This is a genomic window from Streptomyces griseicoloratus (assembly GCF_014534645.1).
In the GTDB taxonomy this organism is placed as follows: domain Bacteria; phylum Actinomycetota; class Actinomycetes; order Streptomycetales; family Streptomycetaceae; genus Streptomyces; species Streptomyces griseicoloratus.
In genome coordinates this window covers 114,349-158,262 of the sequence record NZ_JACVQF010000241.1, presented here as the reverse complement: position 1 = coordinate 158,262, position 43,914 = coordinate 114,349, and the positions used below count along the sequence as shown (strand labels likewise).

General features: G+C 72.9%; 36 protein-coding genes (1 of these 36 only partly in view). 23 read left to right on the top strand and 13 right to left on the bottom strand.

Going from position 1 to position 43,914, the window contains the following annotated elements; translation table 11 throughout:
* Nucleotides 1-209 precede the first annotated feature (209 nt).
* The 4 genes from H0H10_RS39470 to H0H10_RS39455 all read left to right on the top strand — a co-directional run bounded on the left by H0H10_RS39470 (nt 210) and on the right by H0H10_RS39455 (nt 5,807).
* Nucleotides 210-512: a YtxH domain-containing protein gene (locus H0H10_RS39470; RefSeq protein WP_188186071.1), complete on the top strand. Its 303-nt coding sequence runs from the start codon at nt 210-212 to the stop codon at nt 510-512.
* A 55-nt stretch (nt 513-567) separates the two neighbouring features.
* The gene (locus tag H0H10_RS39465; RefSeq protein ID WP_188186060.1) at nt 568-2,022 is read left to right on the top strand and encodes a xylulokinase; all 1,455 of its coding nucleotides are present in this window, start codon (nt 568-570) and stop codon (nt 2,020-2,022) included.
* Nucleotides 2,023-2,145: 123 nt separating this feature from the next.
* Nucleotides 2,146-3,879: an ABC transporter ATP-binding protein gene (locus H0H10_RS39460; RefSeq protein WP_188186059.1), complete on the top strand. Its 1,734-nt coding sequence runs from the start codon at nt 2,146-2,148 to the stop codon at nt 3,877-3,879.
* Complete coding sequence (locus tag H0H10_RS39455; RefSeq protein WP_188186058.1) at nt 3,879-5,807, top strand: ABC transporter ATP-binding protein; 1,929 nt, start codon at nt 3,879-3,881, stop codon at nt 5,805-5,807. The genes H0H10_RS39460 and H0H10_RS39455 overlap by 1 nt, the downstream gene beginning before the upstream one ends.
* A 39-nt stretch (nt 5,808-5,846) precedes the next feature.
* On the opposite strand, the gene H0H10_RS39450 is transcribed toward H0H10_RS39455, so the two are convergent.
* Nucleotides 5,847-7,127 (bottom strand): RNA polymerase sigma factor, encoded by a 1,281-nt coding sequence (locus tag H0H10_RS39450; RefSeq protein ID WP_188186057.1) that lies wholly within the window; start codon nt 7,125-7,127, stop codon nt 5,847-5,849.
* Nucleotides 7,128-7,286: 159 nt separating this feature from the next.
* Between H0H10_RS39450 and H0H10_RS39445 the strand changes: the two genes are divergently transcribed.
* On the top strand, nt 7,287-7,628 hold the full coding sequence (locus H0H10_RS39445) for a hypothetical protein (RefSeq protein ID WP_188186056.1): 342 nt from the start codon (nt 7,287-7,289) through the stop codon (nt 7,626-7,628).
* A 12-nt stretch (nt 7,629-7,640) separates the two neighbouring features.
* Here H0H10_RS39445 and dnaG read toward each other — a convergent pair whose 3' ends face one another.
* The 4 genes from dnaG to H0H10_RS39425 all read right to left on the bottom strand — a co-directional run bounded on the left by dnaG (nt 7,641) and on the right by H0H10_RS39425 (nt 13,163).
* Complete coding sequence (gene dnaG, locus H0H10_RS39440; RefSeq protein ID WP_188186055.1) at nt 7,641-9,551, bottom strand: DNA primase; 1,911 nt, start codon at nt 9,549-9,551, stop codon at nt 7,641-7,643.
* A 29-nt stretch (nt 9,552-9,580) separates the two neighbouring features.
* Entirely contained in the window at nt 9,581-10,846 is a 1,266-nt protein-coding gene (locus H0H10_RS39435; protein WP_188186054.1) for an NAD(P)/FAD-dependent oxidoreductase, read from the bottom strand.
* A gap of 143 nt (nt 10,847-10,989) precedes the next feature.
* Nucleotides 10,990-12,288 carry a deoxyguanosinetriphosphate triphosphohydrolase gene (locus H0H10_RS39430; protein WP_188186053.1) on the bottom strand — a complete coding sequence of 433 codons (1,299 nt, stop codon included), beginning with the start codon at nt 12,286-12,288 and terminating at the stop codon, nt 10,990-10,992.
* 89 nt (nt 12,289-12,377) lie between these two features.
* Nucleotides 12,378-13,163, bottom strand: a complete 786-nt coding sequence (locus H0H10_RS39425; protein ID WP_188186052.1) for a sirohydrochlorin chelatase — start codon at nt 13,161-13,163, stop codon at nt 12,378-12,380.
* Between the two features lie 234 nt (nt 13,164-13,397).
* Between H0H10_RS39425 and H0H10_RS39420 the strand changes: the two genes are divergently transcribed.
* Nucleotides 13,398-14,084 carry a SanA/YdcF family protein gene (locus H0H10_RS39420; RefSeq protein WP_188186051.1) on the top strand — a complete coding sequence of 229 codons (687 nt, stop codon included), beginning with the start codon at nt 13,398-13,400 and terminating at the stop codon, nt 14,082-14,084.
* A 103-nt stretch (nt 14,085-14,187) separates the two neighbouring features.
* Nucleotides 14,188-16,278 carry a molybdopterin oxidoreductase family protein gene (locus tag H0H10_RS39415; protein WP_188186050.1) on the top strand — a complete coding sequence of 697 codons (2,091 nt, stop codon included), beginning with the start codon at nt 14,188-14,190 and terminating at the stop codon, nt 16,276-16,278.
* Nucleotides 16,279-16,285: 7 nt separating this feature from the next.
* Here H0H10_RS39415 and H0H10_RS39410 read toward each other — a convergent pair whose 3' ends face one another.
* Nucleotides 16,286-16,705 (bottom strand): gamma-glutamylcyclotransferase family protein, encoded by a 420-nt coding sequence (locus H0H10_RS39410; protein WP_309142014.1) that lies wholly within the window; start codon nt 16,703-16,705, stop codon nt 16,286-16,288.
* A gap of 166 nt (nt 16,706-16,871) precedes the next feature.
* Between H0H10_RS39410 and H0H10_RS39405 the strand changes: the two genes are divergently transcribed.
* On the top strand, nt 16,872-18,515 hold the full coding sequence (locus H0H10_RS39405; RefSeq protein WP_188186048.1) for a M4 family metallopeptidase: 1,644 nt from the start codon (nt 16,872-16,874) through the stop codon (nt 18,513-18,515).
* Nucleotides 18,516-18,561: 46 nt separating this feature from the next.
* Here the strand turns inward: H0H10_RS39405 and H0H10_RS39400 are convergent, their stop codons facing one another.
* On the bottom strand, nt 18,562-19,149 hold the full coding sequence (locus H0H10_RS39400; RefSeq protein WP_188186047.1) for an NADPH-dependent FMN reductase: 588 nt from the start codon (nt 19,147-19,149) through the stop codon (nt 18,562-18,564).
* Nucleotides 19,150-19,463: 314 nt separating this feature from the next.
* Between H0H10_RS39400 and H0H10_RS39395 the strand changes: the two genes are divergently transcribed.
* On the top strand, nt 19,464-19,997 hold the full coding sequence (locus H0H10_RS39395; protein WP_188186046.1) for a GVDTG sorting domain-containing protein: 534 nt from the start codon (nt 19,464-19,466) through the stop codon (nt 19,995-19,997).
* Nucleotides 19,998-20,105: 108 nt separating this feature from the next.
* Nucleotides 20,106-20,726, top strand: coding sequence for a class F sortase (locus H0H10_RS39390; RefSeq protein ID WP_188186045.1), 621 nt, complete (start codon nt 20,106-20,108; stop codon nt 20,724-20,726).
* Here H0H10_RS39390 and H0H10_RS39385 read toward each other — a convergent pair.
* The gene (locus tag H0H10_RS39385) at nt 20,664-21,062 is read right to left on the bottom strand and encodes a winged helix-turn-helix transcriptional regulator (protein WP_188186044.1); all 399 of its coding nucleotides are present in this window, start codon (nt 21,060-21,062) and stop codon (nt 20,664-20,666) included. The genes H0H10_RS39390 and H0H10_RS39385 overlap by 63 nt on opposite strands.
* Before the next feature lie 105 nt (nt 21,063-21,167).
* Between H0H10_RS39385 and H0H10_RS39380 the strand changes: the two genes are divergently transcribed.
* The 4 genes from H0H10_RS39380 (at nt 21,168) to H0H10_RS39365 (ending at nt 26,335) form a co-directional block, all read left to right on the top strand.
* The gene (locus H0H10_RS39380) at nt 21,168-22,070 is read left to right on the top strand and encodes an NAD(P)-dependent oxidoreductase (RefSeq protein WP_188186043.1); all 903 of its coding nucleotides are present in this window, start codon (nt 21,168-21,170) and stop codon (nt 22,068-22,070) included.
* Nucleotides 22,071-22,196: 126 nt separating this feature from the next.
* The gene (locus tag H0H10_RS39375) at nt 22,197-23,900 is read left to right on the top strand and encodes a serine/threonine protein kinase (protein ID WP_188186042.1); all 1,704 of its coding nucleotides are present in this window, start codon (nt 22,197-22,199) and stop codon (nt 23,898-23,900) included.
* A gap of 3 nt (nt 23,901-23,903) precedes the next feature.
* Nucleotides 23,904-25,211 carry a hypothetical protein gene (locus tag H0H10_RS39370; protein WP_188186041.1) on the top strand — a complete coding sequence of 436 codons (1,308 nt, stop codon included), beginning with the start codon at nt 23,904-23,906 and terminating at the stop codon, nt 25,209-25,211.
* Nucleotides 25,208-26,335 (top strand): hypothetical protein, encoded by a 1,128-nt coding sequence (locus H0H10_RS39365; RefSeq protein WP_223181097.1) that lies wholly within the window; start codon nt 25,208-25,210, stop codon nt 26,333-26,335. The genes H0H10_RS39370 and H0H10_RS39365 overlap by 4 nt, the downstream gene beginning before the upstream one ends.
* 34 nt (nt 26,336-26,369) lie before the next feature.
* Here H0H10_RS39365 and H0H10_RS39360 read toward each other — a convergent pair whose 3' ends face one another.
* A complete protein-coding gene (locus tag H0H10_RS39360; RefSeq protein WP_188186040.1) occupies nt 26,370-27,152 on the bottom strand; it encodes a sulfite exporter TauE/SafE family protein in 783 nt (260 codons plus the stop codon).
* Nucleotides 27,153-27,327: 175 nt separating this feature from the next.
* On the opposite strand from H0H10_RS39360, the gene H0H10_RS39355 reads away from it, so the two are divergent.
* From H0H10_RS39355 to H0H10_RS39335, 5 genes are all read left to right on the top strand, one after another.
* The gene (locus tag H0H10_RS39355) at nt 27,328-28,545 is read left to right on the top strand and encodes an NAD(P)/FAD-dependent oxidoreductase (protein ID WP_188186039.1); all 1,218 of its coding nucleotides are present in this window, start codon (nt 27,328-27,330) and stop codon (nt 28,543-28,545) included.
* On the top strand, nt 28,545-31,154 hold the full coding sequence (nirB, locus tag H0H10_RS39350; protein WP_188186038.1) for a nitrite reductase large subunit NirB: 2,610 nt from the start codon (nt 28,545-28,547) through the stop codon (nt 31,152-31,154). The genes H0H10_RS39355 and nirB overlap by 1 nt, the downstream gene beginning before the upstream one ends.
* Complete coding sequence (gene nirD, locus H0H10_RS39345; RefSeq protein WP_188186037.1) at nt 31,151-31,501, top strand: nitrite reductase small subunit NirD; 351 nt, start codon at nt 31,151-31,153, stop codon at nt 31,499-31,501. Before nirB ends, nirD begins: the two co-directional genes overlap by 4 nt.
* A 46-nt stretch (nt 31,502-31,547) precedes the next feature.
* The gene (locus H0H10_RS39340; protein ID WP_188186036.1) at nt 31,548-32,132 is read left to right on the top strand and encodes a TetR/AcrR family transcriptional regulator; all 585 of its coding nucleotides are present in this window, start codon (nt 31,548-31,550) and stop codon (nt 32,130-32,132) included.
* A gap of 67 nt (nt 32,133-32,199) precedes the next feature.
* Nucleotides 32,200-32,964, top strand: a complete 765-nt coding sequence (locus tag H0H10_RS39335) for an SDR family NAD(P)-dependent oxidoreductase (RefSeq protein WP_188186035.1) — start codon at nt 32,200-32,202, stop codon at nt 32,962-32,964.
* Nucleotides 32,965-33,047: 83 nt separating this feature from the next.
* Here the strand turns inward: H0H10_RS39335 and H0H10_RS39330 are convergent, their stop codons facing one another.
* On the bottom strand, nt 33,048-33,980 hold the full coding sequence (locus H0H10_RS39330) for an oxidoreductase (protein WP_188186034.1): 933 nt from the start codon (nt 33,978-33,980) through the stop codon (nt 33,048-33,050).
* Between the two features lie 216 nt (nt 33,981-34,196).
* On the opposite strand from H0H10_RS39330, the gene H0H10_RS39325 reads away from it, so the two are divergent.
* Together H0H10_RS39325 and H0H10_RS39320 are read left to right on the top strand one after the other, a co-directional pair.
* Entirely contained in the window at nt 34,197-34,655 is a 459-nt protein-coding gene (locus H0H10_RS39325; RefSeq protein WP_188186033.1) for an excalibur calcium-binding domain-containing protein, read from the top strand.
* A gap of 107 nt (nt 34,656-34,762) precedes the next feature.
* Nucleotides 34,763-35,920: an alkaline phosphatase PhoX gene (locus H0H10_RS39320; RefSeq protein WP_188186032.1), complete on the top strand. Its 1,158-nt coding sequence runs from the start codon at nt 34,763-34,765 to the stop codon at nt 35,918-35,920.
* A gap of 129 nt (nt 35,921-36,049) precedes the next feature.
* Here H0H10_RS39320 and ppdK read toward each other — a convergent pair whose 3' ends face one another.
* The gene (ppdK, locus tag H0H10_RS39315) at nt 36,050-38,797 is read right to left on the bottom strand and encodes a pyruvate, phosphate dikinase (protein WP_188186031.1); all 2,748 of its coding nucleotides are present in this window, start codon (nt 38,795-38,797) and stop codon (nt 36,050-36,052) included.
* 516 nt (nt 38,798-39,313) lie between these two features.
* On the opposite strand from ppdK, the gene H0H10_RS39310 reads away from it, so the two are divergent.
* Entirely contained in the window at nt 39,314-41,062 is a 1,749-nt protein-coding gene (locus H0H10_RS39310; RefSeq protein ID WP_188186030.1) for an alkaline phosphatase family protein, read from the top strand.
* On the opposite strand, the gene dusB is transcribed toward H0H10_RS39310, so the two are convergent.
* Nucleotides 41,063-42,229 carry a tRNA dihydrouridine synthase DusB gene (gene dusB, locus H0H10_RS39305; protein ID WP_188186029.1) on the bottom strand — a complete coding sequence of 389 codons (1,167 nt, stop codon included), beginning with the start codon at nt 42,227-42,229 and terminating at the stop codon, nt 41,063-41,065.
* Nucleotides 42,230-42,336: 107 nt separating this feature from the next.
* Between dusB and H0H10_RS39300 the strand changes: the two genes are divergently transcribed.
* On the top strand, nt 42,337-43,782 hold the full coding sequence (locus H0H10_RS39300) for an MFS transporter (RefSeq protein ID WP_188186028.1): 1,446 nt from the start codon (nt 42,337-42,339) through the stop codon (nt 43,780-43,782).
* A 22-nt stretch (nt 43,783-43,804) separates the two neighbouring features.
* Here the strand turns inward: H0H10_RS39300 and H0H10_RS39295 are convergent, their stop codons facing one another.
* Nucleotides 43,805-43,914, bottom strand: the final stretch of a protein-coding gene (locus H0H10_RS39295; RefSeq protein ID WP_188186027.1) for a right-handed parallel beta-helix repeat-containing protein. Its footprint extends 652 nt past the window's final position; the window shows 110 of its 762 coding nt (coding positions 653-762); its start codon lies beyond the right edge, outside the window; the stop codon is at nt 43,805-43,807.

Genomic DNA, 43,914 nt, shown 5'->3' with positions numbered 1-43,914 from the left:
TGGACTCGAACCAGTAACCTGCCGGTTAACAGCCGGCTGCTCTGCCAATTGAGCTACGGAGGAATGCCTCGTCGCATCGAACGTACCCGCCTGGGTATTCGCCAGGGGGCGTTCGCTCGCTGCGACACATACATTAGCGCAAGCAGGGGGGTGCTCCGCCAATCGGTACTCCCCGACACCAGGAGCCAGGCAAGGAAAGGGTGGCCGCCATGCGTTACCGGCTCACGTTCGTCGCCGGACTCGCCGTGGGTTACGTGCTGGGCACGAAGGCCGGGCGCGAGCGCTACGAGCAGTTGAAGAAGTCCGCGCGGCAGGTCGCGCAGAATCCCGCCGTCCGCAACACCGCCGAGTCGGCGGCGCAGCAGGGCCGCCACTACGCCGACAAGGCGTACCACGTGGTGAGCGACAAGGTCGGCGACAGGATGCCCGACTCGGTGGCCCAGCGGGTGCGGTCCCTGCGCGAGCGCGCAGGTGGGACCGGCGGGGACGACTGGGGCACCAGCAACACCTGAGGCGGCTGACCCCACCCGGTACGGCCACTGCGCGCGGTGCGGCAGAATTTCGGGCATGGGGATAGTCGCCGGGTTGGACAGTTCGCCCGATTTCACTCGTATCGTCGTCTGCGACTCGGAGACGGGTGCCGTGCTCCGGCAGGGATTCGCGCCGCATCCCGTGGAGAGCCCGGAGGGCGGCGGCCGTCCCAGCGATGTCGACCCGCAGGCGTGGCTGCTGTCCCTGGGCGAGGCGGCCGGCGGCGGGCTGCTGGAGGGCGTGCAGGCCATCGGGGTCTCGGCGCAGGCGAACGCGGTCGTGCCGCTGGACACGCAGGGCAACACCGTGCGCCCCGCCATGGTGGGGGGCGACAAGCGGTCCCAGGTGGCGGCGGCCGATCTGATCGACGCGCTCGGCGGGCGCGAGGCGTGGGCGCAGGCCGTGGGCTGTGTGCCGCAGGCCGCGCAGCCGGTGACCAAGCTGCGCTGGCTGGCCAGGACCGAGCCCGAGGCCGCCGCGCGGACCGCCGTCCTGCTCCAGGCCCATGACTGGCTGGTGTGGCAGCTGCTCGGGCGGCCGGTGCGGCGGACCACCGACCGGGGCGGGGCCTCCGGGACCGGCTACTGGTCCGCGGCGACCGGCGGTTACCGGCCGGACCTGGTGGAGCTGGCGCTCGGGCACCAGGCGATGCTTCCGGAGGTGATCGGCCCGGCCGAGGCGGCCGGTACGACGCCGGAGGGGCTGCTGATCTCCGCCGGCACCGGCGAGACGATGGCCGCGGCCTTCGGGCTCGGGATCGGACTGGGGGACGCGGTGGTGTCCCTCGGGGCCTCCGGCTCGGTGATGGCGGTGCATCCCGAGCCGCTGGTCGACCCGTCCGGGATGATCACCGGCCTGGCGGACGCCACCGGCATGCACCTGCCGGTGGTCACCACCCTGAACGCCGTACGGACCCTGCGCGGGGCCGCCGAACTGCTCGGCGTGCCGGACCTGGAGAGCCTGTCCGAGCTGGCGATGAAGTCGACGCCGGGCGCGCACGGGCTGGTGCTGCTGCCGTACCTGGAGGGTGAGCGGACGCCGCACCTGCCCCACACCGCGGGGACGCTCGCCGGGCTCAGGCGGGAGTCGATGAGGCCGGAGCACCTGGCGCGGGCCGCGTTCGAGGGCATGCTGTGCGGCCTCGCCGACGCCCTCGACGTGCTGCGCGGCCGGGGCGTGGACGTGCGGCGGGTGTTCCTGCTGGGCGCGGCAGCCGAGCTGCCGGCCGTGCAGGCGGCGGCACCCGCGCTCTTCGGGGCGCAGGTCGTCGTACCGCAGCCGGCCGACTACGCCGCCACCGGCGCCGCCCGGCAGGCGGCCTGGGCGCTCGGCGTGACCCAGGGCACGCTCGACCCGCGCACTCCCCCGGCCTGGCAGGGCGCGGTCGCCCAGGTGCTGGAGCCGGGCGAGGAACTGGCGGTGGGTCAGGCCGTGCGCCAGCAGTTCGTGTCGGTGCGGGAGCAGACCCACCCGGGGGCGTTCCGGGCGTAGGGGCGCCCCCGGGGCCGCGCGCCCCGCTGTTGGCTTAATCAGTTGAGGTAACGCGGGTGGAGTGTTCGACGATAGGGGCCAGGGGCAACCAAAGCCCCTGTCGCCGACCCCGAGAGACCCAGCGTGCTCATACGACTCCTGCGGACCTATCTCAGGCCCTACAAGAAACCCATCGCCCTGCTGGTGGTGCTGCAGTTCCTGCAGACCTGCGCCAGCCTCTACCTGCCCACCCTGAACGCGGACATCATCGACGACGGTGTCGTCAACGGTGACACCGGTTACATCCTGACCTACGGCGCCCTGATGATCGGCATCTCGCTGGCGCAGGTCGTGGGCAACGTCGGTGCCGTCTACTACGGCGCGCGCACCGCCTCGGCGCTCGGCCGGGACGTCCGCGCGGCCGTCTTCGACCGGGTGCAGTCCTTCTCGGCCCGCGAGGTCGGCGGCTTCGGCGCGCCCTCGCTGATCACCCGCACGACGAACGACGTGCAGCAGGTCCAGATGCTGGCCCTGATGACGTTCACGCTGATGGTGTCGGCGCCCATCATGTGCGTCGGTGGCATCGTCATGGCGCTGGGCCTGGACGTGCCGCTGTCCGGGGTGCTGGTCGCGGTCGTGCCGGTGCTGGGCATCTGCGTGGCGCTGATCGTGCGGCGGCTGCGCCCGCTGTTCCGCGCCATGCAGGAACGGCTGGACACGGTGAACCGGGTGCTGCGCGAGCAGATCACCGGAAACCGGGTCATCCGCGCCTTCGTCCGGGACGAGTACGAGCAGCAGCGGTTCCGGAAGGCCAACACCGACCTGACGGAGGTGGCGCTCGGTACCGGCAATCTCCTCGCGCTGATGTTCCCGGTGGTCATGACGGTGGTGAACGTCTCGTCGATCGCGGTGGTGTGGTTCGGCGCCCACCGGATCGAGAGCGGCGGGATGCAGATCGGCGACCTGACCGCGTTCCTCGCCTATCTGATGCAGATCGTCATGTCCGTGATGATGGCCACCTTCATGTTCATGATGGTGCCGCGCGCGGAGGTGTGCGCCGAGCGGATCCAGGAGGTCCTGGACACCGAGAGCAGTGTGGTGCCGCCCGTGGCGCCGGTCACCGAGCTGCGCCGGCACGGGCACCTGGAGATCCGGGGCGCCGGTTTCCGCTATCCGGGTGCCGAGGAGCCGGTGCTCAGGAACATCGAGCTGGTGGCCCGGCCGGGCGAGACGACCGCCGTCATCGGCTCGACCGGCAGCGGCAAGTCCACGCTGCTCGGGCTGGTGCCCCGGCTGTTCGACGCCACCGAGGGGGAGGTGCTGGTCGACGGGACCGACGTGCGCACCCTGGACCCGCAACTGCTGGCGCGGACGGTGGGGCTGGTGCCGCAGAAGCCGTACCTCTTCGCCGGCACCGTCGCGACCAATCTGCGCTACGGCAATCCCGACGCCACGGACGAGGAACTGTGGCACGCGCTGGAGGTGGCGCAGGCCAGGGAGTTCGTGGAGCGGCTGGAGGGCGGGCTCGACGCGCCGATCGCGCAGGGCGGGACGAACGTCTCCGGCGGCCAGCGACAGCGGCTCGCCATCGCCCGGACGCTGGTGCAGCGCCCGGAGATCTACCTGTTCGACGACTCCTTCTCGGCCCTGGACTACGCCACGGACGCCGCCCTGCGCGCGGCGCTCGCCGCGGAGACGGCCGAGGCGACCGTGGTGATCGTCGCGCAGCGCGTGGCGACCATCCGGGACGCGGACCGGATCATCGTGCTGGACGAGGGCCGGGTGGTCGGTACGGGCCGGCACGAGGAACTGATGGCGGACAACGAGACCTACCGGGAGATCGTGCTCTCCCAGCTCACGGAAGCGGAGGCTGCCTGATGGCGGGGCCTGCGGGTCGCATGATGGCCGGGGGCGGCCCCGACCAGCGTTCGATGGACTTCAAGGGGTCGGGCAAACGGCTCGTCGCGCAGTTCCGGCCGGAGCGGGTGACGATCCACGCGCTGCTGGCCTGCCTGGTGGTGAGCGTCGCCCTCAGCGTGATCGGGCCGAAGATCCTCGGCAAGGCCACCGACCTGGTCTTCGCGGGCATCGTCGGCCGGGACATGCCGTCCGGGGCGACGAAGGAACAGGTGCTGGACTCCATGCGGGAGCGCGGCGACGGCGATGTCGCCGACATGCTGCGCAGCACGGACTTCCACCCGGGCGAGGGCATCGACTTCACGGCCGTGGGGCAGGTGCTGCTGCTGGCGCTGGCGGTGTTCGGCGTGGCCGGGCTGCTGATGGCGGTGGCCACGCGGCTGGTGAACCGGGCGGTCAACCGGACGATGTTCCGGATGCGCGAGGACGTGCAGACGAAGCTGTCGCGGCTGCCGCTGTCGTACTTCGACAAGCGTCAGCGCGGCGAGGTGCTGAGCCGGGCGACGAACGACATCGACAACATCGGGCAGACGCTCCAACAGTCGATGGGCCAGCTGATCAACTCGCTGCTCACCATCATCGGCGTACTGGTGATGATGTTCTACGTCTCCTGGATCCTGGCCCTGGTCGCGCTGGTGACCGTGCCGCTGTCGTTCGTGGTGGCCACGCGCGTGGGCAAGCGGTCGCAGCCGCACTTCGTGCAGCAGTGGCGGTCGACCGGGCAGCTGAACGCGCACATCGAGGAGATGTACACCGGGCACACGCTGGTGAAGGTGTTCGGGCGGCAGGAGGAGTCGGCGAAGCAGTTCGCCGAGCAGAACGAGGCGCTGTACGAGGCCGGGTTCAAGGCGCAGTTCAACAGCGGGATCATGCAGCCGCTGATGATGTTCGTGTCGAACCTGAACTACGTGCTCGTCGCGGTCGTCGGCGGCCTCAGGGTCGCCTCGGGTGCGCTGTCCATCGGTGACGTGCAGGCGTTCATCCAGTACTCCCGGCAGTTCTCGATGCCGCTGACGCAGGTCGCCTCGATGGCGAACCTGGTGCAGTCGGGCGTGGCGTCGGCGGAGCGGATCTTCGAGCTGCTGGACGCCGAGGAGCAGGAGGCGGACCCGATCCCGGGTGTCCGGCCCGAGGACCTGCGCGGCCGGGTGGAGCTGGAGCACGTGTCGTTCCGCTACGACCCGGAAAAGCCGCTGATCGAGGACCTGTCGCTGAAGGTGGAGCCGGGTCACACGGTGGCCATCGTCGGGCCGACCGGCGCCGGGAAGACCACGCTGGTCAACCTCCTGATGCGGTTCTACGAGGTCTCCGGCGGGCGGATCACCCTGGACGGCGTGGACATCGCGAAGATGTCCCGGGACGAGCTGCGCGCCGGGATCGGCATGGTGCTGCAGGACACCTGGCTGTTCGGCGGCACGATCGCGGAGAACATCGCGTACGGGGCGTCGCGGGAGGTCACGCGCGGGGAGATCGAGGAGGCGGCGCGGGCGGCGCACGCCGACCGGTTCGTGCGGACGCTGCCCGACGGCTACGACACCGTGATCGACGACGAGGGCACGGGGGTGAGCGCCGGTGAGAAGCAGCTCATCACCATCGCGCGGGCGTTCCTGTCCGACCCGGTGATCCTGGTGCTGGACGAGGCGACGAGCTCGGTGGACACCCGTACCGAGGTGCTGATCCAGAAGGCGATGGCCAAGCTGGCGCACGGGCGGACCTCGTTCGTCATCGCGCACCGGCTCTCCACGATCCGGGACGCGGACACCATCCTCGTGATGGAGAACGGGTCGATCGTGGAGCAGGGCGCGCACGCGGAGCTGCTCGCGGCCGACGGGACGTACGCGCGGCTGTACAAGGCGCAGTTCGCGCAGGCGGTGGCGGAGGTGGAGTAGCCGTCACGGGGACGGGGGCCGCCTGCGGGCGGCCCCCGTTCAGTCCAGGTAGCCCCTGAGCTGGTCGGCGAAGGCGTGGTCGCGGAGTTTGTTGAGGGTCTTGGACTCGATCTGCCGGATCCGCTCGCGGGTCACGCCGAAGATGCGCCCTATCTCCTCCAGGGTGCGGGGGCGGCCGTCCACCAGTCCGTAGCGGAGCTGGACGACCTTGCGCTCGCGTTCGCCGAGGGTGGACAGCACCGCCTCCAGGTGTTCGCGCAGCAGCAGGAACGCGGCGGACTCGACGGGGCTGGTGGCGTCGCCGTCCTCGATCAGGTCGCCGAGGGCGACGTCGTCCTCCTCGCCGACGGGGGCGTGCAGGGAGACGGGCTCCTGGGCGAGGCGCAGGACCTCGCCGACCCGCTCCGGCGGCAGGTCCAGGTGGGCGGCGACCTCCTGCGGGGTCGGCTCGTAGCCGCGTTCCTGGAGCATGCGGCGCTGGACGCGGACGACCCGGTTGATCAGCTCGACGACGTGGACGGGCACGCGGATGGTGCGGGCCTGGTCGGCGAGCGCCCGGGACATGGCCTGGCGGATCCACCAGGTGGCGTACGTGGAGAACTTGTAGCCGCGGGCGTAGTCGAACTTCTCGACGGCCCGGATGAGGCCCAGGTTGCCCTCCTGGACCAGGTCGAGCATGGTCAGGCCGCGCCCCACGTACCGCTTCGCGACGGAGACGACGAGCCGCAGGTTGGCCTCGATCAGGCGGCGCTTGGCCACGCGGCCCATGACGACGAGCCGGTCGAGGTCCAGGGCGAGGCGGCTCTCCAGGTCGGGGGTGAGCCGCAGCTTCTCCTCGGCGAACAGGCCGGCCTCCACACGGCGGGCGAGTTCGACCTCCTCGGCCGCGGTGAGCAGCGGGATGCGGCCGATCTCGCGCAGGTACTGCCGGAACAGGTCGGAGGAGGGGCCGCTGGTCTCGGCGCGGGCGGGCGGCGGCTCGGCGGGCTCGGGGGCGCCGGCCGTCTCCAGGGCCTCGGCGGGCGGGTCCTCCGGGCCGGCCACGGGGTGGTGCACGGCACGGCTGTGCGGGGGGACCGCGACGAGGACGTCGGCCTCCGCGTCGGGCTCCGTGCCGTCGGTACTGATGTCGGTCTGGGTGAGGGTCTGGGTCTGCACGGGGGCGACCTCCAGGATGAACGCTGCCAAGGGGGTCGGCAGCGGTACTTCGGGGGCGGAGTCGGCGGCCTCGCCGCTGTCCGTCCCGTACGCGTTGAACGGAACCGCGGGGGTCTGGGACCCGTGTGGAACGGATCGGCCGCGCTCCGAGGACTCAGGCACCGGAACCCAGTGTGGGGTACGACACATCGCCGCCACGAGGGGCGTGCGGTGACTTTTTGCGTCCGGTCCGTGACCGGGCGGTTACTCAGCTCGTTCGATCATCGGACCGGGCATTCGGGGGATGTGGAGGCCCGGGTGGCGTACGGCAGGATGGATGGCATGAGCGAGATCGAGGAGCTGCGGCGGCGTCTTGAGGCGCTGGAGGCTCGGGTGGACGAGGTGGCGGAGCAGCAGGCCGCGACCCGGCACCTTGCCGTGAACTCCGACCGGGACGTGGCCGCGCTGCAGGAGCAGCGCCGGGCGGACGTCCAACTGATGCAGGCCCTGCGGATGACTCAGCTGGAGCACAGCAAGGTCCTGGAGGCGCACACCAAGACACTGGCCGAGCACGGCAAGCTTCTCGGGGCCCTGGTCTCCGGTCAGGTGGCCCTGATGGACCAGGTCGGCGCGATCATGGACCATCTCGGCGTGACGCCCCCCGAGCGCCCGGCCGAGGACTGACCCCGCCCGCTCTCACAGCGCCGCGGCGCCGTGTTCGCGCAGGGACTGGTCGTACTGCTGGAGGATCCACAGCTCGTTCTGGACGGCGGCCAGTTCGGCGGGGTCGCCGTAGGTGCCGAGGCGGGTGAAGCGGCTCTGGACGTCGCGGACGCGGCGCTCGACGGCCCGGCGGCGGACCCGGACCAGTACCTCGCCCGCGTAGACCTCGTCCACCGCCCGGCGCATGATCGCCTCGACGGCCAGTTCCGTGACCATCGCGCGCACGGCGTCGTCCGGGGCGGCCTCGCGGACGCGGACCAGGTACTCCTGCGGGTCCTGGACGCCGTACTCCGCGCCGCCCGCGTCCAGGATCGCCTGCCGTACGGCCGCGTAGGGCGCGGCCGTGAACTCGTCGACGCCGTACGCGTCGAAGGCCGGTGAGACCAGCTCCGGGCGCTGGAGGGCGAGTTTCAGCAGTTCGCGTTCGGTGGCGTAGACCGGGTTGCGCAGGTTGAGGGCGGGGCCCCGCGGGGCGCTCGGGGCTGCGGCGTACTGCTGCGGGCCGCGCTGCTGCGGGCCGGGGCCGGGCGCGGGGCCCTTTCCGCCGCGGTCGCGGGCCCAGCGGGCGAGCTGCGCGACCCGCTTGACCACGAACTGGGTGTCGAGGATGCCGAGCATGCCGGCGAGCTGCACGGCGACCTCGTGCTGGGCGCCGCTGTTCTTGATGCGGGCGACGACGGGGGCCGCCTCGTCCAGGGCCGCCGCCCGGCCGGCCGGGGTGTCCAGGTCGTAGCGGGAGACGATCTGGCGGAGCGCGAACTCGAACAGCGGGGTGCGCGGCTCGACGAGGTCGGCGACCGCCTCGTCGCCCTTGGCCAGGCGCAGGTCGCACGGGTCCATGCCGTCGGGGGCGATGGCGATGTAGGTCTCGGCGGCGAACTTCTGGTCGTCCTCGAAGGCGCGCAGGGCGGCCTTCTGGCCGGCCGCGTCGCCGTCGAAGGTGAAGATGACACGGGCCGAGCCGTTGTCCATCAGCAGCCGGCGCAGGATCTTGATGTGGTCGCCGCCGAAGGCGGTGCCGCAGGTCGCGATGGCCGTGGTCACGCCCGCGAGGTGGCAGGCCATGACGTCCGTGTAGCCCTCGACGACGACCGCGCGGGACGCCTTGGCGATGTCCTTCTTCGCGAGGTCGATGCCGTAGAGGACCTGGGACTTCTTGTAGATCGCCGTGTCGGGGGTGTTGAGGTACTTGGGCCCGTTGTCCGCCTCGTAGAGCTTGCGGGCGCCGAAGCCGACGACGTCGCCGCCGATGTCGCGGATGGGCCACATCAGCCGGCCGCGGAAGCGGTCGATGGGGCCGCGGCGGCCCTCCTGGGAGAGGCCGGACAGGAGCAGTTCCTTGTCACTGAAGCCCTTGCCGCGCAGATAGCGGGTGAGGTGGTCCCAGCCCTGCGGGCTGTAGCCGACGCCGAAGTGGACCGCGGCGGCCTGGTCGAAGCCGCGCTCGGCGAGGAAGACCCGGCCGGTCTCGGCCTCGGGCGAGGTCGCGAGCTGCTCGGCGTACCACTCGGCGGCGATCTTGTGGGCCTCGACCAGGCGGATGCGTTCGCCGCGCTGGTGGGCGGGGTTGTACCCGCCCTCCTCGTAGCGCAGGGTGATGCCGGCCTGGCCGGCCAGGCGCTCGACCGCCTCGGAGAAGGTGAGGTGGTCGATCTTCATCACGAACGTGATGGTGTCGCCGCCCTCCTGGCAGCCGAAGCAGTGGAAGAGACCCTTGCTCGGGCTGACCTGGAAGGACGGGGACTTCTCGTCGTGGAACGGGCACAGGCCCTTCAGGTTGCCGCCGCCCGCGTTCCGCAGCTGGAGGTACTCCGACACGACGGCGTCGATCGGGACCGCGTCCCGTACCGCCTTCACGTCCTCGTCGTTGATCCGTCCTGCCACGCATGAATTCTACGGGGGCCGGCCACCGCTCAGGCGATGAGGCTTTCGAGGGGGACGTGGGGGTCGGCCAGCGCCTCCGTGTCCACCTGGGTCCTGCTGCGGATCAGCCGCTGCACGGTGTCCGTGACGTCCCACACGTTCACGTTCATCCCGGCCAGCACCCGGCCCTCCTTCACCCAGAAGGCGATGAACTCGCGCTTGGCGGCGTCCCCGCGGATCACCACCTGGTCGTACGAGCCCGGCGGCGCCCAGCCGGAGTACTCCATCCCGAGGTCGTACTGGTCGGTGAAGAAGTAGGGCACGCGGTCGTAGGTGAGGTCCCGGCCGAGCATCGAGCGGGCGGCGGCCGGGCCGCCGTTGAGGGCGTTGGCCCAGTGCTCCACGCGCAGCCGGGAGCCGAAGAGGGCGTGCGGGAAGGAGGCCACGTCGCCGGCCGCGTAGATGTCGGGGTCGGAGGTGCGCAGGTGCTCGTCGACCACCACTCCGCCGCCGCTCGCGCGGTCGGCGATCTCCAGGCCCGCGGCCTGGGCCAGGGACACGCGCGGGGCGGCGCCGATGGCGGCGAGCACGTCGTGCGCGGGGTGCTCCTCGCCGTCGTCGGTGCGGGCGGCGAGGACGACGCCGTCCTGGCCGACGATCTCGGTGAGCTTCACGCCGAAGCGGAAGCGGACGCCGTGCGCCTGGTGCAGCTCGGCGAAGACGGCGCCCAGCTCGGGGCCGAGGACGCCGTGCAGCGGGGTCGGGGCGGGCTCGACGACGGTGACCTCGGCGCCGTACTCGCGGGCCGCGGCGGCGACCTCCAGGCCGATCCAGCCGGCGCCGGCGATCACCAGGTGGCCGTTGTCCCGGCCCAGGGAGGTGAGGACGCCCTTGAGGCGCTCGGCGTGGGCGAGGCGGCGCAGGTGGTGGACGCCCGCCAGGCCGGTGCCGGGGACGTCGAGGCGGCGAGGCTCGGCGCCGGTCGCGAGCAGCAGCTTGTCGTAGCGGGCGCGGGTGCCGTCGTCGCCGTAATGGACGGTCTTCGCGGCGCGGTCGATGGCGACGACGGTCTGGCCGAGGTGCAGCTCGATGTCGTTCTGCGCGTACCAGGCGGGTTCGTGCACGAAGACGCTGTCGCGTTCCTCCTTGCCGAGCAGGTAGCCCTTGGAGAGCGGCGGGCGCTCGTAGGGGTGGTCGCGCTCGTCGCAGATGAGGATCACCCGGCCCGTGAAGCCCTCCGCGCGGAGCGTCTCCGCCGCCTTCGCACCGGCCAGTCCTCCTCCGACGATGACGAATGTCTGATCCGCGTCGACCACTTGTTGCCTCCTCGTCAGGGTGCCGCCACATGCGAGCGTCCCGCACGCGGCGTGGTGCGGGAAGGGGGAGTGGCCCGATCAGGCCACGCACGGTCACATTCGGGGCTCCTGGTGTCTCTGGTGTCACTGGCGTCCCGCCAGTCTCATCGATGTGCTGTCAGACGGGCGTGAAGCGAGCGGGCCGAGGCGTCGGTGAGGGAGGCGATCTCGTCGACGATCACCCGTTTGCGGGCGCGGTCGTCGCCGGCCCGGTCGAACAGGGCGCGGAACTGGGGGTCGAGGCCGTCGGGGGCGCGGGCGGTGAGCGCCTCGGCCAGTTCGGCGACGACGACGCGCTGGTCGGCGCGGAGCCGCTCCTGCTCGGCGCGCTGCATGACGTACAGGTCGGCGACCGCCTTGAGGACGGCGCACTCCAGGCGGGTCTCGCGGGGTACGACCAGTTCGGCGGTGTACCGGGTGAGGCGGCCGGTGCCGTACGCCGCGCGGGTGGCGCCCTCGGCGGCGAGGCAGAAGCGGCCGATGAGCTGGCTGGTGGCGTCCTTCAGGCGGGCCTGGGCGACGGCCGAGCCGTCGTAGCCGTGCGGCCACCACTCCTGGGCGAGGAGGCGGTCGAGGGCGGCGGCGAGTTCGGCGTGGTCGGTGCCCGCGGGGACGTAGCGGCCGACGGCGACCTCGAACACCGCCCGGCGCTCCGGCTCGGCGAGGAGGCAGTTCGGGTCGATGTGGCCGGCGTGCAGGCCGTCCTCCACGTCGTGCACCGAGTACGCCACGTCGTCGGACCAGTCCATGACCTGGGCCTCGAAGCAGGCGCGGGTGCCGGGGGCGCCCTCGCGGACCCAGTCGAAGACGGGGCGGTCGTCCTCGTACACGCCGAACTTCGGCGAGGCCGGGTCGGTGGGGTGGGCGCCCCGCGGCCAGGGGTACTTGGTGGCGGCGTCGAGGGCGGCACGGGTGAGGTTGAGGCCGACGCTGACGAGGTCGCCGGAGTCCGGGTCGGTGACGAACCGCTTGGGTTCGATGCGGGTGAGCAGGCGCAGCGACTGGGCGTTGCCCTCGAAGCCGCCGCAGTCCTCGGCGAACTCGTTGAGCGCCTGTTCGCCGTTGTGCCCGAAGGGCGGGTGGCCCAGGTCGTGGGAGAGGCAGGCGGCCTCGACGAGGTCCGGGTCGCAGCCGAGCGCGGCACCGAGCTCGCGGCCGACCTGGGCGCACTCCAGGGAGTGCGTGAGGCGGGTGCGGGGGCTGGCGTCCCAGGCCGGGCCCGGGCCCGTGGTGCCGGGGGTGACGACCTGGGTCTTGCCGGCCAGCCGGCGCAGGGCCGCGGAGTGCAGGACGCGGGCGCGGTCGCGCTGGAAGGCGGTGCGGCCGGGGCGTTTGTCGGGCTCGGCGGCCCAGCGGGCGGCCGACGCCGGGTCGTACGGGGGCGGGGGTGCGGTGCCTTCCATGACATGACAGTAAGGGGAGGCCGTGACAATCGGGGGGTGCGCCCGGGCGTCTGCCGGGTTCTGCCGTCCTTCGCCGGCTCCCGGTGTTCTCAGGCCGTTGCCAGGACAGGGGCTGTCGTGACCATGGCTCCCAGTGCCTCGTCGTAGCGGTGGAGCAGCAGGCGGGCCATCGCCGGGTGGGTGCCGAGGGGGGCGGACGCGATCCACGGCGCGGCTGCCGCGCACTCCGTGGCGAAGCGGCCCGGGGCCGTGAAGCAGGAGGCGACGGCGATGTGGCGGTGACCCCGGGCGGCCAGGGAACGTACCGCCTCCGGCACGGTGGGGGCCGCGGCCGAGGCGTAGGCCGGGACGACCGGGACGCCGAGGCGTTCCGCGAGGAGACGGGCCGTGCGGCCGGTGTCGGCCCGGGACTCCGGGTCGCGAGAACCGGCGGCGGCGAGGACGACGGCGCCGGGCCGCGGGCCGTGGGCGGGCCGGGCGGCCTCGACGAGGCGGTCGTACAGGGCGTCCACGAGGAGCGGATGCGGGCCGAGCGGGGCGGCCACGCGGGTGCGGGCCGGTGCGGCGGCGGCCATCTCGGGGATGTCCCGTTTGACGTGGTGGCCGCGGCTGAGCAGCAGCGGTACGAGCACGGCCCGCGTGCCGCCGAGCGCGGCCAGCGTGTCGGGCAGCAGGGGCTCGTTCAGCTCGATGTGCCCGAGGTGCACGGGCAGGGCGGGGCGCAGCTCGCGGACCCGGTCGAGCAGGGCACGTACGGTGCGCAGCGCGCGCGGGTCGCGGCTGCCGTGGGCGACGACGACCATGGCGGGCGGGCCGTCGGACCTGGTCGCCGTGCTCGTCCCGCGCATCCTGCTGGTCGTCCTCGTCGCCGTCATGCGTCGATGGTGGCGGTGGGAGGTTGCCGCCCCGTTGCCGGTGCGTCACGGCGATTTTCCGGCGGTTCACAGTGCGGCGGGCGGGCTGTGAGGCGGGGCGGCCTGCGGCTTTCCCAGGGGGCGGCCTGCGGTTTCCCCGGGCGCGGTGAGCCCGGTCACGTGCCGGCGGCGAACCGGACGGGCGGGCCGGACGTCCCTGAGTGACGAGAGCCGACCGGGGAGGGACCGTCCGAGATGCGCCGCTGGAGACCTCGCAGGCCCCGTCTGCCGCGCACGCGCGCCGGGCAGCGCAGGCTGGTGCAGGCGGTGGTGGCCGTCTGCGTGCTGGCGCTGCTGCCGGCCACCTGGATGCACGTGGTGACCGGCGACCGGCTGCGCACCACGGCCGACGTGCCGCGCACCGAGGTCGCCGTGGTCTTCGGCGCCGGGCTGTGGGACGGGGAGCCCTCGCCGTACCTCGCGCGCCGCCTGGACGCGGCGGCCGAGCTGTACCGCGCGGGGCGGATCGAGGTGGTCCTGGTCACCGGCGACAACAGCCGCGAGGACTACGACGAGCCGGACGCCATGCGGACGTACCTGACCCGGCACGGCGTGCCCGCCGCGCGGATCGTCAACGACCACGCGGGCTTCGACACCTGGGACTCCTGTGTCCGCGCGAAGAAGATCTTCGGCGTCGACCGGGCCGTCCTGATCAGCCAGGGCTTCCACATCCGGCGGGCGGTGGCGCTGTGCCAGGAGGCGGGAGTGGCGTCGTACGGCGTCGGGGTCGACGACAAGCACGACGCGACCTGGTACTACGGGGGCGTGCGGGAGATCCTCGCGGCGGGGAAGGCGGCGCTGGACGCGGTGTTCGAGCCGGACCCGCGGTTCCTCGGACCGGAGGAGCCCGGGGTGGCGCGGGCGCTGGACGCGGACGGGTGACGGCCGCCTCACGGTGGCCGTCCGGCGGCGGGGAGGTCACCGTCCCGGCCGTGTAACAGACCGCCGCCCGGTCGCGTAACACGGGCGGCGCACTGTGGACGGCATGCAGAACTCCGCGACGCCCACGCACTGCCCGTACTGCGCCCTGCAGTGCGGGATGAATCTGACGCCGGCCGCCGACGGGAGTGTCGAGGTGACCGAGCGCGCGGACTTCCCGGTGAACCGGGGTGCGCTGTGCGGCAAGGGCCGCACCGCGCCGGCGGTGCTGTCGTCGCGGGTGCGGCTGACCTCCCCGCTGGTGCGCTCCGGCGACGGCACCCTGGTGCCGGCGACGTGGGACGAGGCGCTGGACCGGATCGCCGGGAACCTCGCCCGCACCCGTCAGGAGCACGGCGCGGACGCGCTCGGCGTGTTCGGCGGGGGCGGGCTGACCAACGAGAAGGCGTACGCGCTCGGCAAGTTCGCCCGGGTGGTGCTGGGCACCTCGCAGATCGACTACAACGGCCGGTTCTGCATGTCGTCGGCCGCGGCGGCCGGCACCAAGGCGTTCGGGCTCGACCGGGGGCTGCCGTTCCCGCTGGAGGACGTCCCGAGGACCGGGTGCGTGATCCTCGTCGGGTCGAACCTCGCGGAGACCATGCCGCCGTCGCTGCGGTTCTTCAGCGAGCTGAAGGCGAACGGCGGCACGCTGATCGTCGTCGACCCGCGCCGCACGAGGACCGCCGAGCAGGCCGACCTGCACCTCGCGCCCCGGCCCGGCACCGATCTGGCGCTCGCGCTGGGGCTGCTGCACCTGGTGGTCGCCGAGGGCCGGGTGGACGAGGCGTACGTCGAGGAGCGCACGTCCGGCTGGGAGGAGGCGCGGGCGGCGGCGATGGCGCACTGGCCGGAGCAGGTGGAGCGGATCACGGGGGTGTCCGTTCCCGAACTGCGGGAGGCGGTGCGGCTGTTCTGCGAGCCGGAGCACGCGATGGTGCTGACCGCGCGCGGACCCGAGCAGCAGGCCAAGGGCACGGACACGGTGGGCGCGTGGATCAACCTGTGCCTGGCGACCGGGCGGGTCGGGCGGCCCCTGTCGGGGTACGGCTGTCTGACCGGGCAGGGCAACGGGCAGGGCGGGCGCGAACACGGGCAGAAGGCCGACCAGTTGCCCGGCTACCGCAAGCTGACGGACCCGGCGGCGCGGCGGCACGTGGCCGGGGTGTGGGGGGTGGACCCGGACTCGCTGCCGGGGCCGGGGCGCAGCGCCTACGAGCTGCTGGACGCGCTCGGCACGGACATCAGGTCGCTGCTGCTGATGGGTTCCAACCCGGTGGTGTCGGCGCCGCGCGCGGCCCATGTCGAACAGCGGCTGCGGTCGCTGGACTTCCTGGCCGTGTGCGACGTGGTGCTCTCCGAGACGGCGGCCCTGGCCGACGTGGTGCTGCCGGTGACGCAGTGGGCGGAGGAGACGGGCACGACGACCAGCCTGGAGGGCAGGGTGCTGCTGCGGCGGCGCGCGATCACGCCGCCGGACGGGGTCCGCAGCGACCTTGAGGTGCTGCACGAACTGGCGGCCCGGCTCGGGGTGGAGAAGGGGTTCCCGACCGACGCGGAGGAGGTCTTCGAGGAGCTGCGCCGGGCGAGTGCGGGCGGGCTCGCGGACTACTCCGGGATCACCTACCGGCGGCTGGCGCAGGAGAACGGCGTTTTCTGGCCGTGTCCGGAGCAGGAGACGGGCGGGGCGGAACACCCGGGCACCCCGCGTCTCTTCCTCGACCGCTTCCCGACGGAGGACGGCCGGGCCCGGTTCGTCCCCGTCTCGCACCGGCCGAGCGGCGAGGAGCCGGACGACGAGTACCCGGTGCTGCTGACCACCGGGCGGGTCGTGGCGCAGTACCAGTCGGGTGCCCAGACCCGGCGCGTGGACGAGCTGAACGCCGCCGCTCCCGGTCCGTTCGTCGAACTGCACCCGCGGCTGGCGGCACGGCTGGGCGCGGCCGAGGGCGACCCGGTGGCCGTCGTCTCCCGCCGGGGCCGGGCCGTGGCGCCGGCCCGCATCACGACGGGCATCCGGCCCGACACCGTCTTCATGCCCTTCCACTGGCCGGGCGAGGGCCGCGCCAACACGCTGACCAACCCGGCCCTGGACCCCACCTCGCGGATGCCGGAGTTCAAGGTGTGCGCGGTGCGGGTGGAGGCGGTGACGCCGTAAGGGCCCGTCACCGCACGGGCCAGGTGCCGCCCTCGATCGGCTTCCCCCGGGCCCGCAGCCGGGCGGCGACGGCGGGGGCGGCGACGTACACCCAGGCGCGGACGGGCGCTGCGTCGGCGTCCCGTACGGCCGTCCTCGCCACGCGGTCGTACAGGTTGCGCGGGTCGCCCGGCACGTAGCCCTCCAGCCGGTCCAGGGCGGCGAGCAGGCCGTCGTACGCCTCGGGCAGGGCGGTGACGATCTCGCCGGCGACCACTCCCCCGGGCTCCTCCACGGCGTAGGGATAGCCGGGGCCCGCGTACAGGACGGCGCCGGTGAGGCGGGCCGGTTCCTCGGAGCGGGTGCGGCCGCGCAGGAAGAGGTCGTGGTTGGGGCCGCCGGGGCGCAGGGTGCCGTAGACGAAGAACGGGAGTCGCGCTGCTTCCACGGGGTCATTCTCCCGGTCGCCCTTCCCCCGGCCGCTCCCGTCATGTTCTCCCCTCATGATCTCCACCCGATGGCTATGGACATGACATGTCATGCTCCCCTAAATCTGGGCTCAGCATCAGCGCCACCCCCACGCACCCGAGGCGCTTCCCCACTCAAGGAGTCCGATGAGCCGAATACGGCACGTCCGGCGTTCCCGTCCGCTCACGGCCGGCATCGCCGCCGCCACCGCCGCCCTCCTGACGGCCGCACTCGTCCCCGCCGCCGAGGCGGCCGGCCGGCCGGCGTCCGCCGACGCCCTCGCCGACGCGTCGGCCGCCCTCGCGGAGCACGCCACGAGGCTGGGCCTGACACCGGCTCAGGACACGAAGGTCCGTGACGTCGTGACCGACGAGGACGGCACCCGGCACATCCGCTACGACCGCACCTACCGCGGACTCCCCGTGCTGGGCGGCGACTTCGTGGTCCACCTGTCCCCCGGCGGCGACTACCGCGGCGCGGACCGCGCGACCACGCGGCCGCTCTCCCTGCCGTCCGTCACCCCCAAGCTGCCGGCCCCGAAGGCCGCCGGCCTGGCCGCGGACGCCCTGCGCGCCGCCAACCCGGGCGAGTTGCTGAAGAGGCTCACCGCCAAGCCGCAGCTGGTCGTGGACGCCCTGCACGGCACCCCGAAGCTGGCCTGGCGCACCGACGCGGTCGCGCTGGACTCCCTCGGCAACCCGGTCGCGCGCACGGTGCTGACCGATGCCCGCACGGGCGCCCGGATCGACGCCTGGGACCGCATCGAGTCGGCGTCGGGCGACGGCAGGTCGCTGTACGGCGGGACGGTGCCGCTGGAGACGACGCAGTCGGGGCCGGCGTACCAGCTCAAGGACCCGACGCGCGGCGGCACGTACACCGGCGACGCGGCGAACGGGACCGACCTGTGCCTCCTCGGCATCTGCCTCAGCCGGGCGCCCTCGACGGTGTTCACGGACGCCGACAACCACTGGGGCACGGGGGCGGAGTCCGACCGTGCCACGGCCGCGGTGGACGCCCAGTACGGCACCGACGTGACGTGGGACTACTACGAGGACGTGCACGGACGCAGCGGCATCGCGGGCGACGGCAAGGGCTCGTACAACCGCGTGCACTACGGCACCCGGTACAACAACGCGTTCTGGGACGACAGTTGCTTCTGCATGACGTACGGCGACGGTGACGGGACGACGTTCGGCCCGCTGGTCTCGCTCGACGTCGCCGCGCACGAGATGACGCACGGCGTGACGTCGGCGACGGCGGCACTGACCTACTCCGGCGAGTCCGGCGGCCTGAACGAGGCCACCTCCGACATCTTCGGCACGCTGGTGGAGTGGTACGCCGGCAACTCCGCCGACACCGGTGACTACCTGATCGGCGAGAAGGTGGTCCGCTCCGGCTTCGGCCGGGGCGCCCTGCGCTACATGGACCGGCCGAGCCGGGACGGCGCCTCGGCGGACTGCTGGAGCAGTGCGGTGGGCAAGCTCGACGTCCACTACTCCTCCGGCGTCGCGAACCACTTCGCGTACCTGCTGGCGGAGGGCAGCGGCGCGAAGACCGTGGGCGCGGTGCACTACGACTCGCCCACCTGCGACGGCTCCTCGGTCTCCGGGATCGGCCGGGACAAGCTCGGCAGGATCTGGTACCGGGCGCTGACGGTCTACATGACGTCGTCCACGGACTACGCCGGCGCCCGCGCCGCGACCCTGAAGGCGGCCGGGGACCTGTACGGCACCGGCAGTACCGAGCACGCCGCGGTGGCCGCGGCGTGGAGCGCGGTGAACGTGGGCTGACCGCCCGCCGGGCGGGCCCGCCGCTCCGCCGCGGGCCCGCCCGGGGCTACACGTCGTCGTACGGGCGCTTCTCCTTCGCCTCCCGCAACGCCCGGCCCCACCAGACCAGTTGGTCCAGCATGGTCTTCGCCGCCGCGTCCGGGCCCGACGGGTCCGTGAGCCTGCCCTCGTCGTCGAAGGAGGCGCCCGCGTTGTGGAAGGAGACGGTGTCGCGGACCGTGACGGCGTGCAGTTCGGCGAAGACCTGACGGAGGTGCTCGGTGGCGCGCAGGCCGCCGGCGAGACCGCCGTAGGAGACGAGGGCGACCGGCTTGGCCCGCCACTCGGTGAAGTGCCAGTCGATGAGGTTCTTCAGCCCCGCCGGGAACGAGTGGTTGTACTCGGGCGTGAGGACGACGAAGGCGTCGGCGCCGGCCAGCTTCGGGGTGATCTCCGCCAGCGCGGCCCTCGCCTGCGGGGTCGGTTCGAAGGTCGTGGGCAGGTCGGCCGCGGCGACGTCCACGACCTCGGGGACGAGGTCGTCGTGGTCCCGGAGGCGGTCCAGGAGCCAGTCGGCGACGACGGGGCCGAAACGGCCGTGGCGGTTGCTGCCGATGAGCAGGGTCACACGCAGTGGTGCGGTCGCTGTGTTCATGCCGAGCAGACTGCTACCTCGACATTGGTTGAGGTCAAACCCCGGCCCCCGCGGAGCCGCCACGGAACCGCCGCGCGGGCGCCGCGGGGAGCCGGATCACCCGTTCACACCCGCGCCGCGCACCCTTCGGCGTCTTTTCCTCCCGAGACCCGCAGCCCTCCTGTGACCTGCACAAACGCCGCTCGGGGCAGAGAGGCGGGGCGGCGGGAGGACACCCGTTCATCGCATTCCTGACGAGTTTTCAGGAAGCGGGCCGGGCCCGGTGCGATTTACCTCGGTAGGGCTGGGGCCACCGAGAGCTCGAAGGAGCACCGATGCGACGTACCGCCTGCCTGCTGACCGGCACCGCGCTCGTCGGCGCCGCCGCGAGCCTCGTCGCCGCGGCGCCGGCGCACGGCGCCGACGGCGCGTCGGCCGCCGGCGGGCTTCGGGTGTACCCGTCCTCGGTCGTGCCGGGCGAGATCGCCTCGGTGAACACGGCGGCGTGCGGCGAGGACACGGCGACGGGCGACGCCAGCGCGGTGGGCGCGGGGCAGTTCGTCCTGGCGCCGAGCACGCACGAGGGCGAGGCGATCGGGCAGTTCACCGTGCCGCCGAGCGCGCAGCCGGGGACGTACGAGATGGTCGTCACCTGTGCCGAGAGCGGCCGGCGGATCACGGGCGATCTGATCGTCACACTGACGCACGCCCGGGGGCAGGTGCACCCCAGAGGAAGCGTGAAGACGGGGGTCGGCGGCGCCTTGGGCTCCGACCCCGTGCAGACCGCGGCCGGCGTGGCGGCTCTCGCCGTCGCCGCCGCGGGCGGTACCTGGCTCCTGCATCGCCGGGCGAGAGGCGACGGGATCTGACGGGCACCCTCCGCTGCCCGTCCGCCGGTACCGCACTTCCCCACCCCCTCCGGGTCCGATGCCCCTCGCGGCCCGGAGGGGGCCGGGGGCCTTCAGAGAGGGATCGTCATGCGCAAGGTCGGCAACACCGCGATAGCAACCGTCACCGGGGTCGCCCTGTGCTCCGGGGTGTGGCTGCTGAGCGGCGGCCCCGGGACGGGGTCCCCGCCGCAGCCCTCCGCCGCCGAGGCCCTCACCGGGCAGGCCGGCGAGGCGCCCGCCGCCCCGGCCCTGCCGCCGTCCCCGCCGGACCGCATCCGCATACCGGCGATCGGTGTGAACGCCCCGCTGACGGGCCTCGGCCTGACGAGGACGGGCAGCCTCGACGTCCCGCCCGCCGAGGAGAAGAACCTGGCCGGCTGGTACGAGGCCGGCACCACCCCCGGCGAGACGGGCACCGCGATCGTCGCCGGACACGTCGACAACACCGCCGGGCCCGCCGTCTTCTACCGGCTGGGCGCCCTGAAGAAGGGCGGCACGATCGAGGTCGACCGGCGCGACGGCGGGGTAGCGGTGTTCACCGTGGACGCGGTGGAGGTCTACGCCGCGAAGGACTTCCCCGACGAGAAGGTGTACGGGGCGGCCGCGCGGCCCGAGCTGCGGGTCATCACCTGCGGCGGCGGCTACTCACGCGGCACCGGCTACCAGGGGAACGTCGTCGTCTTCGCCCACCTGACCGGCAGCCGCTGAACCCCCGCCGTCCCCGATGACATGCGTCTTGCCCCACGCGCCGAGCGGCCCGAGCGCGTCATTGAGGGCGACTCCGCGCGGCGTCAGCGTGTACTCGACGCGCGGCGGCACCTCGGGGAACTCCTCGCGGTGCACGATGCCGTCGGCCTCCAGCTCCCGCAGCTGCGCGGCGAGCACCTTCTCGGTCACGCCCGGCAGTTCCCGGCGCAGCTCCCCGAAACGGAACGGCCGCTCGGCGAGCGCCCAGAGGATCAGCACCTTCCACTTCCCGCCGATCACGTCCATCGCCGCGTCCACCCCGCAGACGTACGCCCCCGGCCGCCGTACCGTTCCCATGCGCGACACCCCGTCCCTTCGCTGCCTGCACCCTTTCGCCGGGGTAACCACCCACTTGCAAGTGCGTACTTGAGCGGGCCGTCCCCCACGGCGAGTGTGAACATCATGACTGACAAGGCATCCCCCTCCCGTATTCCGCTCACCGTCCTCGGCGCCGGTGCCATGGGCGCCGCGCTCGTCCGCGCCTGGCTGGCCGCCGGCCATCCGGTCACCGTCTGGAACCGCACCCCCGCCCGCGCCGAGGCCCTGGCCGCCGAGGGCGCCGCGGTCGCCCGGACCGCCGCCGAGGCGGTGGCCGCGAGCCGCCTGGTGATCGTCTGCCTGCTCGACGACGCCTCGGTCGGCGAGGCCCTCGACGGGGCCGACCTGGCCGGCCGGGACCTGGTCAACCTCACCACCGGCACGCCCGCCCAGGGCCGTGCCCGGGCCGCGTGGGCGGCGGCGCGCGGGGCCCGGTTCGTGGACGCCGGGATCATGGCCGTACCTCCGATGATCGGGGACCCGGACTCCGGCGCGTACGTCTTCTACAGCGGCTCCTCGGCCCTCTTCGAGGAGCACCGGGACACCCTCGCCGTCCCGGCCGGCACCCACTGGGCCGGCGAGGACCCGGGCTTCGCGGCGCTGCACGACGTGGCGCTGCTGAGCGCGATGACCGGCATGTTCGCCGGTGTCCTGCACGCCTTCGCGCTGATCCGCGCGGAGGACATCGCCCCGAAGGACTTCGCGCCGCTGCTCTCCGGCTGGCTCACCGCGATGACGCCCGCCGTGCACAAGGCCGCCGAGCAGATCCAGAGCGGCGACTACGGCAAGGACGTCGTCTCCAACCTCGCGATGCAGGTGGCGGGCAACGCGACCCTGCTGCGGACGGCCGAGGAGCAGGGCGTGAGCGCGGAGCTGCTGGCGCCCTACATGGCCCTGACGGAACGCCGGCTCGCCGACGGGCACGGGGACGAGGACATCAGCGGGGTCGTGGAGCTGCTGGGCCGGCGGCACGGGCCGGGCGCCTAGGCGCCCGGGGGCGGCTGACCGAGGGCTCGGCGGCGTTCGTCGTCCGCTGCGCCCGTGACCGGCGAACCGCTAGTCTCCAAGCAGCCGGGGCGCGGGGCGTGAGCGCGCCGGGTCGGGGGGAGGGCGATGGCAGCCGAGGATCAGGAAGTGCTCCAGGACCGGTACTGGCTGGAGGACTGCTGGGAGGAGCACGGGGACTCGGTCTACTGGCAGGCCTTCGACTCCGCCGCCGGCAGCGAGGTGTTCATCCAGCAACTGCGCCCGCACACGGCCCCGTCACGCACCCACCGCAAGCCGGGCGGGGCCGGGGCGGACAAGGAGGCGGTGGGCGTCCCCGGGGACCTCGTCCGCCAGGTGGAACGGCTGGAGTCCCCGCGCAGCCCCCACGTGCTCGCCGTCCACGACGTGTTCGAACAGAAGGGCTCGTTGTGGGTCGTGATGGACCCGGTCCAGCCGTTCTCCCTGCACCAGCTGCTGGACGAGCAGGGACGGCTGGAGCGCGGGGACGCCGCCTACCTCGGGGTGGAGCTGGCCCAGGCCCTGGACGAGCTGCACTCGGCCGGGATCGCCCACGGGCAGGTGGACCCGCACAACGTGTTCTTCCGCGCCGACCGCTCCCTGGCCGTGGCGGGGTACGGGCTCAGGCCCGGCCCGGACGAGGACCGGGGGCCGTGGGTACGGCCCTGGCAGCCCGGCTCCCGCTACACCGCGCCCGAGCTGGCCTCCGGCAAGGCCACGTCCCCGCCGGTGCCCACCGCTTCCGGGGACCTGTGGGCAATGGGCATGATCCTCCACCGGATCCTGGCGGGCACCGGGCTGCTGTACGGCCCCCTGCGGCGGTTCCGCGCGGTCCGGAAGGTCCACGACGCCCGGCCCCCGCGGATCCGCGGCGAGCACGAGCTGAACGCGCTGCTGGAGCTGCTGCTGTCCCGGCACCCCGGCGCCCGTGCCTCGGCGGGCCCGGCACTGGTCACGCTGCGCCGGATCGCCGAGGCCCACGAACCGCTGGCGGGCGGGCACTGGGCCGTGCCCAACAGGAAGCCGCGCAGTCTCTGGGACCGGCTGGAGGCCGCGCTGATCCAGTTGTTCACCACGGTCACCAGCCGGGTGGTGACGGCCTTCCTGACCGGCGTGCTGGTCACGTACTTCGGCCTGCACCTGGTCGACCGGTCCTCCGGCCCGGACGCCGAGTCCGCGGTCCTGTCCTCCCTGGTCTTCGGGCTGGCCTCGGGTTCCGTCCTGGTGGCGGGCAAGGCCGTGTGGCACTGCCTGGCGCTGCTGCCACGGGCCCGGCGCCGCCGGGGTGACCCGGGCGCTCCGCCATCCGCCGGTCCGCCGGACCGCCTCCCGGAGGGCGCTCGCGCGGCCGGCGCACCGGCGGCCCCGCCCGCTGTCCCCGGCGCCTCCCCCGAGGCACCTCTGCCCGCGCCGCCCGGAGTGCCGGCGTGCACGCCCCGCCTGGTCCTGCGGGACGGGCCCACCCGGGTGGGCCGGCCCATGCTGCTCGAATTCGCCCTGGACGTGCCCGAGGGGCACCCGTGGTTCCGGGCGCCGGGGGACGACCGGGAGCCCGCCGAGCTGATGCTGGTGGCCTCCGCGCGGTCCGCCGACGCCACCGTGACGCCCCCGTGCACCGGCTACCGCGTCCAGGACGGCTCGTCCGGCCCCGCCGCGTTCACCTTCACGGCCCACACCCCCGGAAGCCACCGGCTCCGCCTCACCGTCTACGACCGGGCGCACGGCGTCGTCCTCCAGGAACTGAGCGCCACCCTGGTCACCGCAGAGCCCGCCCTCGTCGGCTCCGCACCACAGCGAGGACCGGAGTCGTAACCCTTGGACCACCAGATCGACCTGATCACCGAGCAGGACCCGAGCCGCGGCTACCGGCTGCTCCCGGAGGCCCCCGCCTGCGCACCCCGGGAGCTGACGGTCACGCTGCGCAGTCCCGCGAGGGACGTCGTCCTGATCTCCATGTGGAGCGAGACGGGGCTGCTCCCCCAGCCCCGCGGGGCCTCCCACCACGCCCGGCTGGCCATCGGCGCGGACGAGATCTCCTCGCTCTCGGCCCGGCTCATATCCCGCTGGCAGCAGTTCGTCCAGTTCGAGCCGGTGTCCGGATCGAACCGCCTGCGTGAGAAGAAGCCGTACCTCCGCAACGCCGACCTCACCGGCCGCCCGCAGTCCGAACTGCTGGCGCGGGTGAGCGAACTGGCCCGGGAGGGGGCGTACCTGCTCGGGGAACTGCTCGCCGGGGAGGAGCGTGAGCTGGTGCGCTTCCGCGGCCACCTGCTGGGCGTCCTGGAGCGCGAGGACCTGCGTATCCGGTTCGACTCCGACCTGGGCGTGCCCTGGCCCATGCTGGCCGTCGGGTACGAGAAGCTGCTGGCGGGCGGCCGTGCGACCGGTGACCCGTTCCGGCTGTTCCTCGGTCACCGGCACCAGATCGAGTCGACCTCGGGGGCGTACGCCGACTACTGGTGGGTGTCCGACCGCGGTCGCGCCGCCGGCAGCGCGAACCTGGACTCGGACCTGAGGAACGTCCCGCTCGCCGCCGACGTGGTCAAACTCCTCGACAGCCGCCTGGAGCTGACCGAGCGGCACTTCAGTCACGAACTCCTCCCGGACCTGGCCCGGCCGGTCCTCGACGAGGACGTGATGTATTTCTTCTGCCACGGCTCGTACGAGGAGCACGGCGGCCGTACGTGGCACGCGCTGCGGCTGAGCGACGAACTGCCCATCGACGCGCCGCTGGTGGACGGGTACCGCAAGCCGCACACCGAGGCGGCGGTCCGGCGGGGCGCGGTGGCCCTGTTCCACCCGCTGGTGGTCCTCAACACCTGTTTCGCCGGGGCCCCGGCCACCACGGGCTTCACCAGCCTGTCCGCCGCCTTCGTCAGGCACGGCGCCCTCGGGGTGCTGGCCCCGCAGATCGCCATGCCCCAGGTGTTCGGCGCCGAGTTCGCCCTCCGCTTCCTCACCTGTTACCTGGACGAGGGACTGACCGCGGGTCTCGCCCTGCTGGAGACCGTGCGGTGGTTCGCCGCCACCTACCGGAACCCACTGGCGCTGGCCTACGGCCTGGTCTGCGGGCTGGACAGCCGCGTCGCCACGTCACCGCAGGAAGGAACGACCGGTTCATGACCCCGTCCCCGAGGACCCGGCGCCTGTTCCGCCGGCCCACCCGTCGCCCGTCGGCCGTCCCGCCGGCCGTCCCGCCGGACGACGGCATCGTCACCGTCGACCTGGACACCGACGGCTGGCTGCTGCACGACGAGACCGGGGAACCGGTCCGCGCCGACCGTCTGAAGCGCCATCTGGCGGACCGGCTGACCCCGCCCAGGTGGGCCACCGACATCCTGGTGTACGTGCACGGCTGGCAGACGGGCCCGGCCGCGGCGGTGCGCAACGCCCGGCGGCTGCTGGGCCTGATGGAACGCCAGCGGACGGCCCGCGCGGCCCTCTACCCGCGGCTGCGGGCGGGCTTCGCGCCGTGGACCGTGGTGGTGCGCTGGCCGTCCTCCTCGCCGCTCAGCAGGGGCGGGTACGAGCGGATCCGGGAACGGGCGCACGCGATGAGCACCGGTGAGGAGGGCTACGCCCCGCACGTCCTGGGTCATCTGCTCGGCTATCTGCACGCCGAGCGCGGCGACCCTGCGGAGGGCACCCTGCGGACCAGGGGCGGTCAGTACCTGCATCTGGTCGGGCACTCCTTCGGCGGGCGCTTCCTGTGCGAGGCGGTGACCTGGGCCGCGGAGGCGGAGGCCGAGCGCGGCGGGTCGCTGGGGTGGAGCACCGCGGCCCACCCCTCGCTGCCCTTCACGGTGGACTCGCTGACGGTGTTCCAGATGGCGGCGCCGCGGACCGCGTTCGACACGGTCTTCCACCGGCTGCGGCCCGGGCCCCTCGGGCACGCCTCCCCCGTGGGCGGGCCCTTGGTGTTCACCCACTCCCGGTACGACCGGGCCACCGGTTTCTGGCACCTGCTGGGTGAGAAGGCCCCGGGGATCGGGCACTCGGGGATGCGGCTGTCGGCCACTCCTGCGCCCGGGCTCGCTCCGCACGACGTCTGGTCGACCCGGCTGCTGCGGGCCGACACCCCGTACCCGCTGCGGTCGCTGGACCACACCTTCGTCAACGTCGACGCGAGCTGGCGGTACCGCAGCAGCCGGCTCAACCCGGTGGGCGCCCACTCCGACTACTACCACCCGGAGTCGGCGCACCTGCTGCTCAGCCTGGCGGAACACTCCCGCCCGGACCCGGAGTGACACCCGGGCCGCCGCCTGCTCGCGGCTGGCGCTCCTAGGCCAGCCACTGCTCGTAGGCCATGTTCGCCACCAGCGCGAAGACGACCGTCAGCAGGACCACGCGGACGAAGCCGCTGCCCCTCTTCAGGGCCGTTCGGGCGCCCAGCGTGCCGCCCGCCAGGTTGAACACGGCCATCAGGGCGGCCAGCTGCCACAGCACGGCGCCCTGCCAGGCGAACATGGCGAGGGCGCCCGCGTTGGTGCAGCAGTTGACGATCTTGGCGGTGGCGGAGGCGGTCACCAGGTCCAGGTGGAGGACGGCGGTGAGCGCCAGCACCAGGAAGGTGCCGGTGCCGGGGCCGATGAAACCGTCGTAGAAGCCGATGCCGATGCCGGCCAGGCCGATCGCGGCGAGGATCTGGCGGCGGGTGGCCGGCCCGGCGGCGGGGGCGGTGCCGAAGGCGGGGCGCAGGATCACGAAGGCCGCGACGGCGAGCAGCACCACCATGATCACCGGCTTGAGGACGTCCGTGCTCATCCCGGCCGCGAAGAAGGCCCCGGCCGACGATCCGGCGAGGGCGGCCAGCCCGATCCGCACGGCGGTGCCGACGTCGACCGGTGCCTTGCGGGCGTACGTCACCGCCGCGCCCGTCGTGCCGACGATGGCGACCGCCTTGTTGGTGCCCAGCGCGTGCGCGGCCGGGGTGCCGGCGGGCAGCCCGAGCAGGAGCACCGGCAGCAGCAGGAGCCCGCCCCCGCCGACCACGGCGTCGATCCAGCCGGCCGCGAGGGCCGCGAGGCAGAGCAGGACGACCATGGTCAGCGATATGTCGGGCATGATCAGGACCCTAAGGAGGGAATGGATGTGCCGTCCATCGAGATGAGGGTCTTCTGAGGTTCGGGGGCTGCACCGCCGCCCTCACACCCGTCCCCCGGCCCCGCTGAGGGCAGCGTTCCCGGTGGGAAACAGACGTGATGCCACCGGGTAACACCCGCACCGCACGCTCGGTGCCATGACCTCGAATACGCGTGTGGTGGTGATCGGCGCCGGCCTCGCGGGCGTGACGCTCGCCCGGCGGCTCGGTGAGCTCGGCACGCCCGCGCTGGTCGTCGGCGACGAGGAGCACCGCCCGTACAACCGGGTGCTGCTCGCCGAGGTGCTGGCCGGGCGGTACGGCCCCGAGGTGACCGCCCTGCCGGCGCCCGCGGAGCTGGCCCGCGCGCGGGTCACCGGCATCGACCGCACCGGGCGGACCGTCCTGTGCGCCGACGGCTCGGTGATCGCATACGACACGCTGGTCCTCGCCACCGGCTCCAACGCCGTGCTGCCCCCGCTGCGCGGCCTGTTCACCGCCGGCCGCGAACTGCCCGAGGGCGTGCACGCGTTCCGCACCATGGACGACTGCCTGGCCCTGTCCAAGGCGGTGCGGCCGGGGGTGCGGGCGGTCGTCGTCGGCGGCGGACTGCTCGGCGTGTCCGCCGCCCGCGCGCTCGCGGTGCGCGGCGCGCAGGTCGTCCTCGCCCAGCAGTCCGAGCGGCTCATGGAACGCCAGCTCGACCCCGCCGCCTCCGCTCTCGTCCGGCGCCATCTGGAGGACCTGGGCGTGGAGGTGCACACCGAGTGCCGGGTGCGGGACGTGCGCTCGGTCGGCGGCGCGGTGCGCTCGGTGGAGATGGCCGACGGATACGCCCTCGGCGCCGACCTCGTGGTCCTGGCCTGCGGCGTCCGCCCGCGCACCGGCCTGGCCGAGGCGGCCGGTCTCGAGGTCCGCAAGGGCGTCGTCGTCGACGACGAGCTGCGCACCAGCGACCCGCACATCCACGCCGTCGGCGACTGCGTCCAGCACGCCGGCACGGTGTACGGGCTGGCCGCCCCGGCCCTCGAACAGGCCGGCGCGCTCGCCGCGCTGCTGGCCGGGGACACCGCCGCCCGCTACACCGGCACCCGGTCCCTGACCCGCCTCACCCTCACCGGGCCCGACAGCCCCTTCGACCTGGCCGCGTTCGGCGAGACCGAACCCCGCCCCGGCGACGACGTCGTGCAGCTCGCCGACGCCACCCGGGGCACCTACCGCAAGGTCGTCGTCCGCGACGACCGGCTGGTCGGCGGGGTCCTGGTCGGCGAACTCGGCACCGTCGGCGCGCTCGCCCGCGCCTGGGAGGGAGCAGAGCCGCTCCCGTCCGACGGCGGCCCCCTGCTCCACCTGCTCACCAACGACGGAGGCTCCTGATGACCGCCAACCCGGGTGGCACCCCCACGATCGTGCTCGTCGGCCACGGCATGGTCGGCCAGCGCTTCCTCGAAGCGCTCGCCGAGCGCGGCCTGACCGCCACGCACCGCGTGGTCGTGCTGTGCGAGGAGCCGCGCCCCGCCTACGACCGCGTGCAGCTCACCTCGTACTTCTCGGGCCGGACGCCCGAGGACCTGTCGATGACGGACATGGAGTTCATCGACGGGCACGGCATCGAGCTGCACGTCGGTGACCCGGCCGAGACGGTCGACCGCGAGGCCCGCACGGTGACCGCCCGCTCGGGCCTGGTCGTCGGCTACGACATCCTGGTGCTGGCCACCGGCTCCTACCCGTTCGTCCCGCCGGTCCCCGGCAAGGACGCCACCGGCTGCTTCGTCTACCGCACGATCGAGGACCTGCTCGCCATCGAGGAGTACGCCCGGAAGGCGACGACCGGTGCGGTGGTCGGCGGCGGGCTGCTCGGCCTGGAGGCCGCGGGCGCGCTGAAGGGCCTCGGACTGACCTCCCACATCGTGGAGTTCGCGCCCCGGCTGATGCCCGTCCAGGTCGACGAGGGCGGCGGCGCGGCGCTGCTGCGCACCATCGAGGACATGGGCCTGTCCGTCCACACCGGCGTCGGCACGCAGGAGATCGTGGTCGGCGAGGACGGCGCCGTCACCGGCATGAAGCTGTCCGACGGCTCCGAACTCGTCACCGACCTGGTGGTGTTCAGCGCCGGTGTCCGTCCCCGCGACCAGCTCGCCCGGGACTGCGGTCTCGCGGTCGGCGAGCGCGGCGGCATCAGCGTCGACGAGCAGTGCCGCACGGTCACCGACCCGCACGTGTTCGCGATCGGCGAGTGCGCGCTGGCGGCGGACGGACGGGTCTACGGCCTGGTGGCGCCGGGCTACGAGCAGGCCGAGACGGCGGCGGCCACCATCGCGTCCGACGAGGCCGCGTTCACCGGCGCCGACCTGTCCACCAAGCTGAAGCTGCTCGGCGTGGACGTGGCGTCCTTCGGCGACGCGCACGGCACCGCCGAGGACTGCCTGGACGTCGTGTACTCCGACTCCCGCGCCGGCCTGTACAAGAAGCTGGTCATCGGCCGCGACGGCACGCTGCTCGGCGGCATCCTGGTCGGCGACGCGGAGGCGTACGGCACGCTGCGCGCGCTCACCGGCTCGGTGCCGCCCGTCGCGCCGGAGTCCCTCGTCCTGCCGGCCGGTGCCGGGGCGCCGGCCCAGCTCGGGCCCTCCGCGCTCCCCGACGACGCGGTCATCTGCTCCTGCCACAACGTCACCAAGGGCACGATCCGCGGCGCGGTCACCGACCACCAGTGCACCACCGTGCCCGAGGTGAAGAAGTGCACCAAGGCCGGCACCGGCTGCGGCTCCTGCGTCAAGGTGCTCGGACAGCTGGTCACCGCCGAGCTGGAGGCGAGCGGCGTCGAGGTCGACAAGGGCCTGTGCGGCTGCTTCGCCCAGACCCGCGAGGAGCTGTACGAGATCGTCCTCGCCCTGCGCATCACCTCCTACCAGGAGCTGCTGGACCGGCACGGCCGCGAGGAGGCCCGGGGCGGCGACGGCTGCGAGGTCTGCAAGCCGGCGGTCGGCTCGATCATCGCCTCCCTCGCCCCGTCGATCGGCGCGAGCGGCTACGTCCTGGAGGGCGAGCAGGCGGCGCTGCAGGACACCAACGACCACTTCCTGGCCAACCTGCAGAAGAACGGCTCGTACTCGGTCGTGCCCCGCATCCCCGGCGGCGAGATCGCCCCGGAGAAGCTGATCGTGATCGGGGAGATCGCCCGCGACTTCGGCCTCTACACGAAGATCACCGGCGGTCAGCGCATCGACATGTTCGGCGCCCGCGTCGAGCAGCTGCCGCTGATCTGGGCCCGGCTGGTGGACGCCGGCTTCGAGTCCGGGCACGCGTACGGCAAGTCGCTGCGCACGGTGAAGTCCTGTGTGGGGCAGACCTGGTGCCGGTACGGCGTCCAGGACTCCGTGCGCATGGCGATCGACCTGGAGCTGCGCTACCGGGGCCTGCGCTCCCCGCACAAGCTGAAGTCGGCGGTCTCCGGGTGCGCCCGCGAGTGCGCCGAGGCCCAGTCGAAGGACTTCGGCGTGATCGCCACGTCCAACGGCTGGAACCTGTACGTCGGCGGCAACGGCGGCGCCACCCCGCGCCACGCGGACCTGCTCGCGCAGGACCTGTCCGACGCCGAACTGGTCCGCCTGATCGACCGGTTCCTGATGTTCTACATCCGCACCGCCGACAAGCTGGAGCGCACCTCCACCTGGCTGGAGCGGATCCCCGGCGGCCTGGACCACGTACGGGACGTCGTCGTGCACGACTCGCTCGGCATCTGCGACGAGCTGGAGTCCCTGATGGCCGCCCACGTCTCCCACTACCGCGACGAGTGGGCCGAGACGATCAACGACCCCGAGAAGCTGGCCCGGTTCGTGTCCTTCGTGAACGCCCCGGACACCCCCGACCCGGTCGTCGGCTTCGTGCCCGAACGCGACCAGATGAAGCCCGACCTGCCGCTGCTGACCATCGGCATGCGGCGCACCGAGGAAGACGTCCTGGAAGGAAGCGCCCAGCGATGACCCTGGCACCCGAGACGACCGACCTGAAGGTACGCCTGCGGCTGGCCGACGGCTGGTTCACGGCCTGCGACCTCGGCGCCCTGCTCCCGGGCCGCGGCGTGGCGGCCCTGCTGCCGGACGGCCGCCAGGCGGCCCTGTTCCGCGACCGGGCCGGCTCGCTGTACGCCATCGACAACCGGGACCCGTTCACCGGCGCGGCGGTCCTCTCCCGCGGCCTGACCGGCACCCACCGGGGCCGCCCGTTCGTCGCCTCCCCGCTGCTCAAGCAGCGCTTCGACCTGGCGACCGGTCAGTGCCTGGACGACGAGGAGGTGCGGGTGGCGACGTACGAGGTGAAGGCCGTCTGACCCGGTTTCTTGACTGGTCGTTTCAGAACGCCCTAGGCTGCAACACGTGGCCAGGACCAAGGAGTTCGATCCGGACGCCGCGCTGCGGGCAGCCCTGGAGCTGTTCTGGCGGCGCGGCTACGAGGCGACGTCGATGTCCGACCTCGTGGAGCACCTCGGCGTCGGACGCGCCAGCATCTACGCGACCTTCGGCAACAAGCACGAGCTGTACCTGAAGGCGCTGGAGCGCTACGAGCAGGGACTGCTCCCGGACATGCTCCGGGAGCTGGCCCGGCCGGGTCCGGCACTGCCGGGCGTACGGGCGCTCGTGCGGCGCTACGCCGCCGAGGCGACCGCCGACGACCTGCGCGAGCGCGGCTGTTTCGTCACCAACACGGCGGCCGAGCTGGCGCCGCACGACCCGGCCGCCGCGCGGCGGGTCGAGCGCAACTGGGACCAGCTGGAGGCCGTGCTGCACTCGGCCCTGGAGCGCGCCCGCGCCCAGGGCGAACTGCCGGCCGGCCGCGATCCGCTGGCCCTGGCGCGCATGCTGCTGGTGCTGCTCCAGGGGCTCAGGATCGTCGGCAAGGCGTCCGCGGACCCGGCGCGGGTACGGGACGCGACGGAACAGGCACTGGCACTGCTCGACTGACCCACCCGCGGGCCGGGGCTTTTCTCTTGCCCGCATACTGAACCGCTCGGTCAAAAAAGGGGAGATCATGACCAGCCGTTTCACCGACCGCACCGCCCTCGTCACCGGGGCCGGCTCCGGCATCGGACGGGCCGTCGCCCTGGCGTTCGCCGCCGAGGGAGCGAACGTCGTCGTCGCCGGACGCCGGCGGGAACCGCTCGACGAGACGGTGGCCCTGATCGAGGCCGCGGGCGGCAAGGCGCTCGCCGTCACCGCCGACGTGGCGCGCGCCGCCGACGTGCAGACCGTCGTGGACGCCGCCGTGGAGCGCTTCGGCTCCCTCGACGTGGCGGTCAACAACGCGGGGGTCTTCCGGGGCGGCGAGCCCCTGGCCGACCTGGCGGAGGACGACTGGCGGACGCAGCTCGACATCAACGTCACCGGGGTGTTCCTCGCCCTGCGGGCCGAGGTCCGCCAGATGCGCAGCCAGCCGTCCGGCGGCGCGATCGTCAACATCGCCTCCACCTTCGGCATGCACAAGCGGCAGCCGGGCGCCACCGCCTACGCGGCCACCAAGGCGGCCGTCTCGGTGCTCACGCGGGGCGCCGCCCTGGACCACATCGCCGAGGGGGTCCGCATCAACGCCGTCAGCCCGGGTGCCACGGACACGCAGATGTCGCTGCAGCCGGGCGAGACGGAGGCCGGGCGGGCGGAGCGCATGAAGAGCGAGGTGCCGCTCGGCCGGGTCGCGGCGGTCGAGGAGGTGGCGGCGGCCGTGCTGTACCTGGCGTCGGACGACGCGGCCTCGGTGGTCGGCACCGAGCTGGTGGTGGACAGCGGGCAGACGGCCTGACCCCCTCGTGCCAGGGGCTGCCGCGCCCGCCGTCGGCCCTTGACAGCACCGTCTGATGGCACCGTCGGCCCTTGAGGGCGCGGTCAGCCCTTGAGGGCGCCGTACGTCACCCCCGTCAGCCGCTCGGACGCGGCCCACAGCCGCTCCCCCATGGCGTCGTCGACGGTCCAGGGCGCCCGCCGGGCCGGTGCGGGCGCCCCGCGCCACATCGCGAAGGAGGGGCCCGTGAAGGAGTCGGGACGGACGCCGGGGGCGGTGGCGGCGTACAGGAGGGGCAGCGCGCCCGCCTCGGCCGACTGCGCGAAGAGCCGGTTGCCGGCCCGCATGGCCCGCTCGGCGAGCCCGCGCCCCTCCATGCGCGGCCCGGTGGTCTGGAGGTTGGTCGCCGCGTACCCGGGGTGGGCGGCGGCCGCCACCACGTGCGAACCCTCACCGGACGCCGCGAGCCGTCGCGCCAGCTCGTGCGTGAAGAGCAGGTTGGCCGACTTGGACCGCGCGTAGGCGACCCAGCGCCCGTACCGCCGCACGCAGTCGACGTCGCCGAGATCGATGTTGGCCAGCACGTGCATCATGCTGGAGACGGTCACGACACGGGCGCCCGGCGCGGCGAGCAGGGCGGGCAGCAGCAGGCCGGTGAGGGCGAAGTGGCCCAGGTGGTTGACGCCGAACTGGGTCTCGAAACCGTCCGCGGTCGTGCCGCGGGGCAGCGCCATCACCCCGGCGTTGTTGAGGAGCAGGTCGATCCGCTCGTACGGCAGTCCGCTCGCGAACGCCCGCACGGAGGCCAGGTCCCCGAGGTCCAGCCGCCCCAGCTCCACCCGGGCGCCCGGCACCTCGCCGAGCAGCCGCTCCACGGCCGCACTCCCCCGGGCCTCGCTCCGGCACGCGAGCACCACCCGCGCCCCCTTGCGCGCCAGTTCGCGCGCCGCCACGTAGCCGAGCCCGCTGTTGGCCCCGGTGACGACGGCGACCCGGCCGTCCTGGTCGGGGATGTCGCGCTCGCTCCAGCCGGTCATCGTCGGCTCCTCCCGGGTGCCGGAATTCCCTCACCGTACGCCACTTCCCCCCGCGCCCGGAGCGGAGAGCTACCGTCCGGTCACGTCACGTTCGCATCACAGGTCCTTCATATCGCCCCCACATCGGCGGCCCCTCAATAGCTTCATCACCTCAAAGGCGAACAATCGCACCCTCAAGATCACTCATACGGACATCCAGACCTTCCGAGGCATTCCATGATCCCCTTCCGCAAGCCCGCCGCCGCGGCCGTCGCCGCCCTGGCACTGGCCGCCCTGCCGACCGCCGCCGAGGCGCACGACGGCACGCACCCGTTCAAGAACTGCACCGAGGCGTACGACAACGGGTACGCCGACATCCCCGCGTCCGACGAGCAGCACTACGGCAAGCACCTGGACCGCGACGGCGACGGCATCGGCTGCGACAAGCCGCCCGCGGGCTTCGTGCCCGCCGACGACAAGGACTCGGGCGGCGACGGCGAGGACTCCGGCGGCGACGGCAAGGCGGACCAGGCGTCCGGGCAGCGGGAATCCGGGTCCGGCTCCGGCAAGGACACCGACCTGGCCGAGACCGGCGGCGACGACAGCACCCCGTACCTCGCCGCGGGCGGCGCGGCCGTCGTCCTCGCGGGCGGCGGCCTGCTCCTGGCGGCGCGCAGGCGCCGGGACACCCGCTGACGTCACCGTTTGTCCATGACCCGTCAACCCCACTCCCCTAGGGTCCGTGATCGCGCGACCCCGCCGTCACCCGGCGGCGGGGCGGTCACGGCACCCCTGGAGTGAAAGTGGAACGTCGTACCCTGCTGCGTGCGGTCGCCCTCGGCGGCTCCTCCGCCGTCCTCGGCGGCACCCTGTGGCGCGGCGCCGCGTACGCCGCCCCCGCCCAGCCCGGCACGGGCCCGTACGGCCCGCTGGGCTCGCCGGACGCGAACGGCATCAGACTCCCCAGCGGCTTCACCTCCCGCGTCATCGCCCGTTCCGGCCAGAAGGTCCCCGGCACGTCGTACACCTGGCACAACGCCCCCGACGGCGGCGCCTGTTACGCCGACGGCACGGGCTGGATCTACGTGTCGAACTCGGAGATCAACCCCTCCGGCGGCGCGAGCGCGGTGAAGTTCTCGGCCACCGGGGCGATCACGTCGGCGTACCGCGTGCTGTCGAACACCCGCCAGAACTGCGCCGGCGGCAAGACCCCCTGGAACACCTGGCTGTCCTGCGAGGAGGTCGACCGCGGGTACGTCTACGAGACCGACCCCTGGGGTGTGAAGGCCGCCGTCCGCCGCGACGCCATGGGCCGCTTCAAGCACGAGGCCGCGGCCGCCGACCCGGTCCGGAGGGTCGTCTACCTCACGGAGGACGTCACCGACGGCTGCTTCTACCGCTTCCGCCCGACGACCTGGGGCGACCTGTCCTCCGGCACCCTGGAGGTGCTGGTCGCGGGCACGGCCACGAGCGGCCCGGTGACGTGGGCGAGGGTCCCGGACCCGTCCGGCGCCACCGCCACCCGCAGCCAGGTCTCCGGCGCCAAGCGCTTCAACGGCGGCGAGGGCTGCTACTACGCGAACGACACCTGCTGGTTCACCACCAAGGGCGACAACCGCGTCTGGCAGTACAACGCGGCCGCCCAGACCATCGAACTGGCCTACGACGACTCCCTGGTGACGTCCGGCACGGCCCCGCTGACCGGCGTGGACAACGTCACCGGCTCCGCCTCCGGCGACCTGTTCGTCGCGGAGGACGGCGGCAACATGGAGATCTGCGTGATCACCCCGGACGACGTGATCACCCCGTTCCTGCGCATCGACGGCCAGTCCGGCTCGGAGATCACGGGCCCGGCGTTCTCCCCCGACGGCACGCGGCTGTACTTCTCCAGCCAGCGCGGCACGACCGGCAGTTCCTCGGGCGGGATCACGTACGAGGTGACGGGCCCCTTCCGGGCGTAGCGCAACGGAAGAGGGCGGCTCCCCCCGCACGGGGTGCCGCCCTCTCTCCGTGATCCGGAGCCGTCGCCGATCGGTGAGGGTGGTCGGGTGACAGACGACGGCTCCGGGGTCCAGCGTGCCCGCGAGGGGCTAGCGGTGGTCGCTGCCCTCCGCCGTGACGGCCGCGCGGCCGGCCTCCAGCCGGGCCACCGGGATGCGGAACGGGGAGCAGGAGACGTAGTCCAGACCCACCTGGTGGAAGAAGTGGACCGACTCCGGGTCACCGCCGTGCTCGCCGCAGACGCCGAGCTTCAGGTCGGGACGGGTGGCGCGGCCGGCCTGCGCGGCGGCGGCGACCAGGGAGCCCACGCCGTCCTTGTCGATGGTCTCGAAGGGGCTGACGCCGAAGATGCCCTTCTCCAGGTACGCCGTGAAGAAGCTCGCCTCCACGTCGTCGCGGCTGAAGCCCCAGACCGTCTGGGTGAGGTCGTTGGTGCCGAAGGAGAAGAACTCGGCCGCCTCCGCGATCTGGCCGGCCGTCAGCGCGGCGCGCGGCAGCTCGATCATCGTGCCGATGGCGAGCTTCAGCCGCGTGCCCGAGGCCGCCTCGACCTCGGCGATGACCTGGTCGGCCTCCTCGCGCACGATCTCCAGCTCCTGGACGGTGCCGACCAGCGGGATCATGATCTCGGCGCGCGGGTCGCCCTTGGCCGCCCGGCGCTCGGCGGCGGCCTCGGCGATCGCCCGGACCTGCATCGTGAACAGACCGGGGATGACCAGGCCGAGGCGGACGCCGCGCAGGCCCAGCATCGGGTTCTGCTCGTGCAGGCGGTGGACCGCCTGGAGCAGGCGCAGCTCGTTCTCGTGGGGTTCCTGGCGGGATTCCGCGAGGGCCACGCGGACGGAGAGTTCCGTGATGTCGGGCAGGAACTCGTGCAGCGGCGGGTCGAGGAGACGGATGGTGACCGGGAGGCCGTCCATCGCCTCGAACAGCTCGACGAAGTCCTGCTTCTGGAGCGGGAGCAGTTCCTTCAGGGACTCCTCGCGCTCCGCCTCCGTGTCGGCCAGGATCAGCCGCTCCACCAGCTCGCGGCGGTCGCCGAGGAACATGTGCTCGGTGCGGCACAGGCCGATGCCCTGGGCGCCGAAGCGGCGGGCGCGCAGCGCGTCCTCGGCGTTGTCGGCGTTGGCCCGCACCCGCAGGCGGCGCTTGCGGTCGGCGAAGGCCATGATGCGGTGGACCGCCTCGACCAGTTCGTCGGCGTCCTCGGCGCCCGCGTGCATGCGGCCCTCGAAGTACTCCACGACCGGGGACGGGACGACCGGGACCTCGCCCAGGTAGACCTTGCCGGTCGAGCCGTCGATGGAGACGACGTCGCCCTCCTCGACGACGTGCCCGCCGGGCACGGTCATCCGGCGGCGCTTGGTGTCGACCTCCAGCTCCTCGGCGCCGCAGACACAGGTCTTGCCCATGCCGCGCGCGACCACGGCCGCGTGGGATGTCTTGCCGCCGCGCGAGGTCAGGATGCCCTCGGCGGCGATCATGCCGTCCAGGTCGTCGGGGTTGGTCTCGCGGCGGATCAGGATGACCTTCTCGCCCGAGCGGGACCACTTCACCGCGGTGTACGAGTCGAAGACCGCCTTGCCGACCGCCGCGCCCGGCGAGGCCGCGATGCCGCGGCCGACCTGCTCGACCTTGGCGGACTCGTCGAAGCGGGGGAACATCAGCTGGGCGAGCTGGGCGCCGTTGACGCGGGTGAGCGCCTCGGCCTCGTCGATCAGGCCCTGGTCGACCAGCTGGGTGGCGATGCGGAAGGCGGCGCCCGCCGTGCGCTTGCCGACGCGGGTCTGGAGCATCCAGAGCTGGCCGCGCTCGATGGTGAACTCGATGTCGCAGAGATCCTTGTAGTGGTTCTCCAGGGTCTCCATGATCTGCATGAGCTGGTCGTACGACTTCTTGTCGATCCGCTCCAGCTCCGCGAGCGGGACCGTGTTGCGGATGCCCGCCACCACGTCCTCGCCCTGGGCGTTCTGGAGGTAGTCGCCGTAGACGCCCTGGTGGCCGGAGGCGGGGTCCCGGGTGAACGCCACGCCCGTGCCCGAATCCGGGCCCAGGTTGCCGAAGACCATCGAGCAGACGTTGACGGCCGTGCCGAGGTCGTGCGGGATGCGCTCCTGGCGGCGGTAGAGCTTGGCGCGGTCGCCGTTCCAGGAGTCGAAGACCGCCTTGATGGCGAGGTCCATCTGCTCGCGCGGGTCCTGCGGGAAGTCCCGGCCGGCCTCCTTCTTGACGATCTTCTTGAAGGTGGTGACCAGCTTCTTCAGGTCCGCGGCCGCCAGCTCGGTGTCGACCGTGACCTGCTTGGCCTCCTTGGCCTTCTCCAGCGCCTCCTCGAAGAGGTCGCCGTCGACGCCGAGGACGGTCTTGCCGAACATCTGGATGAGGCGGCGGTAGGAGTCCCAGGCGAAGCGGTCGTCGCCGGCCTGCTTGGCCAGGCCCTGCACCGACTTGTCGGAGAGGCCGATGTTGAGGACCGTGTCCATCATGCCGGGCATGGAGAACTTGGCGCCGGAGCGGACCGAGACGAGGAGCGGGTTGTCGGGCTGGCCGAGCTTCTTGCCCATCTTCTCTTCGAGGGCCGCGAGGTGCGCACTCACCTCGTCACGCAGTGCCGCCGGCTCCTCGCCGCTCTCCAGGTAGACCTTGCAGGCCTCGGTGGTGATGGTGAAGCCGGGCGGGACCGGAAGGCCCAGGTTGGTCATCTCGGCGAGGTTGGCGCCCTTGCCGCCGAGGAGGTCCTTGAGGTCCTTGTTGCCCTCGGTGAAGTCGTAAACGAACTTCACGCCCTCAACGCTGGTGCCGTGCTCAGCTACCTGGGGTTCTTTGTTTTCCGACACGGGTCTCGACTCCTCGAGGACGCGGTGGCTGCCCTGACGGCGAGGAATGTACCCAGATCAAAGGCTCATGGGTACGTCCACTTGCGCGTCATGCGCCTGTAACCACTCGTCCGCCAGCGGATCGAAAGTCAAGGCTTGGCAAGCGACCGAAGGCTTGTGTTTTCACTTCTTGAACGAATCAACCTCCTCAAGGCTCGTCTGACCGCTCAATTGAGCGCCGTTATCCACGTCTGAGTTCGATCGATGAACGATCAAGGTCTGGCACTGAGTGCCACCCCTTGGAGAAGTGCACTCGCCGAAGATCCGCTCATCTGAGCGCAACCCTTATCAAGGGTGGCGAGAATCACGCTGCCACAGCGAGCCGGATTTCACCATGCGGACCTGTCCCGGACGCGATCCGGACACGGCCGCAGCAGGCTGAACACAGCGTGCGGACCGGACGTAAGACAGGGCGGCGGGCCCGAACCCCCACGTCGGGTCCGCCGTCCAACGGGTTTCGTACGGAAGGACCCCCGGGTGCCTGTCTTCACGCACTTCCGCCCGCCACCGCGCACGGCCGACGACACCCCCGGACTGCGCGCCCTCAGGACCCGCCTCACCCGGCGGCGCGACGCCTGGCGCGCCCGCCGTCCCACCGCCGCCCGGGTGCTGCGCCGGACCGTCACCGTCCTCGCGGCCGCTCTCGTGCTCGGCGCGCTGCTGCTGCCGAACACCCTCGCCGCCCTGCAGCCGAACCGGTTCGCCCGGATCCCGGTGGAGGCGGTCGTCGGGGCCGTGCTGCTGCTCTGTCTGCCCCGCGTGGCGCGGCTGGTGGCGGCAGCGCTGTTCGGGGCCGGCCTCGGCGCGCTGACCGTGCTGAACGTGCTCGACATGGGCTTCACCGAGTACCTGGGGCGGGGCTTCAACGTCGTCCTGGACTGGGGGCTGCTGGACGATGCCCAGTCGTACGTGGCGGACTCGATGGGCGGTGCGGTGGCGGCCTGGGCCGCGGTGGGCGCCGTCGCGCTGGTGGTACTGCTGCCGCTGCTCACGGCGCTGGCGGCGGTCAGGCTGGGCGAGCTGCTCGCCGCGCACCGGGAGCGGGCGGCCCGGGGGGCGCTGATGGCGGCCACCGTGTGGATGACCTGCGTGGCGCTCGGCGTGCAGACCTTCGGCGTGCCGGTCGCCACCAGGAGCGCCTCCGCGGCACTCGAGGCGCAGGCGCACCGGGTGGTGGACACGCTGCGGGACGAGGCGGCGTTCGAGAAGGAGGCGGAGGCGGACCGCTTCGGCGCCACGCCCGGCGAGGAGCTGGTCCCCGACCTGCGCGGCAAGGACGTGATCTTCGCGTTCATCGAGAGCTACGGCCGCAGTGCCGTCGAGGACCCGGTCATGGCACCCGGTGTCGGCCGCGTGCTCGACGCGCGGACGAAGGCGCTGGCCGGGGCGGGCTTCCGCGCCCGCAGCGGCTGGCTGACGTCGGCGACGTACGGCGGCAGCAGCTGGCTCGGCCACTCCACGTTCCTGTCGGGCCTGTGGGTCGACAACCAGCAGCGCTACCGCACCGTGACCGCCGGCGACCACCTCACCCTCACCAAGGCGTTCGAGAAGACCGGCGACTGGGACACGGTCGGTGTCATGCCGGGCGTGCAGAAGGCCTGGCCGGAGGCGGAGTGGTACGGGCTCGACAAGGTCTACGACGCGTTCGGCATGGGGTACGAAGGGCCGAAGTTCAGCTGGTCGACGATGCCGGACCAGTACGCCCTGGAGGCGTTCCAGCGCCTGGAGCACGGCAGGAAGCGCGACAGGCCGCTGATGGCGGAGATCATCCTGACCTCCAGCCACCAGCCCTGGGCGCCGATCCCGAGGATGGTCGGCTGGGACGAGCTGGGCGACGGTTCGGTCTTCGACGCCGTGGCGCGGGAGGGCGAGAAGCCGTCGGAGGTCATCGCCGACGGCACCCGGTCACGGCAGGAGTACGGGAAGTCGGTCCAGTACTCGGTCACCAGCCTCACCGAGTGGCTGGAGCGCTACGGCACCGACGACACCGTCCTCGTCTTCCTCGGCGACCACCAGCCCATCGCCCGGGTCAGCGGCGACGGGGCGAGCCGGGACGTGCCGGTCTCGATCGTGGCCAGGGACCCGAAGGTGCTCGACGCGATCGACGACTGGAACTGGACGGAGGGCCTGAAGCCGGCGCCGGACGCCCCGGTGTGGCGGATGAGTTCCTTCCGGGACCGCTTCCTGACGGCGTACGGCTCCGTCCCGCACCCGTCGGGGGGCTGATCAGCCGCCGGAGGTGTCCAGCTCGGCGTCCTCGCCGATGCCCGCGCAGTCGTACGGGTCCTTCAGCCAGCCGTCGGGCAGGACCACCCGGTTGTTGCCGGAGGTGCGGCCGCGGGGGCCGTCGGCGCCGGCGGGCCAGGGCTGGTCGAGGTCGAGTTCGTCGAGCCCGGCGCGCAGCTCGGCCAGGGAGGACGTGACCGCCAGCCGCTTGCGCATCTCGGAGCCCACCGCGAAGCCCTTGAGGTACCAGGCCACGTGCTTGCGGAAGTCGATCACCCCGCGGGACTCGTCGCCGATCCACTCGCCGAGCAGGGTGGCGTGCCGGACCATCACGTCGGCGACCTCGCGCAGGGTGGGCCGTACGAAGGCGTCCGGGCGGCCCTCGAAGGCGGCCACCAGGTCGGCGAAGAGCCACGGCCGGCCCAGGCAGCCGCGGCCGACGACCACGCCGTCGCAGCCGGTCTCGCGGACCATGCGCAGCGCGTCCTCGGCGGACCAGATGTCGCCGTTGCCGAGCACCGGGATCTCCGGGACGTGCTCCTTCAGGCGGGCGATGGCGTCCCAGTCGGCGGTGCCGCCGTAGTGCTGGGCGGTGGTGCGGCCGTGCAGGGCGATGGCGGTCACGCCCTCCTCGACGGCGATCCGACCGGCGTCGAGGTAGGTGAGGTGGTCGTCGTCGATGCCCTTGCGCATCTTCATCGTGACCGGCAGGTCACCGGCGCCGCTCACGGCCTCGCGCAGGATGGCCCGCAGCAGGTTCCGCTTGTACGGGAGGGCCGAGCCGCCGCCCTTCCTGGTGACCTTGGGCACCGGGCAGCCGAAGTTGAGGTCGATGTGGTCGGCGAGGTCCTCCTCCGCGATCATGCGGACGGCCTTGCCGACGGTCGCGGGGTCCACGCCGTACAGCTGGATCGAGCGCGGCGTCTCGGTCGCGTCGAAGCGGATGAGCTGCATGGTCTTCTCGTTGCGCTCGACCAGCGCCCGGGTCGTGATCATCTCGCTCACGAACAGGCCCTTGCCCCCGCTGAACTCCCGGCACAGCGTGCGGAAGGGCGCGTTGGTGATCCCGGCCATGGGCGCCAGCACCACGGGCGGTGCGACGGGGTGCGGACCGATCCGCAGCGGCGGGTTCACGACGGGCGCGGTGGGCGTGGTGGGCGTGGACATCTCTCCATTGTTCCGTATGCGGGGCGGTGCCCGGCACGCACGGGCCGCAAGATCATGTAACAGTCATTAGTTAACCGCACTATCGAAATCGGCGTACGATGGAGACCATGCCCGAGCTCTCCCACCGCCGACGTCTGCTCGTGCTCGCCATCTGCTGCATGAGCCTGCTGATCGTGAGCCTCGACAACACCGTGCTGAACGTCGCCCTGCCGGCCATGCAGCGCGATCTGGACGCGAGCACGTCCGGGCTCCAGTGGGCGATCGACGCGTACACGCTGGTGCTGGCCGCGCTGCTGATGCTCGCCGGCTCCACCGCCGACCGGATCGGTCGCAAACGGGTCTTCATGGCGGGCCTGGTCGTCTTCACCGTCGGCTCGCTGCTGTGCTCGCTCGCGCCGGACCTGTCGGCGCTGGTCGTGTTCCGGATGGTGCAGGCGGTGGGCGGTTCGATGCTCAACCCCGTCGCCATGTCGATCATCACCAACACCTTCACCGACCCGCGCGAGCGCGCCCGTGCGATCGGCGTGTGGGGCGCGGTCGTCGGCATCTCCATGGCCGCGGGCCCCCTGGTGGGCGGACTGCTCGTGGAGTCGGTCGGCTGGCGGTCGATCTTCTGGATCAACCTGCCGGTGGGCCTGGCCGCACTCCTGCTCACACTGCGCTTCGTTCCCGAGTCCCGGGCGCCGAGGGCCCGCCGCCCGGACCCGGTGGGCCAGCTGCTCGTGATCGTGCTGTTCGCCTGTCTGACGTACGCGATCATCGAGGCGCCGAACGCGGGAGCGGCGGCGGTGGTGCCCTTCGCGGCGGTGGCGCTGGCCGCGCTGGCCGGCCTGCTCTGGTACGAGCCGCGGCGCGCCGAGCCCCTCGTCGACCTGCGCTTCTTCCGGTCGGCACCGTTCAGCGGGGCCACGGTGATCGCGGTCGGCGCCTTCGCCGCGCTGGGCGGCTTCCTGTTCCTGTCCACGCTGTACCTGCAGAACGTGCGCGGGCTGAGCGCCCTGCACGCCGGTCTGTGGATGCTGCCGATGGCCGTGCCGACCTTCCTGTGCGCCCCGCTGTCCGGACGGCTGGTCGGCAGCCGGGGCCCGCGGCCGTCGCTGCTGGTCGCGGGCGGCGCGATGACCGTGAGCGGGGTGCTGTTCGCGGCGTTCGACGCGGAGACGTCGGACGTCGCCCTCTTCGCCGGGTACGTCCTCTTCGGCGTCGGCTTCGGCTTCGTCAACGCGCCGATCACCAACACCGCGGTCTCCGGCATGCCCCGCGCCCAGGCCGGGGTGGCCGCCGCCGTCGCCTCCACCAGCCGTCAGCTGGGCCAGACCCTGGGCGTGGCGGTGGTCGGCGCGGTGCTGGCGGCGGGCGTGGGCGCGTCGTCGTACCGGGACGCCTTCGTCTCCGCCGCCCGGCCCGGCTGGTGGATCATCGCCGGGTGCGGCCTCGTGGTCCTGGTGCTCGGCGCCGTGACCACCGGCGCGTGGGCCCGCCGCACGGCGGAGCGCACGGCCGGGCGGCTCCAGTCGCCGGAGGTGCGGGAGGCCGCGGGCACCGGGGCGTGACGGCGGGCCGGCCCGCTGCCGGTCAGAGCTTCTTGTTGCCGCCCTTGTTGACGATGCTCGCCTTCTTGCAGCGGTTCCAGTCGAGCTCGATGCCGGTGCTGCCGCCGCCGAGGCCGCCCCACTTGATGAGGC

Excerpts from the sequence above, each read along its gene's own strand:
- H0H10_RS39470 (WP_188186071.1), top strand. The coding sequence starts at position 210 with ATGCGTTACCGGCTCACGTTCGTCGCCGGACTCGCCGTGGGTTACGTG.
- dusB (WP_188186029.1), bottom strand. The coding sequence starts at position 42,229 with ATGTCCACGCCCACCACGCCCACCGCGCCCGTCGTGAACCCGCCGCTG.
- H0H10_RS39415 (WP_188186050.1), top strand. The coding sequence starts at position 14,188 with ATGCAGAACTCCGCGACGCCCACGCACTGCCCGTACTGCGCCCTGCAG.
- H0H10_RS39325 (WP_188186033.1), top strand. The coding sequence starts at position 34,197 with ATGATCCCCTTCCGCAAGCCCGCCGCCGCGGCCGTCGCCGCCCTGGCA.
- H0H10_RS39455 (WP_188186058.1), top strand. The coding sequence starts at position 3,879 with ATGGCGGGGCCTGCGGGTCGCATGATGGCCGGGGGCGGCCCCGACCAG.
- H0H10_RS39385 (WP_188186044.1), bottom strand. The coding sequence starts at position 21,062 with ATGGGAACGGTACGGCGGCCGGGGGCGTACGTCTGCGGGGTGGACGCG.
- H0H10_RS39400 (WP_188186047.1), bottom strand. The coding sequence starts at position 19,149 with ATGAACACAGCGACCGCACCACTGCGTGTGACCCTGCTCATCGGCAGC.
- H0H10_RS39425 (WP_188186052.1), bottom strand. The coding sequence starts at position 13,163 with ATGACGGCGACGAGGACGACCAGCAGGATGCGCGGGACGAGCACGGCG.
- H0H10_RS39380 (WP_188186043.1), top strand. The coding sequence starts at position 21,168 with ATGACTGACAAGGCATCCCCCTCCCGTATTCCGCTCACCGTCCTCGGC.
- H0H10_RS39420 (WP_188186051.1), top strand. The coding sequence starts at position 13,398 with ATGCGCCGCTGGAGACCTCGCAGGCCCCGTCTGCCGCGCACGCGCGCC.
- H0H10_RS39445 (WP_188186056.1), top strand. The coding sequence starts at position 7,287 with ATGAGCGAGATCGAGGAGCTGCGGCGGCGTCTTGAGGCGCTGGAGGCT.
- nirB (WP_188186038.1), top strand. The coding sequence starts at position 28,545 with ATGACCGCCAACCCGGGTGGCACCCCCACGATCGTGCTCGTCGGCCAC.
- H0H10_RS39300 (WP_188186028.1), top strand. The coding sequence starts at position 42,337 with ATGCCCGAGCTCTCCCACCGCCGACGTCTGCTCGTGCTCGCCATCTGC.
- H0H10_RS39335 (WP_188186035.1), top strand. The coding sequence starts at position 32,200 with ATGACCAGCCGTTTCACCGACCGCACCGCCCTCGTCACCGGGGCCGGC.
- H0H10_RS39430 (WP_188186053.1), bottom strand. The coding sequence starts at position 12,288 with ATGGAAGGCACCGCACCCCCGCCCCCGTACGACCCGGCGTCGGCCGCC.
- H0H10_RS39390 (WP_188186045.1), top strand. The coding sequence starts at position 20,106 with ATGCGCAAGGTCGGCAACACCGCGATAGCAACCGTCACCGGGGTCGCC.
- H0H10_RS39355 (WP_188186039.1), top strand. The coding sequence starts at position 27,328 with ATGACCTCGAATACGCGTGTGGTGGTGATCGGCGCCGGCCTCGCGGGC.
- H0H10_RS39360 (WP_188186040.1), bottom strand. The coding sequence starts at position 27,152 with ATGCCCGACATATCGCTGACCATGGTCGTCCTGCTCTGCCTCGCGGCC.
- H0H10_RS39330 (WP_188186034.1), bottom strand. The coding sequence starts at position 33,980 with ATGACCGGCTGGAGCGAGCGCGACATCCCCGACCAGGACGGCCGGGTC.
- H0H10_RS39465 (WP_188186060.1), top strand. The coding sequence starts at position 568 with ATGGGGATAGTCGCCGGGTTGGACAGTTCGCCCGATTTCACTCGTATC.
- H0H10_RS39375 (WP_188186042.1), top strand. The coding sequence starts at position 22,197 with ATGGCAGCCGAGGATCAGGAAGTGCTCCAGGACCGGTACTGGCTGGAG.
- nirD (WP_188186037.1), top strand. The coding sequence starts at position 31,151 with ATGACCCTGGCACCCGAGACGACCGACCTGAAGGTACGCCTGCGGCTG.
- H0H10_RS39365 (WP_223181097.1), top strand. The coding sequence starts at position 25,208 with ATGACCCCGTCCCCGAGGACCCGGCGCCTGTTCCGCCGGCCCACCCGT.
- H0H10_RS39405 (WP_188186048.1), top strand. The coding sequence starts at position 16,872 with ATGAGCCGAATACGGCACGTCCGGCGTTCCCGTCCGCTCACGGCCGGC.
- H0H10_RS39395 (WP_188186046.1), top strand. The coding sequence starts at position 19,464 with ATGCGACGTACCGCCTGCCTGCTGACCGGCACCGCGCTCGTCGGCGCC.